Here is a 45,341-nt window from a genome sequence, read left to right as displayed (position 1 = left end):
CCGAAATAAAAATGTAACATATTATTTAATTTTCAAAGAGCAAATTTTGTTCTTAAATATACTATACGAGGAGATTGTTACAATGAAAGTAGAAGACTATATTCAAGAAACACCGATCAAGATGAGAGAAATTATTGAAAAATCTGCAGCGCTATTTGAGAATATTAAACAAGCAGATTTTGATAAAATTATTCTGACTGGATCAGGTACTAGTTTTCATGCAGCCTTACAAACTAAACCTTTTCTGCAAAAATTGTTGAAGATTGAAATAGAGGCGCTATATCCATTTCAAGTAACGAATGAGACCTTTTTAGCTAATCAGCATCAAACCTTAGTGATTGGTTTATCACAAGGGGGGAGTAGTTATTCCACATATCATGCTATGGTAACAGGGAAGCATCAAGGTGCAAGAGTTGCGTCGATGGCAGGTGCTGAACATGTTTTAATCGATGAGATAGCGGATGATCAGTTAACTGTCTTCTGTGGTGAAGAAAATGCAGGACCTAAAACAAAAGGGTATACCACCACTAAATTGAACTTGATGCTCTTTGGGCTATTTGTTGCATTAGAAAGAAAGCATATTTCCGAGTCTGATTTCAAACATGAGCTATCATTGATAGAATCAGCTATCGGTAAATTTCAACAAATCTATCAAATATCTAATCAATGGGTTAGTGCACATAAGCAAGATCTAGCAAAAGTGAAGGACATTCGTGTGATTGGGATGGCAAATCAATACGGTGACGTGTTAGAAACGGCTTTAAAAATACTAGAAACATTGCGTATTCCTGTCACAGGGTATGAGTTTGAGGAGTTTATCCATGGCATTTATAATGCGATTAACGAGGAATCGACGCTAATTATTTATGATTTTGGACAAGAGGAACGTGTTAAAAAATTGATAGACGTATTAAGTGAATGGACAAATCATGTGTACGTTGTCACGAACCAAAAGGATGATGATCAAAGAAACAGTGTCTACTTACCAATTTATGCGCATAATCCATACGAAATGCTGTTCTTAGTGATTCCTATGCAATTGATTTGTGCATGTGTACCTGAATTAAAGGGTGTTGATCCATCTATTCCGAAGGACAAGCAATTTCATCAAAAATTAAACAGTAAAAGACTATAATTTTTAAAGGGGATTGACATTTTCGTCAGTCCCTTTATTGAAGGGGGAAATTTGATGAGTGTAACGATCGCACCAGAGAGGCTTTTATACAATGGAAGTTTTATCGTGAATCATGTCTTAGAAATAGAGAATGGAATCATTACACATGTTTTGCCAAGGGATCAGAGAAATAAAGTTGATTACACATATAATGGTTTGCTAATTCCTGGTTTAATTGATACTCATATTCATGGACACTACGGTGTAGAAGTCATTGATGCTAGTGTTGAGGAATTAGTGGCCATGAAGGAAAATTTATTAAAATGTGGTGTCACCTCTTTTTTACCGACTTTACAGACAGATGAGCCAGAAAGAATAATAACGGCTATTCGAAACATATTAGAAGCCCGCAGACACGCAGGTGGAGCTAATATTATCGGTATTTTTCTTGAAGGTCCCTTTCTGTCAGAAAAATTTAAAGGGGCTCAAGATGGCCGTTTCTTGCGACTACCTGCCAAGGAGCTTCTAGAAAAGTGGCAACAAGCGGCGGATGGGCTGATCAAAAAAATTGCGATTGCTCCAGAATTAGCAGGTGCAATGGAATTGATTAAGTATGCCCATGAGCAAGGGATTGTGGTTGCGATTGGTCATTCGAACGCTTCGGCTGATATAGCGGAAGAAGCTATTAACCATGGCGCATCCGTAGCTGTTCATACCTTTAATGCCATGCGCAATCTACATCACCGGGAACCGGGTATTCTTGGGGAAAGTTTAGTTAATGATAAGCTTTATGCAGAGCTAATTTGTGACGGTTATCACTTAAATCCGAAAATTGTTGATCTGATTATACGAGCGAAAGGTGTAGGCCATACGATTTTGATTACTGATGGAACAACAGCATCTGGATTGCCGGATGGTGACTATACTCGAAGTAAATTACCTATTCAAGTGAAAGGAGGTGCCGTTCGAACGATGAATGGCACGTTAGCAGGTAGTTCACTTACGTTGCTTCAAGCTATTAGGAATATCGTCCGTTGGGAAAAAGTATCGCTTGAAGAAGCTATTCAGATGGCAACATTGAATCCTGCAAAGACACTCGGTTTGGATACAAAAATAGGTTCACTTATTGAAGGAGCTCGAGCTGATTTTGTCGTGTTAGATGATGACTTTCAAATACTTAGTAGATGGGTTGATGGAAAAGAAAGTCGATAAGATAATCGGGTGTTTTAAGGAAATGCACTCGAGATATTTGTTACTAGGGAGTTTGACTAACCCTCATCATTAACTTAAAAAGGCTGAGACAAAACGAAATAGATAGCATAAGTGTCCGAACATTTAACATAGTGGAGACAAAATAAGAAGACTCCTATGGGAAAGTACGAGCTGAAGATCCACTGTGTGAAGTGCCTTTCTTCACATAGTTAGCTAAATCCGTGCCCACGGCTAGGGAGACACTGAATTTATGAAGTTGTCTCCTTTGTGCTGGTAAGTGCTAGGGAGACACTGAATTGATGAAGATGTCTCCATTGTGCTGGTAAGTGCTAGGGAGACACTGAATTGATGAAGTTGTCTCCTTTGTGCTGGCAAGTAAAAGTGAAGTGTTTTGTTGAAACGGTATCTGTCTTTGTCATATTAATGTTCGGATCTCATCTATCTAATTATACTTTTGTCTCAGACTCTTTTTATTGAGAAAAAAACAATAGCTTCTAGAAATGTAAGCATAATATCGAGGGGTTAATTTTAAAAGTAAAGCTTAGTTTTATCGGATAATATCTTTTCACAAATCTCTCAATTTAAAAAAAGATCTGAGTGTAACGCTTGTAATATCGTTTCTAAATCCGTTTGCTTGCTATGGAAAAAAATAAATTCCTTTGCATCGATTGATCGAACTAATGTTTTAAGATCATTGTAATCAGGGTGTGATTTATAAAAAGGAGATTGCTCATTTTTAAAAACAGCTGTATTGATTTTATGAAATCCACCTGGTTTGGTTCGTAATAAGTAAATGCCTGGCTTAATCACACCCTGATATACCTCTAAACGTCTACTATTTAACATTGATGCCAAATCAGCCCATTTATTTTTATGAATATTATCTAAATGTTTTAAATAGGCATGTAAATGTTGGTAGAGTTGATTGTCAATCAAAAAATTTCTATCGGGAAGTGCCTTAAATAAGGAATACAGTAGATCACAGGCTTTGCCAGAAATCGTAATTGGAATAAGATATTTTTCCGATGAATCAGCCATTGCTGATAAAATATTCTTGATACTCTTTTGATAGGGCATGGTTTGGCCACCGTGTCCACTATCAATCAGTGCGACATCATAAACCAGGTTATTAGGTGTGTCTGTTACTAATAATGGCGAAGCCAGTGCCAGATCGCCTGAGTAAAAAACAGCTCGCTCCTTTAGATAAAAGCTATACCAAACACTTCCGAGCATATGTCCACTATAACCCCAAGTCATAGAGAGATTTTCTGTAATTTTTATTCGCTTTCCTCTGGTCGTTTTGGAGAAAGAGCGAAAATGTAACCTATCTATAAATAGGTGAGCAGATTTCTCTTGCCATGTTGGAATGATCGATGACAACTGATTTAAGCTGGCTTCACTCATCCACACATCCCCTTTGAACCCTTTTTCCGCTAGTAAAGGCAGTGCGCCAATGTGATCATTGTGAACATGAGAAATAAATACGGCTTGAATTGATTTGGCTAACTCTGCGGTAATTGGCGGATATACTTCCGGCTTTCCGTTTCGTACACCACAATCCAGCAAAATGCGTGTGTTGGTTGCTAGGTCAGTTACTAAAAAACAGTTTCGTCCATATTCTCCTACTCCTCCAAGGATGACTACATCGATCATTCGTTTCTGGATAATGCCTTTCGTTGCATGATTTCAATCAAGAAAATACAAACGACCGTTAAGAGTACGGTTATGAAGGCCATGGCCATCCCTTTTGATACATCACCTTGTTCAAACTGGCTATAAATATAGGTAGCACTCGTTTCAACTGATGGAGGTAGGATAAGTAAAGAACCAACTAGTTCACGCATTGAAATAATAAAGGTCATCATCCAACCAGCTAAAATTCCTTGTCCCAAAAGCGGAAGCCATACTTTTAATAGAATGACCCAGTTATTTTGGGCAAATACCGCATTTGATTGGTATATAGATTGATGAAGCTGGGAAAGTGCTGATTTGGTATATTGAACCGAAAAAGGTAAAAACAGCACAATATAAGTAAGGATCGGCATCCAATTTGTATTATAGATGGTTGCCGGGAGCCATGCTGCATTCCAGAACAAAATAAGACCAACAACAAAGACAATTCCAGGAATAATATTAGATAACAAACTGATGAAATCAAGCAGTTGTTGTGGCTTTTTCTTGGCATCTCCTACATATAGTGCAATACAAAATCCAATTAATGCTGCTATTGTAGATGCTATAAACGCATAGTTAATACTATTCAATAATGCTTGTAAGCTGGAAGAACCAACGGTGAACAATTCAGTATAGTGACTAAGTGTTAAGTTACTAAAACTTAGTGGTTCACCACGAACCTTTAACAAGGAGGTGACAACAATAGAGAAATAGGGTATGCCAATAGATAGCCCTAATATGAGAAGGACATACCCAATTGAAAAGATCCGAACAAGAAGTGAATCCTTTGTTTGACTTGAACTTATAGATCTACCTGAATGGGTCCCGTACGTGTACCTACGGCTAATCAAGTTCTGGATATACCAAATGATCATACAAACACTGAGTAATATTAACGATAGGCTGGTAGCAGCTGAAATATTAATGGGCCAGCGTGACAAATAACCATGGATTTCTGTTATAAAGACATCATAGCCAATTCTCTTACCAAAAGTGGCAGGGGTACCGAACTCAGCTAATGTTTTAATAAAGATGAGTAGGGCTGCCATAACATAACTGGAGCTTAGCAATGGCAAAACCACCCGAATCCAGTTAATGATGGGGTGACCACCATAAATTAAAGTAGCCTCCTGAAAAGAACCATCCAGCCTTAATAAGGCGTTTTTTAGCATTAAATAAAGAAATGGATAAAGGTGCATGCTCATAATAAAGACCATTCCTGGCACGCTAAAAAAGGTAAAAGGGGCCTCGCTAGAGAAGAGTTGCTCATAATAACCATTGTGCTGCATGAACAAAATCCACCCCATTGAACCGATATATGGTGGTGTCATAAAAGGGATGATAAAGACGATATCTAACCAATCTTTTTTGACCAGAAACGTTTTAGTTCTAATGATTGCTAACGGAAGTGCGATACATGTCGTCGCAGCAATAACATAAAGACCGAGTAATAATGAATTTTGCATCGTTTTGATGATGTTGTTATCTTGTAAGACTGTTAATAATGATTCGAATGACAAAGTGCCATTTTTGAAAAAAGTATAGCCGAGCACCGCTAAAAGTGGTGCTCCAGCTAAAATAATTAGTAGTATAAACAAAGCCGTAAAAGGGGCGTGTTTACGTATAATCATACGTATTCCTCCAGTGTGGTTACTTCACCATGACTAATGTTTGAATAACTCATGATAAAAGTCTAATTCCGTGATGTAAACTCATTTAATGTCTCTATTTGTTTTTCCTCTGCGTTTTCCCAATCAACAGGCAGTGTCGGAATCTCATTTAAAGCAGGACGATCATTTAATTCAATAGCACCATTACCAGGTAAGATGTATGCCTCAGCTACCATTTGTTGTGCTGTATCAGATAATAGGAAATCGATAAAGGCTTGAGCACCTTCTAAATTTTGAGCATCAGCCAGAATACCCGCTGCACGTGGGCTGATGACCGTACCACTTTTAGGGTAGTAAATATCAACAGGCTCACCATCATGCTTTGCTTTATATGTCATATAATCGACTGCTGATACAACCACATCTTTATCACCAGTAATAACAGCATTTAATGATTCTTTGTTCGCTCCTGCGATAAGTAGGTCATTGTCGATCCAGTTTTGAACGATGTCCCAACCATCATCATTGGCATTTGTCAATCCATAAAGAAAGTCAACAGCAGAACCAGAAGAGGTTGGATCAGGCATGGTTACGCGTCCTTGCCATTCTGGGTCACTAAAGTCATTCCAATCAGCATCAATTGACTCTATCTGATTGGTGTTATAGGCAACACCAAGAGCAGCTGCGCTATATCCATAATAATAATGTTCTGGGTCACTCCAATCTGGATTAATGCTGTCACCATTTTCTGCTTGATAGGCTTGAAGTTTATTTTCAGATTTCAAGCCTTCCATAGATGGAACCGATGCAAGTACGACAACATCAGCTACTGGGTTATTGGCTTCTGCTTCTAAACGAGATAGGATTTTTCCAGTTGTACTTTGGAACATTTCTACTTTTATTCCTGTTTCCGCTTCAAATGCCTCTTGGATATTCTCTGCAAGGCCTCCTGGTCCGGCGGAATAAACAGTAATAACATGGTTGCCAGAAGAAGTATTGTCAGTACCGGGATCTTCATTTTGATCAGTTCCGCATGCACCTAGAAGTAAAGTTGTTGTCAAAATTGCTGCCATTGCTGTTAATTTTAGTTTTTTCATCATTATGCCTCCTGTATTTATTACCATATAATAAAGTACTTCATTCAGCCGAAGGCTCCCCCTTCTAAGTGGTGAGATGAATGCCTATATGTATCTCAGTCAGTGGGAGTTCACCCCCCCGGCTGAATCAAGTTAAAGCCTTCACTTAAATGGCTTAGCGATGATTAGATTTTTTTAAGGGAATAATCTGGTTTTCCTCGAGATAAAGCTTAATTTTAGTTCCTTGTGGATAGGAATCGTTATGATAGAATCTCCACAAATAGCCATCAACCTCGACAAAAATAAGATAACGATCCCCCTCATACATGCTTTTTTTGACAACTCCTGACCTCAGAGTTGTATTTTTTTGTGGATCTGGATGAATATGCTCAGGACGAATCATTTTTTCTTGGTCCTCTACCCAGTTGGTTTTACCAATAAAGTTAGCTACAAATGAATTAGTAGGTGCATGATAGATAGCTTCAGGTGAGCCAGTTTGGACAACCTCCCCTATATCCATCACAATCATACTATCGGACATAGCCATCGCCTCTGTTTGATCATGGGTGACAAAAATGGCTTTAGAGCCAATCGACTGCACGATTGTCAATATTTCTTCACGCATTTGTTCACGCAAAATCGCATCAAGTGCGCTAAGTGCTTCATCAAATAGAATAAGCTTCGGGTTAATGGCGATAGCTCGCGCTAGGGCGACGCGCTGTTGTTGCCCCCCTGATAGCTCACCAGGCTTTACAGCGGCTTTAGCTTCAAGCTTTACTTTTGCCAGTGCATCATGAACAATATCAGTACGTTCAGCTTTAGCCACTTTTCCTCGGAGGCCAAATGCAATATTTTCAAAGACCGTCATGTGTGGCCATAATCCGAAATCTTGGAATACCATAGCAATTTGACGTTTGTTTGGCTTTACATTAATTTTTTTGGACTTAGAAAAAATTGTCCGATCGTCAAAATAGATTTCTCCTGATGTTGGTTCTGTTAGTCCTGCTAACATTTTTAACAATGTCGTTTTACCACAGCCAGATTGACCGAGAATCGTAACAAAAGTGTCCGCTATTGTTAAATGAATCGGCTTTACTGCTTGTACATGGCCATACTTTTTCTCGACCCCTTTTAAGTGGATGATCATCTTATCCTCTCCCCGTTTTCTCCTCACTTTTTAGTGTAGGGCAGGAATGTTTAGAGAATATTAACTAGCTGTTAACATTAAATTAAAAAGAATCTGATAAAATCAATATATTGTTAGAAAAAATCTAAAATTCTTTCGGGTGATAAAGTGAATATTCAAAAGTTGAATGTGTTTATTTCATTAGTAGAAACGAGAAAAATGACAGATACCGCTAAATTATTAGGATTATCTACGCCTACTGTGTCATTTCATATTAAATCTTTAGAGGACGATTACGGTATTAAGTTATTTCGCACCAATGCAGGCGGGTACAGACTTACTGATGCAGGAGAAATGTTCTATCACTATGCCAAACAGCTAAGTCAGACAAATCGTGCATTAGAAAAAAGTGTAGCAGATTATAAGAATGGTGAAAAAGGTGCGATAAAATTGGGAGCAAGTGGTGTCCCTGCACAGTTGTTCATGCCAGAACTGATTCATCAGCTGGCTGAACGTTACCCGGGAATAAAAGTATCGCTAGATGTTAAAACAGCCCCAGACATAGAAAGAAGGTTATTGTCACAAGAGCTTGATTGCGGACTAGTAATGGAAACAGGGAATCATGAACCGGACCTTATTTACGAACCAATCACCAGTGATAAGATTGTTCTAGCTTTTAGTAAGACCCACCCATTTAACGGTAAAACTGCTTTAGCAGAAAATGATTTATCTAATCAAATATTACTTGTACATAGACTCTCAAGCTCAACAGGGCATTTTTCTAAATCATGGTTGCATGAAAATAGGCTCAGAATAGAAATGATTCAACTTGATTCAGTTTCGACAATTATTAAGATGCTATCATATGGGAAAGCAGTAGCCCTTATTTCAAAAAGATTGATCGAAAAGGATGATCACTTATCCTATATTGAATTGCAGAATCAAGACTTAGAAAGACAGATCCGTTTTGTCTATCATCGTCATTTATGGATGAGTGGACCGTTTCAGTATTTTAAAGAGCTCGTTTTGAGATTAAAAGAAGAGGTCGTTGATGATAAATAATTAGACAGCAGTGATAAGAAACATTGCTAGACAAAGGAAGCTTTGTTTTAAGTGGGGAGTGCAAGAGTTGTAAATTCCCCTGCTGTCCTTGGTTATATTATTTCTTTTGGTAAATAATAAGGTTGTTTAAAAAAATTTAGGAGGTCTATTATGCAACAACCAAAGAAAGGCTTAAATTCTAATTTAAAGTCGGGAACCGATGCGCAAAAAGTCAAACAAGAAATCCAAAAAGATATTAGTGAAGGACAAGGCGACATAACTGCTCGAGAGGCAGGAGGCATGAGGGACAAAAAATGAAGAGATTTATTACAATCGGGGGTAAGAAGCTTACTGATTCTTACTTTTTTCGTAAACAACTCAGGAGACCGCGCTAAAACGAAACAATAAAGGAGAGGGGCTCTCTAACAGGGCGTGAAGAACTCGACGGTTTTTATTTATTGGCTTGCTGTTAAAAAATAAAGTTAACATATTATCGATTGGCGTTGAGAAAGCAAACGCAAATAGGCTATAGAGCTGCTCCAATTCTATCACAGTTCAAAATTCAAGCGTTTGCTCTTTTCCGCGCAATTCTTTTATTCAGCAGAAGTCTCCCGCTTCTATAGTGGTGGGATGAATGCCTATTTGTTTTCAACATTCAGTTGGACTTCCAAACCTTGGCTGAATAAGTTAAAGCCTCCGGCGCATGCCCCAGATTTTCAAAACAAGTTATCGAGCCTCAATCAATAAAATCAGGGTACAAATACGCCAAGGCGGATTGGGTTCTTCTAGGGAGTTCACTCTCTTTTTAGTAAGCCTATTGTTTTAATCCGTTTTACCACTTAGTAAACGGCACTTAATGTTTTACAAATGATAAGAATAGATTTTCTTTTAGCCGTTGTCGAAATTAAAGCGATCTAAAACAAGCTAGAACCTTTTCTGTTAGACTTTATCCGCTTTGTCTAACTGGATAAGACCCCTAAGTTGTTGTTGTTATTGATCGTGTATTTGACAATATTGTTTAGGCTCTGTCCCTTCTACAAAAAACATCAGTCGACTGACAGGGCAATGCTCACTGCTTAGTTTACCCGAGCTGGGATCAATATAAGCGGCTACAATTCCTGGTGGGACGGTAAAAGCATCACTCCCTTGGCTATGGCCCGCCTCTATTGCATCGCGCCAAATTAATTTGGCAGCTTGTGTTTGCTCTAGGTTACGATTATCATCATAACCTGTCCACACTGCGACAATTAATTCTGGGCTATAACCAATCATCCAATGATCTGATGGAGTCGAACCACTCTTACCTGCATAGTCACCTGATAGCTCCTCACTGATCGAACCTCCAGTAACGGATAAATAGCTTGATAAATTTGGATCGAACATACCTGTAAGCAGTTGATTTAGGATAAACGTTTGTTGTGGGTCAAGAACCTGCTCTCTCCGTTCAATGGAATGTTGGTAAATAATTTCCCCCTCAGCACTCTCAACCCTAGTCACTGAAAAAGGTCTAACCTGATAGCCACCATTTGCAAAGTGACTGTACGCAGTTAATAGCTCCAAGACGCTGACGGATGATGTCCCAAGTGCTAAGGATGGGACTGGGTCAAGTTCACTTGTAATCCCCAGCATGCGACTTTGTTCAACAACGCGTTCAGGCGTTAAAAAAAGCTGTGTTTTAATTGCATAGATATTGTCACTTAATGCAAGCGCTTGGGCTAGCGTAACCGAATCTTGGGCATAGGCCTGATTGAAATTACCTGGTGCATAACTTGTCCCGTCATTAAATTGGAAGAAAGTAGGCTCACTGACAAGTGTGGTTGCCGCAGTAAAGCCATTCTCCAATGCAGTATAATATAAAATGGGTTTAAAGGTAGAGCCTAACATACGCTTAGCCTGGATGGCTCGATTAAAAGGACTCTCCTGATAATTTACCCCACCAATAATAGCCTTGATCGCTCCTATATTTGGATCAGCAGTGATTGCCCCTACCTGTAATTCATCTTTATTGATGTGCTGCAGGACTGCTTTGGATAGTGCTTGTTGATCCTTTGCGTTAAATGTTGTATAAAGCTGATAACCATCAAGCTGATTTTGTCCTAGTATTGACTTTGCCTCATTGATAACATAGTCTGCTATATAGCCAATATGAGGATCAGTTTCTTGTTCGCCAACAATTTCAAATTGTTCTATACTTGCTAAGTACCCCTCTGTGTCAGATAATATTTCCTCATCGACTAGACGTCGAATGACACGGTGCTGTTCTTGTTTAGCCTGTTGAATGTGATCGATTGGAGAATTGGCATTTGGACGGTTCGGAATGGCAACAAGCAAGGCAATTTCTGCATTGGATAATGCATCAGTCGATTTGCCAAAATAAAATTGGCTAGCCGCCTCTGCTCCATATATACCATGACCGTAATAAATGGTGTTAAAGTACCCTTCTAGAATGGTATCCTTATCGTAAAACCATTCAAGTCTCAATGCGTAAAATGCTTCTTTTAGTTTTCGTGTCCATGTTCTCTCGTGGCTTAAATATAGATTACGGGCATACTGTTGGCTAATAGTACTGGCGCCTTCCTTTAAACGACCATGACGAATATTTTCTAACATAGCGCCACCTACTCTTTTTAGATCAAGTCCACCATGTTGATAGAAGCGACGATCTTCCATGACTAATGTGGCTTCAATAAGCGTTGGATTTATCTCATCTAATTGCTGCCAGGTTGTTTGTCCATCAGGGTATAAGGCAACTAGTACTTCGCCTTCATCATCATAAATAGTAATAGGCTGATTATTAAGGTCGGGCGGACCAAGCAAATAAATGGTGACAAACATGGTTATCATGAATAGTCCAAGCCCTGCACCAGTCCAAATAATGGTGTGCCGAATTATTTTACCCATCCTACTTCATTCCTTCCATACTAACTAAGGATTGCTTAATTATTCAGTATCACGATATTGAAAGTGCTTTAAACATTTTCGTCTAAAAAAAGCTTGCTTTTTCTTCAAAAAACTCTAAAATGAATGTGTTTCAATTTATAAAATGATAATTTGCTAAATCAAGGAGTGACAAATAATGGATTTGTGGTATACAGAAAAACAGACTGATGGCTTTGGGATTACAGCGAAGGTTAAACGTACTTTAGCTGAAGAGCAAACAGACTTTCAAAGGCTTGATATGCTTGAGACCAATGAATGGGGCAATATGCTTGTTCTTGATGGAATGGTCATGACAACAGAAAAAGACGAGTTTGTGTATCATGAAATGATCAGTCATGTCCCATTGTTTACCCATCCTAATCCAAAGCATGTGCTAGTTGTTGGCGGCGGTGATGGTGGGGTAATCCGTGAAGTGCTTAAGCATCCTTCCGTAGAAAAAGCAGTACTGGTGGAGATTGACAGACGTGTCATTGAGACATCAAAACAGTATTTACCAACCATTGCGGGTACACTAGATGATCCCAGAGTTGAGGTTAAAGTAGGGGATGGCTTTATGCATATTGCTGAAAGTGAAGCAGCATATGATGTGATTATGGTCGATTCAACAGAGCCTGTCGGTCCGGCAGTTAATTTATTTACCAAAGGCTTTTATGCTGGTATTAGTAAGGCTCTTAAAGAAGATGGAATCTTTGTCGCACAATCAGATAACCCATGGTTTAAAGCAGATTTGATTAAACAAGTCTTTAAAGACGTTAACGAGATTTTTCCAATTACCAAACTCTACACAGCTAATATCCCGACATATCCTAGCGGACTATGGACCTTCACGATTGGGAGCAAAAAATATGATCCATTAAAAGATGCCACATACCAAGATATCGATACAAAGTACTATACAAAGTCGATACATGAGGCAAGCTTTGCATTGCCAAAATTCGTCGAAGATCTAACAAAGTAAGGAGATAAAGATATGCGATTTGATGATGCCTATTCAGGGAAGGTATTTATTATGTCTAGACCTGATTTTGAGCAAGCCCGTGCTGTCATATACGGCATGCCAATGGACTGGACGGTAAGTTTTCGTCCAGGATCTCGTTTTGGACCAAATCGAATTCGTGAAGCATCAATAGGGTTAGAAGAATATAGCCCTTATTTAGACAAGCATTTAGAGGAAGTAGCCTATTTTGATGCAGGGGATATTCCATTGCCATTTGGTAACGCAGAGCGGAGCTTAACTGCCATATACAACTATATAACAGAGTTATTGCAGCAAAATAAATTCCCGTTAGGATTAGGTGGTGAGCATCTTGTTACATGGCCAGTCGTACAAGCTGTTTATCAAAAATATCCAGACTTAAAGCTTATTCACATTGATGCACATGCAGATTTACGCGAGGAATACGAAGGGGAGTCACTGTCTCATTCGACACCAGTACGTAAAATTTGTGATTTAATTGGTGCTGAGAATGTCTATTCATTTGGTATTCGTTCAGGAATGCGAGAAGAATTTGTTTACGCGAACGAGAGTGGGATGCATCTTTATCGTTTTCAAGTAGCTGAGCCACTAGCTAAAGTTCTTCCTAGATTGGCTGGTTCAGATGTGTATGTTACGATCGATATTGATGTGCTCGATCCTGCATACGCTCCTGGTACAGGGACAGCGGAAGCAGGGGGAATTAGTTCGAAAGAATTGCTTCAAGCCATTCATTTGTTAGCTGATGCTAACGTTAATATTGTCGGGGCAGATCTTGTTGAGGTGGCCCCAGCATATGATCCGACTGAGAAGACGGCTATAGCTGCAAGTAAATTTGTTCGCGAGATGCTCTTAGGCTGGGTCAAATAGAAAGTAAAAATAGGAATCTGTAACAAATTATTATTCAGGCTTCATTTAACCTAACAGTTAGAGTAAAGGATACTCATGAGCACAAAGTTAAGTTGCTTATACTCATTTTTTCCAATGATTGCTCTGACTGGAGAAGCATAAAAAATATCTTTCGCTGACCATACTCGTTTTTTTCGAAGACTGCAAAATCGATTAATCCGTCCATGCTTTAGGGTTAGTCGTTTTTGTAATATAAAGTGAAACTTCGTTCAGTGGGGATTTCGACACATAGGATGTGCTCGTGTAGACGTTGCGACACGACTTCGAACTTAGTCGGCTTCCTCTCTCCCCGCTATACGTGAGTTGAACCAATCGGGTCCCTTATTTCTTGAAGTAGGAGTCATACAAAAGCCCTTCGATGGGGCGAGTAATCGCAGCCCCAGCCAGTTACACTGAGATAAAAGTAAGAACTGTCATATTTGTTTGATTATTTTGATCAAAAGATCTAGAAAAGATAAATTTCCCCTTGAGTTTCCTCACAATCATTTCTATACTTAGAAATACTTAATAGGTTTAAGGATGATCGATATGCAAGCAGACAAGCGATTTGTTAAAATTGAGTTAGAAACAGAAATAAAGGATGATAGTGGTAGACAAGTGACTAAAATTAAAGCTGATGGTCAAATGTTTAATACATTAACGAAAACGGTCCTTCGCTTTACGGAAGAAATAGATGATCAGCCTAAGGTACAGACGATGATCACGATAAAAGCTGAGCAAGTAACGATTAACCGTTCAGGCGGTGTCGAAATGAAACAACAATTTAAGCCTGCTCAGTATACAGAAAATATTTATCGACACCAATTTGGGATTATCTATATGGAAACCTATACAAAATCCCTTACCTATCAGCCAGAAATGGGTCAATTATTAATTGACTATTCAACAAAATTAAGTGGTGAAAATGAACGACAACATAAGCTGTTACTTACTATCAAGGAGGATGAATCATGAGCATTGTGCAGGAAATGCAAGAGAAATTAAAAGCTGGAATTAAGGAGGCTGTGTTGACATCAGGACTAGCTAAAGCTGACGAGCTACCTGAAATCATCTTGGAGAAACCTAAAGATCCGCGTCATGGCGATTATGCTACTAATATTGCGATGCAGCTGGCGCGAGTGGCTAAACAGCCTCCTCGTCAAATTGCTGAACAACTTGTCAATACGATCGATCAATCGAAAGCAGCGATTACAAATATTGAGATAGCAGGACCTGGGTTTGTCAATTTTTTTATCGATAATCATTATTTGACCAACTTAATTCCGGCAATTCTTGATCAAGGCGTAGATTATGGACGCTCTGATATAGGGTCAGGTCAACGTGTTCAAGTAGAATTTGTTTCAGCTAATCCAACTGGCGACCTTCATCTCGGTCACGCACGTGGGGCTTCTGTTGGTGATTCACTTTGTCATCTACTAGATGCTGCTGGATTTGAAGTTGAACGTGAATATTATATTAATGATGCAGGAAATCAGATTAATAACTTAGCTTTATCTGTTGAAGCACGCTACATGCAGGCACTAGGAAAGGATGTTCCAATGCCTGAAGACGGTTATCACGGAAAAGATATTATTGCAATTGGAGCGGACCTTGCCGAACAGTACCAAGATACTTGGGTTCACAAGCCTCAGGAAGAACGCTTAGCGTTTTTCCGTGAACATGGGTTAAAATATGAATTAGATAAGCTAGCTAAAGATTTATCAGATTTCCGCGTCCATTTTGATCACTGGTTTTCAGAAAGCTCATTGTATCAAACAGGTAAAGTTGAGCCAACGCTAGACTTGCTAGCAGAGCAAGGCCATACTTATCAAGAAGATGGTGCTACTTGGTTTAGAACCACAGCATTTGGCGATGACAAGGATCGTGTGCTGGTTAAACAGGATGGCTCCTATACTTATTTAACACCAGATATCGCCTATCATAAAAATAAATTAGACCGAGGCTTTGATCAATTGATTAACATATGGGGAGCCGATCATCACGGTTATATCCCAAGAATGAAAGCAGCCATTCAAGCCTTAGGTCATGACGCTGACAAACTAGAGGTCCAAATTATTCAGATGGTCAATCTTTTTGAGAATGGTGAAAAAGTCAAGATGAGTAAGCGTACGGGTAAAGCTGTTACGTTACGTGAATTAATGGAAGAGGTTGGCATTGATGCAATGCGTTATTTCTTTGTGATGCGTTCAAGTGACGCTCACTTAGACTTTGATATGGATTTGGCCAAGTCAGAGTCGAATGATAACCCCGTTTATTATGTTCAATATGCGCATGCTAGAATTTGTACCCTATTAAAGCAAGCTAAGGGACAAGGGTTTGAACCGAGCACGTCTGATTTATCATACTTGAATAGTGAAAAGGCTGAAGCTGTGTTAAAGCACCTTGGTGATTTTCCACAAGTCATCGCTGATGCAGCCATTAATCGAACACCACACCGAATAACACAGTATGTGTTCGATTTAGCCTCATTGTTACACAGCTATTATAATGCCGAAAAGGTACTTGAACCGAGTGAACCAGCTAAAACGAAGGCACGTCTTGCTTTAATGCAGGCCGTTCGGACTACTATTGCAAATGCATTACGTTTAATAGGTGTATCCGCACTTGAAAGCATGTAGAGTCGTTTTACTTTTTGTTGTATGGCCAATAAAGGGAAAGGCCTTATCGTCGACTAACTCCGCAGAGGGTATCTAGCCTTTGCGGAGTTAACTTAGTTGAAACCTGTTCATTTTCTGACATTAGTTATAGTCAATATGCTGAACTTTCGACAATTCTCTAGCCAAATTCTCCGAGTCATTTTCTTTCCCTTAATAGCCAAAATAAAATGAAGAAAAGGCATGCATTTTTTTACTGTATGCGTTAACATAAAGAAAGAAAATGTTCACATTCTTGGGAGGGGTGTAATTAATGCAACAGTTAGTTTTTTTTGTCGGAGTAGCAGGCACAGGCAAATCGACAGTAGCGGAACGAATAGCGGCACATGTACCATGTGCTTTCCTGGATCGTGATACAGTAGGTGGTCGATTTGTTGAACACTACCTTGAGCAGCAAGGCTTAGCCAAGGATGACCGGGATTCCGATTTTTACAAAGAAAATTTAAGAGATTTAGAATATGACACAACGAAAGATATTTGTATAGAAAATCTCCGAATGGGTCAAAATGTCTTTATGATTTCCCCTTTTACGGCAGAGCTTAAGGATCAAGCATGGCTTGATCAAGTGTTAGCAGCTGCTAACAAGACATATGAAGAGGTAAAGGTTAAAGTTATCGTCGTGACACTGTCAGATATCGAACAACAACGTAAGCGCATTGAAAACAGAGGAACAGTGCGTGATAGATGGAAGCTCGAGAATTGGGATAGCTACGAAACACGAGTGAACTTTATTCCAACTATTAATTGGAATATACCGGATGGTCATATTTATATTTATGATAATTCAGGTGAACTGACCAAAGACAAGTTAGCTCAGTTACTCGAATTTGTTCAAAGCTAAGGACTTTTTTGCTTGTCGAGCTTATCATATTGCATTTTCAAGTCCATACCCATATAATGTACAGGAGATAAGAAAGAAGCAATCAGCTTGTTGAGATTGTGAACAGGACAATATGAAATAAAGGGAGTGCTAAAACGGTGAGCTCAGTTAAGTTAAACCATGATAATTTACATGATCTTTCCATGATAGAATTAGCCATCATTATATTGGAGCATGAAAAAAAAGCATTAAATTATCAGGATTTGTTCGATAAAGTAGCTGAATTAAAACGATTTTCTTCAGCTGATAAAGAAGCATTTATTGCTCAATTCTATACAGATCTGAATATTGATGGACGTTTTTTAACGTTAGGCTCTGGTCTTTGGGGGCTGAAGGTATGGTATCCAGTAGAACAAATTGATGAGGAAATTACAACCGAGCGTAAGAAAAAGAAGAAGAAAAAGAAAAAATCGACCAGCAAGGTGTTGGAAGATGCAATCGATCCGTCTGAGGATCTAACCGAAGTTCCATTGGACTTTGTTGAAGCAGGATTTGATGATGAAGATGAAGAGGATATAGACTTGGCAGCAGATGATTTAATTGATGATGATCTTGATGATGTCTTTGAAGATGATGATTATGAAGATGAATACGAAGATGACGAAGATGTCTATGATGAAGATGAAGATGATGTTGAAGAAGAAGATCAGGAAGAGCAAAAATAAAAAGGCGCTTGACTTTTTTTAAATCTGTGCGTAATATTTTATTTGGGCTCTATGATTTAATTTAAGAATACGTCCCCCTATTCTATAGGGGGACGTTTTTATTTAATTATAAGCGAGTAGCTAATATCAAATGCGCCCTTGGCGTATTTGCTTCCAGATTTTATCGAGCGAAGCTCGATAAATTTCCGCTAAATCAAGTTGAATTATGTTGAAGCGGTTAAAGCTCCGAAAGGTTTAAAGGACCGAGTGATCTTCTCGGTTTTTCTTTATTTAACATCTGAAATGGGTGGGTATTTCATCAAGGTGTTAATCCGTCCGTAAAACCCACTCCAAGATAAGTCCCTTAATAGGGGCTAAGCTGGGAGGAAGGAATACCAATACCTCTGATAAGTTTTGCTAGCCCTCATTTGGGAAAATTCTCACGTTACACTAAGGAGGGGCTCACGTTATGTTTTTTCTAATCCATGTTTGGCAAACTAGACTAGACGGAAGTGAAGGGCGTGGGAAAACCTATTCATTACCTTACTGTTAAAAGAACAAGTCTAAGTAAACCCAATCGAAAATGCAGGTCCAACATAAAGGTTCATAGTATGATTGACTTTTGGGTTTGACTTCGGCCTGTTTAATTATCGCAGTGTAGTGTAACGGGCTGGGGCTGGTTCAACTAATGTTCAGTAGGGGAGAGAAGAAGCTGACTATGTTCGCGACGTCGTGTCGCAATGTCTGCGCAAGCACATCCTATGTATCGAAACCCCACTGAACGAAGTTTCACTTTATCAAAGCATGTGGCATTATTTTATTATTTTTATCATTTAAACTTATTGAATATTGTAAAGGAGCGAAAACAACATGGCAAAATATATTTTTGTAACAGGTGGCGTTGTATCTTCAATTGGGAAGGGGATTGCAGCTGCTTCACTCGGAAGACTATTAAAAAATAGAGGGCTAAATGTCACTATTCAGAAGTTTGATCCCTATATTAATGTCGATCCTGGCACAATGAGTCCCTATCAACATGGAGAAGTTTTTGTAACTGATGATGGTGCAGAAACGGATTTAGACTTGGGTCATTATGAACGCTTTATCGATATTAATTTATCAAAGTACAGCAACATTACAACGGGGAAGATTTATTCTACTGTGATTAAGAAAGAGCGACGTGGCGATTACTTGGGGGGCACAGTCCAAGTTATTCCACACATTACTAATGAGATTAAACAAAAAGTCTTCCAATCCGCTGAACAGACCAATGCAGATGTTGTTATTACAGAAATAGGCGGAACTGTAGGTGATATTGAATCACTGCCATTCCTTGAAGCGATTCGCCAAATAAAAAGTGATATTGGCAGAGAGAATGTGATGTATATTCATACCACATTAGTGCCGTATATTAAAGCAGCAGGTGAGTTGAAAACAAAGCCGACACAGCACAGTGTTAAGGAATTACGATCACTTGGTATTCAACCTGATGTTATTATTCTCCGCTCAGAAAAGTCAGTGAGCAAGGAAATGAAAGAGAAAATTGCCTTATTTTGCGATATTAACGAACGCAATGTTATTGAGTCAACAGATGCGGCTACAATTTATCATATTCCGTTAGCATTACAGGCACAAGAGCTTGATCAGATTACGTGCGATCATTTTGGTCTAAATTGTCCTCAGCCTGACATGAAAGAATGGCAGGCATTAGCAGAGCAGGTCCAAAGCCTATCTGATAAAAAAACAATTGGACTTGTAGGAAAGTATGTTGAGCTACCGGATGCCTATATTTCAGTGGTAGAAGCGTTAAAACATGCAGGCTATCCTTACCATGTTGACGTAGAAGTGAAATTTATTAATTCAGAAGAAGTCAATTCTAATAATGTTGGAGAGCTTTTAGCAAATGTCGATGGTATTCTGGTTCCAGGTGGATTTGGCGATCGCGGAATTGAGGGTAAAATTGAAGCCATACACTTCGCCCGAGAACAAAAAGTACCGTTTTTAGGTATTTGCCTCGGTATGCAATTGGCTACTGTTGAATTTGCTCGTCATGTACTCGGCTTAAAAGGCGCTCATTCAGCTGAAATTGACCCTAGTACGCCTCATCCAATTATTGATTTATTACCTGAACAGAAAGACATCGCTGATATGGGGGGCACATTGCGATTAGGACTTTATCCATGTCGATTAAAAGATGGCAGTAAGACTAAGAAAGCTTATAACGGTGAGGATCTCGTCTATGAACGCCACCGCCACCGTTATGAATTTAATAACGAATATCGAGAGGCGATGGAAGCAGAAGGGTTTATTTTTTCTGGTACAAGCCCAGATGGTAGACTAGTTGAGACGATTGAATTGACAGATCATCCATGGTTTGTCGCATCACAATTCCATCCTGAATTCAAATCACGACCAACACGTCCGCAGCAGCTATTCTCAGGCTTTATCGGAGCGGTCGTTAGCCAATAATAGATGTGTGACAACGACAAATAGTACTAAGTTATCGCAGTGTAACTGGCTGAGGCTGCGATTACTCGCCCCATCGAAGGGCTTTTGTAAGACTCCCACTGAAATAAAGGACATGTCGTGTCAAAGTGGGAGATCCAACAGCCAGTAACGGCCCGATTGGTTCAACTAACGTTCAGTGGGGGGAGAGGAAGCTGACTCGTCGTGTCACAACGTCTGCACGAGCACATCCTATGCGTTGAACCCACCACTGAACGAAGTTTTATTTTATGGCTAATATATAGATGGTCGTGAAAGACGAAAACAGCCCATCGAGCACGTAGGACTTAGAGTAACTTTTCAGTCGGAATTACCAAGGCGTAGCGATAGACATTGCTACACTGGTGTTCTCGCTCAAAAGTTGTTAGAGGTGAAGGCTTCTCTGCTCTAAGTCTATTTTGTAGCTTGCTTAACTCCATTCTGAATCTCCAGCTTTATGAGCATTAGGAAGAATTTTTCGGCAAAAATTCATGTCCTTTGCAGGATATTGATAAATAAATCTAGAATATAGCAAAAAATGCTTGTTGCCAACTCTTTATGGAGTAAGCCTTAGTTTTGCCTTAGACTACAATCGACAAATATTTTATAATATTAGAAATATATTACAAAAGGTGGGGTGTAAATGTCAAAAAATGTTTTAATTGTTGATGATCAAAAGGGAATCCGTTTTTTACTAGAGGAAATTATTCGCAGTGAGGGATACCGAGTGACGAGTTGTGAAAATGGTATTGTAGCTATCGAAGAAATAAAACGTTCACAACCAGATTTGCTTATCATAGACTATCGCTTACCCATAATGAATGGCAGTAAGGTCATAGCCCAACTGGAAGATCAAGGCTATCACATTCCCACAATTGTTATGAGTGGACTTATTGATGAAATAAGGCCAAAAACTGATAAATTCATGTCTGTAAAAGGTTACTTTTCTAAGCCGTTTAATATTGTTGAGGCCAAGACGCAAATCAATCAAATTTTAAAAAATTAAAAAGAGTACATATCTAACTTTGATAAAAAGCAAAAAAATCCACAAGAAAGCGATTACATCCGACATGTTATGTTGCACCATTGTAAGGAAATTGGTATGCTATTAGAGTAACCAATCAACATTCTATTGACTGGCTATGTAGGCATGTTCATTTTTGAACGACCTTAACTTGCAATCCATTCATAATAAATTAGGAGGAAAAAATTCATGCCATTAGTATCAATGACAAAAATGTTACAAGACGCAAAGGCAGGCAGCTATGCTGTTGGACAATTCAATATTAATAACCTTGAATATGTTCAAGCCATTTTACAAGCTGCTGAAGAGGAAAAATCGCCAGTAATTTTAGGTGTATCTGAAGGTGCAGGACGTTACATGGGAGGTTATGGTGTAGTCGTAGCTATGGTTAAGGCAGTAATGGAAGCACAAGGGACAACTGTTCCAGTTGCGATTCATTTAGATCATGGCTCTAGCTTTGAACAATGTGCTAAAGCTATCCATGCTGGATTTACCTCAGTGATGATTGACGCTTCTCATGATCCATTTGAAGAAAATATAGCAGTGACATCTAAAGTAGTTGAGCTTGCGCACTTCCACGGTGTATCAGTAGAAGCAGAACTTGGAACTGTGGGTGGTCAAGAGGATGATGTGGTTGCTGAAGGTGTTATCTATGCTGATCCTAAAGAATGTAAAGAGCTTGTAGAACGTACAGGTATTGATACATTAGCTCCAGCATTAGGTTCTGTTCATGGACCTTATAAAGGTGAACCAAACCTAGGTTTTAAAGAAATGGAACAAATTGGTGCTGAAACTGGTTTGCCACTTGTGCTTCATGGTGGTACGGGAATTCCGACTAAAGATATTCAAAAAGCGATTTCTTTAGGTACTTCAAAAATTAACGTAAATACTGAAAACCAAATTCAACAAACGAAGGTGGTTCGCGAAGTATTAGCTGCTAACCCAGACATGATCGATCCGCGAAAATACTTAGGTCCATCTCGTGATGCGATTAAAGAAACCGTAATCGGTAAAATGCGTGAATTTGGTTCATCAAATAAAGCTTAAGCATTGTCTAAAAAAGCCATTCAAATTTCAGGTGTGATTCCTCTGATTTGGGTGGTTTTTTACATTTTTTCTGTATAATAGCAGGCGTTCAAAAGCTAACAAATTAGAGCTTTTCCTCGATAGATGGTTATCCATATCCATTAAAATAGGCGAATAGTGGAATAATAGCCAAAAAGCGATCTGCAATTTCGTGATGTTGAACAAAAGGGCTAATAGGAACTGGGTGACAAGGGGCTATTCTCCTGAAGAATTTTGTGATATAAATTTAATAAAATCGTAATTTATATTAAAATATATCAAGATTATGATTTAAAAGTAGCTACATTTATAAATTGTTTGTATAATAGTATTCGGTATGTTAAATCACGCATTAATCAAAACGTGATGTATAAACTAATAATAACTATGTTAGGTAACTATTATATAAAAGTGAGGAAATATAATATGCAAAAGCTATTTGTACAAGGTGGTACGCGATTAAAAGGGCGTGTACGAATCGGAGGAGCTAAGAACAGTGCTGTAGCATTATTACCTGCCACAATATTAGCTAATTCAGAGGTCGTTATTGAAGGATTACCTAATATCTCTGATGTTGAAACATTAAGTGCGTTACTAGAGGAAATTGGAGGAACGGTTAAACGAAGTGATGATTCGGTACATATAGATCCAGCTCAAATGACAGCTATGCCATTACCCAATGGCAAAGTAAAGAAATTAAGAGCATCTTATTATTTCATGGGAGCGATGCTTGGTCGGTTTAAGCGTGCGGTTATTGGTCTTCCAGGAGGCTGTCACTTAGGACCACGTCCGATCGATCAACATATAAAAGGCTTTGAAGCACTTGGTGCAGAGGTAACAAATGAACAAGGTGCCATTTACTTGAGAGCTGAAAAACTAACAGGGGCTCGGATCTATTTAGATGTAGTCAGTGTTGGTGCAACCATTAATATCATGCTTGCTGCTGTCAAGGCAAAAGGTCGGACGGTGATTGAAAATGCAGCCCGTGAACCTGAGATTATTGATGTAGCAACATTGTTAACAAGCATGGGAGCCAAGATTAAAGGGGCAGGAACCGATGTTATTCGGATTGAAGGAGTTGACGAGCTTACCGGCTGTATGCACACGATTATTCCTGATCGGATCGAGGCAGGTACTTATACAATTATGGCGGCTGCACAAGGTGAGGATGTTTTAATTGATAATGTAATCCCGCAACATTTGGAGCCTTTATTAGCCAAGCTTCGTGAGATGGGAGTTGAAATTGAAGAGGGTGAGGAGCAACTGAGAATTCGTCCTGCTAAAAAACTAACCGCAGTAGATATCAAAACGCTTGTACACCCAGGGTTTCCAACTGACTTACAGCAACCCTTTACATCCTTATTAACAAAAGCGGAAGGAACGGCAGTTGTGACCGATACTATTTACACCGCTCGCTTTAAACATATTGATGAGCTCCGTCGAATGAATGCACAAGTTAAGGTTGAAGGGGCTTCCGCTATTGTAAGTGGGCCAGTCCAACTCCAAGGTGCAAAAGTCAGAGCAACGGATCTAAGAGCTGGAGCAGCCTTAATTATTGCTGGACTTATGGCAGAGGGAATTACAGAGATAACAGGATTAGAGCATGTTGATCGAGGTTATGAACAGCTGACGGAAAAATTAACAAACTTAGGAGCAAAGATTTGGCGAGAAGAAATGACTGACCAAGAGGTTGAGCAACTCCAAAGCTAAATCTAGCCGTTACCACTTGTAGGTTTTCTTCGTAATACGCTTGAGCTAAAATTCTATCTTAAGATTTATAAATCATACCTCTGGTAAATCTGCTATTTAAAAGAGGTTTTGTTAGAGTAAACGAGATAATCTAACAGTGGAGATGAGAAAAAGCTATCTTTATTTACAAGTGAAAAAAGTAGTCGATGTATTCCTAAAGGATAAAGCTAATCAGTAAGAGATCTGATTTTAATGGTGACCAATTTTGCATAAATAAACATTAATCGGGATATAATGTCTCACGACTAAATTAAAATTGATTTGACGCATCATTAATCAGTTTTTTTGATTAAGGCTTTACAAAAGAGAGCGCTGATGACGGTCTATTTTTACAACTTAATCTAAATGCGCCTTGGCGTACTTGATTTTATCGAGCTTCGCTCGATAAGTTTCTGCTCTGTGGTATCGCGCGAGGCTTTAACTTTATCGTAGTGTAACTGTCTGGGGCTGGGATTACTCGCCCCATCGAAGGGCTTTTGTAAGCCTGCCACTTCAAGAAATAAGGGAACACGTCATGTCTAAGTGGGAGTTCAACAGCCAGTAACGGTCGATTGGTTCAACTCAGGTTTAGTGGGGGAGAGAGGAAGCTGACTAAGTTTGCGACGTCGTGTCGCAACGTCTACACGAGCACATCCTATGTGTCGAAATTCCCACTGAACGAAGTTTCACTTTATTCAGTTTTGAGAATACAAATAGGCACTCATCTCCCCACTTCTAGAAGTGGGGGACTACTGCTGAATGAAGTTAAATTTTTTTTTGACAATGCTCATACTTTATTGTTTGATTATTAGATACCCGCTCATGCAGTCTTATACGGGCTGGCTGCCTAAAGCAGTTTCTCTAGTTGGACTAAAGTTGAACAGCTAGCCTTAATAGGGTGAGCACGGCTTTCGCTGCACAAACTCTCTTATATCCAATCCCTCTTAAAATCCACAAAACTGGTAACTTACCGTTTAAATTTTCACAAAGTGGTTGAATAATTAGCTAAAAAGGAGTACGATGAGATTATCTATTAATATGTGAAAGCCATTTCTTATAAGATGACTTATCTACAGTGTACTTCTGGTTAAAACTACATGATGATTTGCTCTTCTGAATAAAAAAACTCCCATTTTTGGAAAAGATATTAATTATATTAGGATAGGTGTGATGACTGCGTGTCTGAAGTTACAATTTCACAATTGGAAGAAATGACTTTAAAAGATCTTTATGCACAAGCAAGAGAATTTAAAGTATCTTACTATGCAAAATTAACAAAGCGTGAACTCATCTTTGCCATTTTAAAAGCACAGGCTGAAAAAAGTGGTTATTTATTTATGGACGGAATTTTGGAGATCATCCCTTCAGAAGGCTTTGGTTTTTTACGTCCGATTAACTATTCACCAAGTGCGGAGGATATTTATATATCTGCCTCACAGATTAGACGTTTTGATTTAAGAAATGGAGACAAAGTATCAGGGAAGGTTCGTCCACCAAAGGAAAACGAACGCTACTATGGCCTACTTCACGTTGATGCCGTTAATAGTGAAGACCCTGAGTTAGCAAAGGAACGTGTCCATTTTCCTGCACTGACCCCGCTATACCCTGACCGAATGATGTCGTTAGAAACAAAACCAAACCGTATCTCAACACGAATTATGGATTTAATCACGCCAGTTGGCTTTGGTCAGCGTGGGTTAATTGTTGCCCCTCCAAAAGCGGGTAAAACGATGCTTCTTACTGAGATAGCTAATAGCATTACGGAGAACCATCCTGATGTTAAATTAATTATTTTACTTGTCGATGAGCGCCCAGAAGAAGTGACTGATATTGAGCGTTCAGTTCATCCAAATGTGGATGTCGTTAGCTCAACTTTTGATGAAGTACCAGAAAACCATATTAAAGTTTCCGAGCTTGTTTTGGAACGAGCGATGCGTCTTGTCGAGCATAAGAAAGATGTTGTTGTTTTAATGGATAGTATTACGCGACTTGCACGTGCCTATAACTTGGTTATTCCACCGAGTGGTCGTACTCTATCGGGTGGTATTGATCCTGCAGCCTTTCACAGACCAAAGCGCTTTTTCGGGGCAGCTCGAAATATTGAAGAAGGCGGAAGCTTCACGATTCTAGCTACTGCACTGGTTGAGACTGGTTCTCGTATGGATGATGTCATCTATGAAGAATTTAAAGGAACAGGAAATATGGAGCTTCATCTAGATCGATCACTAGCACAGCGCCGTATATTCCCAGCTATTGATTTATTGCGCTCCAGTACACGACGTGAAGAGCTATTGATGGAACAAGATAAGCTTGACATTATTTGGTCTGTTCGTAAAGGTATGCAAGAGTCTCCAGACTTTTTAGAGCGATTTTTACGTAAGCTTAGATCAACAAAATCAAATGATGAATTTTATCAACAGCTTGCAGATGAAATGAAGCGTAAAGGTACAATGCGTAAATCATAACAGTCTATTATCTATCGACTAAAACTTTTCACGACTAACTATTGCATTGTCCTACTGACACTGTTATAATCTTTACGTATGTAAAAGTGCAGTTTGGAGCAGTTTATTTAACTTCATTCAGCAGAAGTCTCCCACTTCTATAAGCAGTGAGATGAATGGATATTTCTATTCCACTCATAGGGGTTCAAACCCGAGCTGAATAAAGTTAAAGCCTCCGGCGGATGCCACAGATTTTCAGCGGGAAATTGATCGAGCGAGGCTCGATAAAATCTGGGTGCAAATACGCCAAGGCGCATTTGATCTGTTGTAAGCTAGCCAAATTAACTCTGTTTCCAAGGGATTCAGGGCAGAAGGAGTTGGAAAGACATGAAAGAAGGCATTCATCCAGAATACCGTAAAGTTGTATTTCTAGATACAAGCTCTGATTACAAATTTCTAAGCGGATCAACTAAAACATCTGACGAAACCATTGAATGGGAAGATGGAAACACTTATCCGTTAATCCGTGTAGAGATTAGTTCAGAATCTCATCCATTCTATACTGGTAAACAAAAAGCTGATAAAGCTGGTGGCCGTGTAGATCGCTTTAAGAAAAAATATAACCTTAACTAAGCCTAGGCTATTAGTTAAAATAAGACAGCCATTCCAGTTCTGGAATGGCTTCTTAATCGATAAACAGGCAAGTATGATAACCTAGCCTGTTTTTTGTTTTTAAGTTAGTATTACATGCTTAATAAAATGAATAAGTTTTTCTGTGCTAATTGTAAGCTCTTATAACTGACATAGAGCTACATTTATATTTTAACTTATTCAGCAGAAGTCGCTAGGTCTCCCGCTTCTATGAGTAGTGAGAGGAATACATACTTGTATTCGATTCAGAAGGTGCTGAATAAAGTAAAAGCCTTCGGTGGATGCACAGATTTTTTAGAGGAAATCTATCGAACTTACTCGATAAAATCTGGGCACAAATATGCCAAGGCGCATTTGATATCCTTGTAAGATAAATAGTAGATTGTAATAAGTAGTTGAACTAAGGAGGCTGTTGATGGAATGTATGTCATGAAACAAAGTGGCTGGGTGGAATTAATTTGTGGGAGTATGTTTTCGGGTAAGTCAGAAGAATTAATTCGTCGTGTTAGACGTGCTACATATGGTCATTTAACTGTAAGAGTTTTCAAGCCAGCAATAGATAATCGTTACCACGAAGAATCCGTTGTCTCCCATAATGGCAATTCTATCTTTGCCCGTCCAGTTACGTGTGCAACTGAGATTATTGAACAGATTACCCCTGATATCGATGTTATCGGAATAGACGAAGTCCAATTTTTCGATGAAGAGATCATTATGATCATTGATCAATTAGCTAACCAAGGTCATCGAGTCATCGTAGCTGGATTGGATACTGATTTTCGTGGTGAGCCTTTCGGTGTTATGCCTGAACTGATGGCTTTAAGTGAATCGGTTACGAAGCTAAACGCTATTTGTCCAAAGTGTGGTTCACCAGCCTCTCGGACACAGCGCCTCATTGATGGTGAGCCTGCCTCATATGATGATCCGGTTATTCTTGTAGGTGCTTCAGAATCCTATGAGCCACGCTGTCGCCACTGTCATGAGATACCAAATAAACCAAAACCCGCTTGGGAAGTTAACTCTCTTGAGCAGGATAAACGTTCATTGTAAAAGGTTTTTTTAAAAATGAAACTGTTTTGACGCGTCCTTATACACTATTATATAATGAAGAATAGGACTGAATAAAATGAGGTGGAAGCCGTGCTTGATAAATTACAAACATTAGAAGCGCGTTATGAGAAATTAAATGAATTATTGAGTGATCCTGAAGTCATTAGTGATACAACAAAATTAAGACAATACTCAAAGGAACAAGCAGATTTAACTGATGTTGTTCAAGTATATCGCCAATATAAAGACATATCGGAGCAGCTTGTCGGTGCGAAAGAGATGCTTGCTGAGGAATCGGATCAAGATATGAAGGAAATGATTCAGCTTGAGATTGAGGAGTTGCAACCACAACTTCCCGACTTAGAGGAAAAGTTAAAAATTCTTCTGTTACCAAAAGACCCTAACGATGACAAAAACGTTATTATGGAGATTCGTGGTGCAGCTGGTGGTGATGAGGCTGCTTTATTCGCAGGTGACTTATTTAGAATGTATCACCGCTTTGCTGAAACAGAGGGATGGAAAATTGACGTGATGGAATCAAATTCAACCGGAGTGGGCGGCTATAAAGAGATTATTTTTATGATCAATGGAAAAGGTGCTTATTCGAAGCTGAAATTTGAAAATGGTGCACATCGTGTTCAACGCGTACCTGAAACGGAGTCAGGCGGACGTATCCATACTTCAACGGCAACTGTAGTTGCGCTTCCTGAAGCAGAGGAGGTTGAGGTGGATATTAATGAGAAAGACATACGTGTCGACACATTCGCCTCAAGTGGCCCAGGGGGGCAAAGTGTAAATACAACAATGTCTGCTGTCCGGTTAACGCATGAGCCGACGGGGATTGTCGTTTCCATGCAGGATGAAAAGTCCCAAATTAAGAATAAAGAGAAAGCGATGAAGATATTGCGTGCACGTATTTATGATAAATACCAACAAGAAGCTCAAGCAGAGTATGATCAAAACCGTAAGTCGGCGGTTGGTACAGGCGACCGCTCGGAACGAATTAGAACTTACAATTTCCCACAAAACAGAGTAACTGATCACCGTATTGGGTTAACCATACAAAAACTTGATCAAATTCTTGAAGGGAAACTGTCTGAAATTATTGATGCATTAATTATGGAAGAACAGACCCATAAATTAGAGCAGATTGGTGATTAAAATGGGCGAGACCATTCAAGAAGTCCTTAGTCGGGCTTCTCTTTTTTTGCAACAGCATAATAGAGAGCCAAAAATTGCAGAATATTTACTATGTCATCATTTGCAATATACAAAAACAGATTTACTGCTCAATTTGCGCACTGACTTGACAGCTAATATCATTAATCAATTTGAGCAAGACCTTGTCGTGCATGTGCAGACTGGCAAGCCTATTCAGTATATGGTAGGATTAGAACAATTCTACAATCGAACTTTTAAGGTAAACGAACATGTCTTAATACCTCGGCCAGAAACAGAGGAGCTTGTTCAGCATGTGCTAGCAATGACTAAAGATATGTCAAGACCACTCAAGTTGCTAGATGTGGGGACAGGCAGTGGTGCCATTGCGATTACATTAAAGCTTGAGCAGCCAAGTTTGACCGTTGAAGCTGGAGATATCTCTGTTTCTGCGCTGGCTGTTGCCCGTGAAAATGCAGATCGATTAGGGGCAGAAGTCAGCTTTTGTCAAAGTGATTTTTTACAGTATTGGCTTCAACAGGGAGAGCAGGTTGACTGGATTGTCTCAAATCCTCCTTATATTCCATGGACTGAAAAAAAACAATTGGCTGATACGGTTAGAGATTTTGAGCCAGAGCTCGCATTATTTGCAAATGACGCTGGTTTAGCAGCTTATCAACAGATTATTGCACAATCGACGAAAGTATTGGCCCCAGGAGGTTATTTAGCCTTTGAAATAGGTTATCAACAGGGGCAGAGCGTCAAGCAGTTGCTTAAACAGGCCTTTCCAGCCTGTCATGTTCGTATTATTCAAGATATTAATGGCAAGGACCGTATTATTTTGGCAAAATGCTAGTTTAAAAAATGACTTCTTCGGTGAGACTGAAGTTATACCACTTCAATAAGAGGGAGTCATTTATATGATTAGAAGTATCTATATGATCTTAGCGTTAATTATGCCTTTATTAAATCTTACAACTACTTCTGCTAGTTTAGCAGATTATCAGGTTATACCAGATGAAGCGATTCGCTTACGGATTCTTGCTGAAAGTGATGCGGAAGAGGACCAAATCGTTAAACGTGCGGTACGCGATGCAGTTAATGATCAGATCACAGAATGGGTTATCACAATTGACAATATTGAAGAAGCCCGGGCATTAATTCAAGAAAAATTACCTGAAATTGAATATGTGGTAAAAGATACCTTAGCCGAGTTTGATCCTTTACTAGATTTCCAAGTTGCCTATGATCACTCGGTTCAATTTCCAACCAAACTTTATGATACCTATTTATATCCGGCAGGGGAATACGAAGCCATTCTGATTACGTTAGGAGAAGGGAAAGGCTCTAACTGGTGGTGTGTCTTGTTTCCGCCTCTATGTTTCCTAGACTTCTCGGCTGGGACGACAGTCGGTGATCATGAAGCCGAGCAACACGAGCCGGAAGAAGAGAGTGAACAAGAATCCACTAAAGTATCTTTCTTTTTCTTAAAATGGTTTCGTTAATCTAGCATAATCTTAACCTTCTTTTCATAGATTAGATTAAATCTAGTAATGGAAAGGGGTAACATTATGCATGCTGTTAAAATTACATCAGCAAATCAAGATCAGGCTGAGCTTTTTTCCCCATTACTTAATGCATCGTCTACCAGTTTTGATCTTATTCAATCGGGATATCTTGCTATCGAAAATGAGACAACCGTTGGTTTATTTTTAATCGAACATGAGGCTGAAGATATAGCCTTATTAAGTAAATGCCTGGCGGCTAAACTTGATCATCCAGAACAGTTGATTGAGTTAATTTATCTTGCGATACAAGTAGCCGCTAATCATGGGATAAAAATGATCAAGGTTCCAACTGAGCAGAAAAGCCTTACTGATCTACTAAGTTGGATAGGCTTTAAGCCGCTCACTCATGAAGATGGCTGGGGATATCTTGTGGATAATAGCGATACTAAGTGATGTGAATATCCACAGTTTGTTTTTTTACTTGTGGATATTCAAAAAAACTTGTCTGTGAAGCGGAATAGTTTTAAAATAAGTCCATGACAACTGTGAATAAGGTTTTAAACAGCTGGCTAATAAGTAAATCTAATGTGGATAACATGTTTATAACATGTTTACAATTTAGCTAACAGAGTTTTCATCATGAGGGGAGTGACCAAACCTATGACTGACCAAACAACTTTTTTTATTTGGAATGATGAGTCCATTACCGATGCCGCTAAATTACTTAAGGCAGGGGAGGTTGTCGCATTCCCAACAGAGACCGTTTATGGACTGGGCGCTGATGCTACCAATCCTGTAGCCGTTGCGAAAATATTTGAAGCAAAAGGACGTCCGTCCGATAATCCGTTAATTGTTCATGTGGCTAACGAGCAACAGATCTCTCGTTACGTTACCACTATTTCTTCGACTGCTAAGCAACTAATAGCTGCCTTCATGCCTGGGCCGCTTACGATCATATTACCCAGTAATGGAACGATTGCTGATAATGTTACAGCAGGGTTAGGAACAGTAGGGATTCGCATTCCAGATCATCCGGCCGCACGTGCTTTAATTGCGGAGGCTGATTTACCCATTGCTGCACCAAGTGCGAACCTATCTGGTAAGACGAGCCCAACTAGTGCCATCCATGTTTTTCAAGACTTAAATGGTAAAATAGCTGGTATCTTAGATGGGGGCCAAACAGGGGTAGGGGTTGAGTCTACCGTAATTGATTGTACCAGCACAATCCCGCGTATCCTGCGTCCAGGTGGAGTTACCCGGGCACAGATGGAAGCAGTACTAGGCCAAGCTATTGAAGATGCTTACACTGAAAGTGCGAGCATGACCCCAATAGCGCCAGGAATGAAGTACAAGCATTATGAGCCAGACGTTCCATTAATATTAGTTGATGGGGAACCAACTTTTTTTCAGGAGCAAATTGATATGTATCAAAAAGATGGCAAGAAGGTCGGTGCGCTTGTTAGTGAGGAGCTTGCCCCTTTGATTCGAACAGATCAGCTTCAAATGTGTGGTTCAACAGAGGATTTAACGACAGTAGCCGCTCAGCTTTATCAATCATTAAGAGCCTTTAAAGCTACAGAAGTTGATTTAATCCTTGCAGAGTTTTTTCCTGAAGAGGGCGTAGGCCAAGCGATTATGAATCGGTTGAAAAAAGCAGCAAGTTATATTGAAATTCAATCTGATCAAGCTAATCCCTTGTGAGAATTAGCACTTGACTGTTAGATCAAAAAATTAAATTAGCCTTTTAACATATTAACATCGGACTACAGACGTGTGGCATAGCTGCACGTCTGTTTTTACTATTGGGGAAATTTAGATAAGGAAGTTCACTCTCAGTCGTTCTACTTCATCCTCTATTCCTAAATAATTCCATTTTAAAAGATCTATGGTCTAGATAACAATTCGTTTGCATAAAGTGAAATAGCTTGTCTATTGATTTTTTAAGTGAGCACTTACTACAGGGTAAGTTTATTTAAGGAGGATTTCCATGCTTGATTCAATTACTGCCCAGTTATTCCTTGCTGTTGCCCTTGGGCTTGACGCATTTTCTGTTTGCTTAGGCATTGGTTTGCAACCATTACGTCTAAAGAAAATTTTTATTATCGGTCTGTGGATTGGAACTTTTCATATATTTATGCCGTTATTAGGCCTATGGGTAGGTGCATTCTTAGTTGACTGGGCGGCTAATTTTACAGAATTAATCAGTGGATTGTTACTCTTTGGTCTGGGTATCCATATGATTATTTATACATTTGCCGAAGATTATGGTCATCAACGAAGGCTGATTGTTGATGGTACAGCTTTAATTATGTTAGCCTTCTCGGTAAGCTTAGACAGCTTTCCAGTTGGAATTAGCTTAGGAATGTCAGGAATCGCCACAATGTTAACTTTACTTTTATTTGGGATGGTTACGACTGTGATGGTGTGGACAAGTTTAATCATCGGGAAAAAAATTCAAAGTAACTATGGACGGTCCTTTGAATGGCTTGGTGGCTTCATTTTGTGCTTGCTTGGTCTCTATGTTATTTTTTAACGATTCCGCTTCGGTTACTCCCCAAAAAAGGTCATTCATTAGCCTCTGTTATTATTTGATAGCTTGGTCGGAGTCTTTCAATATGGTATGATTTAGCTAAATCATACAGGGGAAAGGCGATGATCATGAATATCCTATTTGTTTGTACAGGTAATACCTGCCGAAGCCCAATGGCACAGGCTCTTCTCCAGGAAAAATCCACCTACCATGTTAAATCCGCTGGCCTTTCAGCAATAAAGGGTATCCCAACAAGTGAAGGTGCAATAAAGGCTTTGGCTACAAAAGGCATGAGTTATAAAGGTAGCACCCAGCCTATAACAGCGAATCTTGTTGAGTGGTCAGACTTAATTTTGACCATGACCATACAGCATAAGCAACGATTAGTGACTAAATATCCTAAAGCATTGGATAAAATCTATACTTTAAAAGAATATGTCAGTGATGAGCAAGAGGATATTTGGTTGAGTCTTAAAAAAGCCTATATAAAATTAGAGGAGAAACGACTCACAGTTATTAATAAGCACGGTATTGAAGCAAGTGATCAAGCGTGGAAAGATGACTTAAAGAAAGAACAGGAAGAAATCGAACGATTAGAACAAAAGCTAGTTGATTACGATATCTTAGACCCCTTTGGGAGGGATCAGCAAGCATACCTTGAGACCTTAGCTGAGCTTGATCAAGCGATTGCAGCCCTAATAAAAAAGCTAGATCAACAACCAGATCTTTAAATTTGATAACATCGTTCATTTTCAACTTAATTATGAGAATGTATCTGTTCATTCTTGAGAAAAATGAGTACAATAGATAAAAGACTATAAAATCGGAGGAGTGATAGAGATGAAAGTTGTGATTGCATCAGATCATGGCGGTTATCAACTCGCCAATGAAATTGAAGTGTTCTTAACCGAACTTGGTGTTAATGTTGAACATATTGGCAGTAAATGCGCAGATTCAGTCGATTACTCAGACTATGGCATTCCCGCTGCTGAAAAGGTAGCACAAGGTGAATATGACCGCGGAATCGTGATTTGTGGAACAGGTGTTGGAATGTCAATTGCAGCAAATAAAGTAAGGGGAATTCGTTGTGCTCTCGTTCACGATGTGTATACAGCTAGAGTGACACGAGAGCACAACAATTCAAACATGTTAGCCATGGGCGCCCGAGTGATTGGTGTCGATTTGGCTAAAGAAATCGTCAAGACATGGATGGGTGGAAAGTTTGAAGGTGGGCGTCATGCTCGTCGAATTGAAAAGGTAGCTGAATATGAGGAAAAGCTCTCGAAATGAGGATCAATGATGATAGAATTATCAAACCAATTAATAGCACTTGTTGATGAATGGTGTGCGAGTAATCGGTTGAGTTCTGGAATGTCTTTTGTAGTGGGCTGTTCAACGAGCGAGGTTATCGGTGAGAGAATAGGAACAATGGGAAGTGAAACGGTAGCTGAGCAAATCTTTCGAGCATGCCTTCAGTTACAAAAAAGAACAGGAATAGAGCTTGTTTTTCAATGCTGTGAGCACTTAAACCGTGCCCTTGTTATGGAGGAGCACCTAGCCATTAAGATGGGGTATCAGCCCGTCACAGTTGTACCTGCTCCAAAGGCAGGTGGAGCGATGGCTTCATATGCCTACCATAACTTCAATCATCCTGTAATAGTGGAATATGTTCAAGCAGACGCAGGAATGGATATTGGCGATACAATGATAGGGATGCATCTTAAGCCAGTAGCTGTTCCGCTACGTTTAAAACAGAATACTCTAGGACAAGCTCGTGTTAATGCAGCTTTCTCAAGACCCAAATTAATTGGTGGTGAAAGGGCAATTTATCCAGTGTAACTGGCTGGGGCTGCGATTACTCGCCCCATCGAAGGGATTTTGTAAGACTCCCCCTTCAAGAAATAAGGGAAGATGTCATGTCTAAGTGGGAGATCCAACAGCCAGTAACGGCCCGATTTGTTCAACTAAAGTTCAGTGGGAAGGGAGGAAGCTCTAAGTTCGCAACGTATGGGTCGATTTCCCTCACTGAATGAAGTTTCACTTTATTGTTAGGTTGCAAAGGGGCTCATACGCTTTTCAATAATGTATATATAGTAGTAATTTTCAAATATGATTTAGGAGAAACAATCAAGGGGGAACAATTGATGAAACATGTCAAAGATAACGATTTAGAGTTATACGAAGCAATAGAAAAAGAGCGTAGCCGTCAGCATGACAAAATTGAGTTAATTGCGTCCGAGAACTTTGTTTCAGAGACAGTTATGGAAGCTCAGGGATCAGTTTTAACCAATAAATATGCTGAAGGTTATCCAGAAAAGCGTTACTATGGCGGCTGTGAATATGTGGATATTGCCGAGAATCTTGCTCGCAATCGTGCTAAAGAATTGTTTGGTGCTGAACATGTTAATGTGCAGCCACATTCAGGGGCGCAGGCTAATATGGCCGTTTATTTTGCTTTTTTAGAGCCTGGAGATACGGTATTAGGAATGAACCTATCCCATGGCGGACACTTAACCCACGGTAGCCCGGTTAACTTCAGTGGTAAGCTTTATCAATTTGTCGACTATGGTGTAGATGAGACCACTGAAACTTTAGATTATGGTGCTATTTTGGCAAAAGCAAAGCAAGTTAAACCAAAGCTTATTGTTGCAGGTGCTAGTGCTTATCCTCGTCAGATTGACTTTGCAAAGTTTCGAGAGATAGCCGATCAAGTTGGCGCATATTTAATGGTTGATATGGCACATATTGCAGGCTTAGTTGCGACAGGTCTACATCCTAATCCTATTCCTTATGCAGACTTTGTCACAACCACCACGCATAAAACATTAAGAGGACCACGTGGTGGGATGATTCTAACTAAAGAAAGTTATGCGAAACAAATTGATAAGGCTGTGTTCCCTGGTATTCAGGGTGGTCCATTAATGCACGTAATCGCCGCCAAGGCCGCCGCCTTTAAAGAGGCACTCGACCCGAGCTTTACCGACTATGCCAAGCAGATTATCGCTAATGCCCAAGCCTTTGCCAAGGTATTGGAAGCTGAAGGGATCCGTTTGATTTCAGGTGGAACAGATAATCACTTGCTGCTTCTTGATGTACGTGGCTTAGGATTGACCGGAAAAGATGCTGAAAAAGCACTTGATGATATTGGAATTACAACAAATAAAAATACGATTCCTTTTGATCCTGAAAGTCCATTCGTGACAAGCGGTATTCGTGTAGGAACAGCTGCTGTAACGACCCGTGGCTTTAAAGAAGAAGAGATGGAGGAAGTCGGACGCATTATTGCCTCAACTTTAAAAAATTACCAAGACCATACAAAATTAGCAGAAGCTAAGGAACGGGTTAAGGCTTTAACCAATCGTTTCCCCTTATATTAATAATGTCTAACCGGAGCCACAATGTTGTGGTATCCGGTTTTTTTGCAGACATACTACAACATGGCTTAGAAAAAAGCTAAAGCAAGTGTTCCTGTAAATTCGACAGACAAACAATAAAAAAATCCTTTTTTGACAAAACTGGACTTGAAACCCGGTTACAATTTCAGTACACTTTTAGAGATACATAATCTTTAGTAAGGAGTGATCATCTTGGGGAATGTATTTGTCTTAGATCATCCATTAATTCAACATAAGCTGACACATATTCGTAAAGCTGAAACAGGAACAAAGGAATTTCGCGAATTAGTCGATGAAGTTGCAGGTTTGATGGCATATGAAATTACACGTGATCTTCCAGTAACTGAAACAACGATCGATACACCGGTAGCAAAAACAAAAGCTAAGGTTTTAAGTGGTAAAAAAATTGGAATAATCCCTATTCTTCGGGCAGGGTTAGGTATGGTAGAAGGCGTATTACGTCATATCCCAACAGCTAAGGTTGGCCATGTCGGATTGTATCGCGACCCTGAAACATTGATGCCAGTAGAATATTATTTTAAAATGCCAAACGATATTGAAGATCGTGATCTAATTGTTGTTGATCCTATGTTAGCTACCGGAGGATCAGCTAAAGATGCGATAGATTCTTTAAAAAAACGAGGCGCAACAAACATTAAATTAATGTGCCTAATTGCTGCACCAGAAGGTGTTGATCATATTAAGCAAGCCCATCCTGATGTGGATATTTATCTAGCAGCAATCGATGAGAAGCTTAATGAAAAGGGCTATATCGTACCAGGTCTTGGTGATGCAGGCGACCGTTTATATGGAACAAAGTAATTTTCAATAAAGGTGGCATAATAAAATTATATAAAGAGTGGCTGGGACATACCCAAAAACAGTGAAAAAAAGTTCCGATCATCGTTCTTTCAGGGTCGGAACCTTTTTTACTAGATTCTTTTCATATTCTGTTGCTCCATCCGCGTTCATGGCGGTGCACTTTCCTAAGTTCACAGCTTAGAACGCAAAACCTGATTTACTAAGTACTTTCTCTATTCCTCTTACAGACATTCGAGTGAAACACAAATGAGCCTTCAAAAATATCTGAAGACTGATTCCACATCGATTTTACACTTGCCGTAGATTTCACCAGTTTCTTATTCAAAAGCTGTTTCCTCACATATTCCTATTGCTGTCCCCATTTTTTGTTATAATAAAATTTTTGGCTATTCCCTTCCTTAGCTTTGGTACATTGGGACCGCAATGGGCATTCGGAACAGTCCTCACATTCATAGACCCAGAAGGTTCGAGTAAACCCGTATTTATCTGTTCGATTGGAGGTGTAGTTAACCGCCAGCCTCTTTCCATGCGGAAATTTATCGAGCTAAGCTCAATAAAATCTGGGCACAAAATTGTCAAGGTGTACTTGATAGTTATTTAATTTTCCTTAACAGCTTTTTAAAAGGTTTTGGTATGGTTTGTTTTGGGTGAAACATACTAAGGTGAAAAAGGAGTTCATTTTTCTGTGAAACGCACCTTCTTTAAGGTAATTCTACTTTTGATAATCAGTGTTCTTCCCATTCAAGATATGGAAGCAACTACTCGTGAAAAGATCTTAATTGAATTAACCACGCCAATAGAACAATTTGAAACATATTTAGCAACACAGTTTCCTCATGTGTCAATAATTGAGCGTTTTGACACATTAATTAATGGGATAGCTCTCGAGGGCAAAGCCTATCAACTTGAAAAAATTATTGCTCATGAAGCAGTCAAGCAAGCCTACCCTGTTTTAAATTATATGGTTGATCCACAAGCTACCCTTGTGACTGAAGCACCCGAAATAACTAATCAATCTGAGCATTTCGGTTATACTGGTAAAGGTGTTAAGGTGGGGGTTGTTGATACGGGGATTGACTACAATCATCCTGATTTACAAGGAAATTTTAAGGGAGGCTATGATGTCGTTGACTTTGACTCAGATGTCATGGAGACATTACCAGACCAAGGTGAACCAACACTACATGGTACTCATGTGGCAGGAATCATTGCGGCAAATGGTGCGATTCAAGGTGTAGCACCTGAAGTAGATTTATATGGTTATCGTGCATTAGGACCAGGAGGTAGTGGAACAACGATCCAAGTCATAGCAGCTCTGGAAAAGGCAGTAAAAGATGGTATGGATATTATTAATCTTTCACTAGGTAATACAATTAACGGGCCTGATTGGCCAACAAGTATGGCTGTTGATCGAGCAGTTGAACTGGGCGTATCAGTTGTAATTGCGAATGGGAATACAGGTCCTCAGCTTTGGACAGTAGGTTCACCAGCAACCGCAACAAAAGCTATTTCAGTAGGTGCGTCAACTCGGGAATATTCAGAACCTATCCTTGTTGACCGTTTTCGAAATAAAATAATTAAGCCAACAGCCATTGATGGTACAGGTGAATGGATGCTAGACCGGGATTATTCTGTAATTAATGGAGGGTTAGGGAATCAACCACTTCCAAACGCAACAGGCAAGATTGTCCTTTTTAAACGTGGTGAAATTACCTTCTCAGAAAAAATTCGTCAAGCAGAGCAGGCACAAGCTGAAGCCGTCCTTATCTATAACGATAGTGATGAGCCACTACAGGCAGGGATAGACTTTATAACTGACCTACCTGCTATGATCATCTCACATGAAGAAGGCGAATGGCTAGTATCAAGGCTGGAACAAAATGAGACAGTTTGGTTGAAAACGGAGTATCCGATCCATGAAAATGAGGTTGCTTCATTTAGCTCTCGAGGGCCAGTGACCACAAGTTGGTTAATTAAACCGGAGGTCGTAGCACCAGGAGTAGATATTATTAGTACAGTTCCTGGCGGCTATGCTAGCCTCAAAGGAACGAGTATGGCAGCCCCTTATGTAGCAGGAGCGTTGGCTGTAATGAAGGAAGCCCATCCAGACTGGTCACCTGCGGAACTAAAAGGAGCATTGTTAGCTCAGGCCAAGCCACTTGCTGAACAGCAGCCAACTGAACAAGGTATGGGTGAAGTCGACATCCAAGCGGCGATTGAGACCCCGGTCATTATGGAAAATGCCTTAATCACATTTGGATTAATTAATCAAAATCAAGAAGAACGAACACATCATGTTGAATTAACCAATGTTTCAGATCAAGAAATAAAGGTAAGCTTTGAACGACCTATGATCGAACAGGGGATGCGCTGGCGACTTCCAAGTACACAGGTGATCCAACCTGATCAAACTGTATCACTACCGATCACCCTTTTACTACGAGCCAACCAGTTTGAAGAAGGGATTTACCAAGGCTATTTAACGATGATGATAAACCAGCAACCTTATCAGCTCCCTTATTTAGTAATTAACCAATCGGCAGCATATCCTAAAATTGCTGGCTTTGAAATAGAGCCAAACCAAACAGAGTCAGATCAGTACTTTTTCCGGATCCAATTAACCGAGCCAGTAGACCAGTTAACTATGGATCTTTATGATCCGGTTACATTTAAACACCAAGCTCGATTATATTCAAAGCAAAATTTAGCAGCAGGATTGTTTGAAGGAACGATCGATTTAAGTCCACTTTCTAAATCATCAAGTTATTTAATTAACATTACAATAGAAAGTGAGGGAGAAATAGACTATTTCCAACATTTTTTTACACGATAATAAAAAAATACCCAGCATGAAAGCGATTTTATTTGTGAAAATTCAAAGTCAGGAAGCTTTTTTTCTCTGGCAGTGTTATAATGTGGATATTCGGTTTGAAATTCAACGATAATGTGGTCATGACGGAGGTTAATCCTATGGGGCGTTATCAAGAAGCCATTAGTCGGCAACGTCGATGGCTAATCTATGTCATCATGATTGTAACAATCGGGACAATCGCTTCATTAGCAAATCGAAGCTGGCTTGGTTTATGGCTAGGCAGTATAACGAGTTATTTTAATTTGTGGTTACTGCAAAGAAATGTAAACCGAATTGCGGAGGTTGCGTTAGGAAATAGAAAACATGCTTCAGCTGGGACAATTAGCCGAATTGGCTCAGCTTTACTTGTCGTTGTCTTTTCTTTGCACTATAACGCATATATCAGTTTTTTTGCAGTAGTTATAGGGCTAATGCTTAACTATCTGATCATTCTATTAGAAGCCTTATTCCGATTTCAAACCGAAAAAACCAAAATGAGAAGAGGTGGATAAAATGGATCATGGTGCACCAATTGTTGAAAATGTTTTTGGTATCCCTTGGCTTAGTTTTAATGCATCGACAGTGATGATGGTGATTATTTCGTGTGTTGTGACGTTTCTTGTCGCTTTTTTAGCCACACGAAATCTACAAAGGAAGCCAACGGGTGTTCAGAACTTTATGGAATGGGTTGTTGATTTTGTTAAAAGGATCATTAATGATTCAATGGATTGGCGGATTGGAAAAGCCTTTTTGCCACTCGCGCTGACTTTGATTACGTTCATTTTTATTAGTAACATATTGGGCGTTATTGTGATCGGAGTCTATGAAGGAAATACCTGGTGGAAATCACCTACCGCTGACGCTGGTGTTACCTTAACACTTGCTGGTTTTGTTATTATTTTAACAAACTTTTATGGGGTAAAAATGAGAAGTGCCAAAAAATATGCTAAAAATTTTGTTAAACCAGCTTTCTTTATCTTACCGTTTAAGTTAATTGAAGAGTTTACCAATACAATGACACTTGGTTTTCGTTTATACGGTAATATTTTTGCTGGTGAGATTTTATTAGGCTTGCTCGCTAATCTAGCCTTTGTACATGTACCGATAGCTTTTATTGGTGCTCTTATTCCAATGGTATTGTGGCAAGGCTTTAGCTTGTTTATCGGGGGTATTCAAGCCTTTATTTTTACGACATTATCGATGGTTTATATGTCGCATAAGGTACAAGAGGACCACTAAGTGTAGAGAAACTTAAATAGAGAAGGTAAGGAGCTTTTAGTAGCTCAGTTAAAAGGAGGAAATATCATGGAAGCTATTGCAGCAGCTGTTGCAGTTGGTTTAGCAGCGCTTGGCGCAAGTTTTGCTAACAGTATTATAGTAAAAAGTACAATTGAAGGGATTTCACGTCAACCAGAATTGCGCGGTCCACTTCAACTCGTTATGTTAATCGGAATTGCCCTTGTAGAGGCTATTCCAATTCTTGCTGTCGTTGTTGCCTTTATGATTTTATAAGTAGACAAAGACATTGTTTTTTTCGAGGAAAGGAGTGGGAGATGTGTTAGTTGCATCGCAATCGTTTGTCGTTGGAGCAACAGTAGGAGGTTTGCACGTAGGTGACATTATTGTAACCTTAGTTAGTTTTTCTATTTTACTATTTCTACTAAAGCTTTTCGCTTGGGGACCTTTGATTAAAGTTATGGAAGAACGTGAGCAATTTGTAGCAACCGAGTTGGAAACAGCTCAAGAAAAACGAATCGAAGCTGATACAGCTATTAAGGAAGCGAATCAGGAACTTGATCGTGCACGTAAAGAAGCCAAACAGATCGTCATCGAAGCTAAAAAGTCTGCAACTAATTTGGAAGAGAATATTGTAGCTGAAGCCCGTGCTATTGCCAAGCAAATGAAGCAAGATGCTGAAGAAGAAGCGGCAATGGAAAGGCAGGAAGTTCTTCAAAATATTCAAGGTGAAGTGGCTGAAATAGCTTTTCAAATTGCAATGGATATTATTCAAAAAGAAATCAGTCCTCATGATCAAAAGCGTCTAATTAAAGAACGTCTTGAAAAACTAGGAGACGATTTAACATGAATAACCGAATAAAAGCACGCCGTTATGCGGAGGCTTTATACGAGGTAGCGAAAGAGCGTAATCGGGAAGAGGCAATCGCTGAAGAATTAAAAATTGTAAAGGCCGTATTTCATGCTAATTCTGATTTAATCAGCTTTATCCAAAATCCGAAACAATGGTTAAATCGACCACGTATTATAAAATCAACCTTTACGACTTTTTCAGCTGAAGTAGTTAAAACACTTTTACTTATGGTAGAACATCATGCGGAAACCGAAGTAGAAGCCATGGTTGACCATTATAATGCCTTTCTTAATCATGACCGCTGCATTGCAGTTGGGAACATCTATACGGTTGAACCATTAGCGGAGCAGGAAATGGCTGAGATCTCAACAAAGTTTGCCCATAAATTTGGCTACAAAGCTTTAAAGCTTGAAAATGTGATAGACCCTAATGTAATTGGTGGTTTTAAAATCATTGTTGATCAACGCTTATATGATGCATCCGTACAGGGACGAATTAATGAAATGAAACGAGAATTTATTCCATTACACAAAAGATGATTGGGGTGAAAAGACATGGATATCAGTGCAGAAGAAATTAGTGCTTTGATCAAAAAGCAAATCCGATATTATCAAAATGATACAGAAATCCAAGATATAGGAACTGTAATTGAGACTGGGGACGGTATTGCTCAAATTTATGGTTTGAATAACGCCATGTCAGGTGAGCTAGTTGAGTTTTTAAATGGTACGATGGGCTTGGTTCAAAGCCTTGCAGAGGACCGGGTTGGTGTTGTTATATTGGGCTCACAACTAGCAATACGAGAAGGTGACGAGGTACGACGGACTGGTCGTATTATGGAAGTCCCAGTCGGTAAGGCGCTAATTGGGCGTGTTGTTAATCCGCTTGGTCAACCAATCGATGGGCGAGGCCCAATTGATACAGACCAAACACGACCTATTGAGGCTCCTGCTCCTGGTGTGATGGAACGTAAATCGATTCACGAACCATTACAGACAGGTATTAAAGCGATTGATTCCCTTGTTCCAATTGGCCGAGGACAACGAGAATTAATTATTGGAGATCGTCAAACGGGTAAAACGACAATAGCCGTTGACACGATATTAAATCAGAAAGATCAGAATATGTATTGTATCTATGTCGCTATTGGTCAAAAAGATTCAACTGTACGTGCAACAGTGGAAACGTTTCGTAAACATGGTGCATTGGACTATACCATTGTCATTAATGCTGGGGCATCTTCACCAGCACCGTTACAGTATTTGGCTCCATATGCTGGTGTTGCGATGGGTGAAGAGTTTATGTACAACGGAGAGCATGTGCTTGTTATTTATGATGATATATCTAAACAAGCTTCAGCTTATCGGGAGCTATCTTTACTATTAAAACGGCCACCAGGACGAGAAGCATTTCCAGGTGATGTCTTTTATTTACATTCTCGTTTGCTTGAGCGGGCAGCTAAGCTTAATGATGAACTTGGAGGAGGATCTTTAACGGCCTTACCGTTTGTCGAAACACAAGCAGGTGATATATCGGCATATATCCCGACTAATGTTATCTCAATAACAGATGGTCAAATATTTTTGCAGTCTGATTTATTTTTTGCAGGCGTAAGACCTGCGATCAATCCAGGCTTGTCAGTATCACGTGTTGGTGGGTCAGCACAAACAAAGGCAATGAAGAAAGTAGCTGGTACATTGAGAATTGATTTAGCTTCTTATCGAGAGCTTGAATCTTTTGCTCAGTTTGGCTCTGATCTTGATCGAGCAACGCTAGCTAAGCTAAATCGAGGTAAACGAACGATTGAAGTATTAAAACAGGGCTTGCACAAGCCGATACCGATGGAAAAGCAAGTGATGATTATATATGCTCTAATCCACGGTTATCTAGATGAAATACCAATCGAGGATATATCAAGATATGAGGCGGAATTTTACACCTTTTTAGAGGGGAATTTTCCACGCTTACTAAAGACCATTCGAGAGACTGGACAGTTAGCTGATGAAAAGGAAATGGAAGAAGCCATTACGTCCTTTACTAATCAGTTTGTTGTCTCAGCCTAACAGTAAGGAGGCAGAAGGATGACTCCGTCTTTAAGAGAGATACAAAAACGGATTAATTCAACTGAGAAAACAAAGAAAATAACCAATGCTATGCATATGGTAGCTGCCTCAAAGTTAGGTAAATCAGAAACAAATAATGAGGCTTTTATCCCTTATGCTGAAAAAATAGAAGAAATGGTGCATCATATCGTTGAAAGTTATGGTGACCACCAGCATCCCATTTTAATTCCGCGCAAGGTAAAAAAAGTCGCCTATTTTGTTGTCACTTCTGACCGTGGACTGGCAGGTCCCTTTAATAGTCAGGTGCTTCGTAAATTAGAAGAATTGATTCACAAGCGACATCGGACGTCAAAGGAATATACCATTATTTCTATCGGACGAATGGGACGTGACTATTTCAAAAGTAGAAACATGCCTGTGCTTCGGTCAGTAACCGATTTACCTGATCATCCTTATTTCAGTGACCTTGAGGATTTAACTTTTGATACGGTTCAATTCTTTGTTGATGGTGAATTTGATCAGCTTGAGATGGTTTATAATCATTTTGTATCGGCTGTTAGCCAAGAAGTTAGAGTGAAAAAAATTCTGCCACTGGTCAATGAAGATGATGTTGATCAGCTTAAGAC

At 39.4% G+C, this 45,341-nt stretch carries 41 protein-coding genes and 1 pseudogene (1 of these 42 only partly in view); 36 read left to right on the top strand and 6 right to left on the bottom strand.

Translation table 11 applies throughout. The features are described from left to right. Positions 1–1,135, top strand: a 1,135-nt coding sequence (locus ASE01S_RS08835; RefSeq protein ID WP_245630349.1) for an SIS domain-containing protein, incomplete at its 5' end; no start/stop codon positions are given. A gap of 54 nt (positions 1,136–1,189) precedes the next feature. Continuing rightward, positions 1,190–2,326: an N-acetylglucosamine-6-phosphate deacetylase gene (gene nagA, locus ASE01S_RS08830; RefSeq protein ID WP_067841156.1), complete on the top strand. Its 1,137-nt coding sequence runs from the start codon at positions 1,190–1,192 to the stop codon at positions 2,324–2,326. Between the two features lie 576 nt (positions 2,327–2,902). Here the strand turns inward: nagA and ASE01S_RS08825 are convergent. The 4 genes from ASE01S_RS08825 to ASE01S_RS08810 form a co-directional block, all read right to left on the bottom strand. Next, positions 2,903–3,979 carry an MBL fold metallo-hydrolase gene (locus ASE01S_RS08825; RefSeq protein ID WP_067841153.1) on the bottom strand — a complete coding sequence of 359 codons (1,077 nt, stop codon included), beginning with the start codon at positions 3,977–3,979 and terminating at the stop codon, positions 2,903–2,905. Further along, entirely contained in the window at positions 3,976–5,631 is a 1,656-nt protein-coding gene (locus tag ASE01S_RS08820) for an ABC transporter permease (RefSeq protein ID WP_067841151.1), read from the bottom strand. Before ASE01S_RS08820 ends, ASE01S_RS08825 begins: the two co-directional genes overlap by 4 nt. A gap of 62 nt (positions 5,632–5,693) precedes the next feature. Beyond that, positions 5,694–6,707: an ABC transporter substrate-binding protein gene (locus ASE01S_RS08815; protein ID WP_067841148.1), complete on the bottom strand. Its 1,014-nt coding sequence runs from the start codon at positions 6,705–6,707 to the stop codon at positions 5,694–5,696. A 154-nt stretch (positions 6,708–6,861) separates the two neighbouring features. Further along, positions 6,862–7,833: an ABC transporter ATP-binding protein gene (locus tag ASE01S_RS08810; RefSeq protein ID WP_067841146.1), complete on the bottom strand. Its 972-nt coding sequence runs from the start codon at positions 7,831–7,833 to the stop codon at positions 6,862–6,864. Positions 7,834–7,980: 147 nt separating this feature from the next. On the opposite strand from ASE01S_RS08810, the gene ASE01S_RS08805 reads away from it, so the two are divergent. Both ASE01S_RS08805 and ASE01S_RS15985 read left to right on the top strand, forming a co-directional pair. Then, the gene (locus ASE01S_RS08805) at positions 7,981–8,874 is read left to right on the top strand and encodes a LysR family transcriptional regulator (protein ID WP_067841143.1); all 894 of its coding nucleotides are present in this window, start codon (positions 7,981–7,983) and stop codon (positions 8,872–8,874) included. A gap of 150 nt (positions 8,875–9,024) precedes the next feature. Then, positions 9,025–9,171 carry a hypothetical protein gene (locus tag ASE01S_RS15985; protein ID WP_169793100.1) on the top strand — a complete coding sequence of 49 codons (147 nt, stop codon included), beginning with the start codon at positions 9,025–9,027 and terminating at the stop codon, positions 9,169–9,171. A 672-nt stretch (positions 9,172–9,843) separates the two neighbouring features. Here the strand turns inward: ASE01S_RS15985 and ASE01S_RS08800 are convergent. After that, entirely contained in the window at positions 9,844–11,754 is a 1,911-nt protein-coding gene (locus ASE01S_RS08800) for a transglycosylase domain-containing protein (RefSeq protein WP_067841141.1), read from the bottom strand. Positions 11,755–11,929: 175 nt separating this feature from the next. Between ASE01S_RS08800 and speE the strand changes: the two genes are divergently transcribed. The 24 genes from speE (at position 11,930) to upp (ending at position 37,712) form a co-directional block, all read left to right on the top strand. Then, positions 11,930–12,751, top strand: coding sequence for a spermidine synthase (gene speE / locus ASE01S_RS08795; RefSeq protein ID WP_067841139.1), 822 nt, complete (start codon positions 11,930–11,932; stop codon positions 12,749–12,751). 12 nt (positions 12,752–12,763) lie between these two features. After that, the gene (gene speB / locus ASE01S_RS08790) at positions 12,764–13,636 is read left to right on the top strand and encodes an agmatinase (RefSeq protein ID WP_067841137.1); all 873 of its coding nucleotides are present in this window, start codon (positions 12,764–12,766) and stop codon (positions 13,634–13,636) included. A gap of 567 nt (positions 13,637–14,203) precedes the next feature. Further along, the gene (locus tag ASE01S_RS08785; protein WP_067841135.1) at positions 14,204–14,629 is read left to right on the top strand and encodes a YwiB family protein; all 426 of its coding nucleotides are present in this window, start codon (positions 14,204–14,206) and stop codon (positions 14,627–14,629) included. Continuing rightward, entirely contained in the window at positions 14,626–16,293 is a 1,668-nt protein-coding gene (gene argS, locus ASE01S_RS08780) for an arginine--tRNA ligase (RefSeq protein WP_067841132.1), read from the top strand. Before ASE01S_RS08785 ends, argS begins: the two co-directional genes overlap by 4 nt. A gap of 289 nt (positions 16,294–16,582) precedes the next feature. Further along, positions 16,583–17,170, top strand: a complete 588-nt coding sequence (locus ASE01S_RS08775) for a P-loop nucleotide/nucleoside kinase family protein (RefSeq protein ID WP_067841130.1) — start codon at positions 16,583–16,585, stop codon at positions 17,168–17,170. Between the two features lie 137 nt (positions 17,171–17,307). Continuing rightward, positions 17,308–17,874, top strand: a complete 567-nt coding sequence (rpoE, locus tag ASE01S_RS08770) for a DNA-directed RNA polymerase subunit delta (protein WP_067841127.1) — start codon at positions 17,308–17,310, stop codon at positions 17,872–17,874. A gap of 849 nt (positions 17,875–18,723) precedes the next feature. Continuing rightward, positions 18,724–20,322 carry a CTP synthase gene (gene pyrG / locus ASE01S_RS08765; RefSeq protein ID WP_067841125.1) on the top strand — a complete coding sequence of 533 codons (1,599 nt, stop codon included), beginning with the start codon at positions 18,724–18,726 and terminating at the stop codon, positions 20,320–20,322. Between the two features lie 658 nt (positions 20,323–20,980). Continuing rightward, entirely contained in the window at positions 20,981–21,343 is a 363-nt protein-coding gene (locus ASE01S_RS08760) for a response regulator (protein WP_067841122.1), read from the top strand. Between the two features lie 207 nt (positions 21,344–21,550). Continuing rightward, the gene (locus ASE01S_RS08755) at positions 21,551–22,408 is read left to right on the top strand and encodes a class II fructose-bisphosphate aldolase (protein WP_067841120.1); all 858 of its coding nucleotides are present in this window, start codon (positions 21,551–21,553) and stop codon (positions 22,406–22,408) included. A 444-nt stretch (positions 22,409–22,852) separates the two neighbouring features. Next, entirely contained in the window at positions 22,853–24,136 is a 1,284-nt protein-coding gene (murA, locus tag ASE01S_RS08750) for a UDP-N-acetylglucosamine 1-carboxyvinyltransferase (RefSeq protein ID WP_067841117.1), read from the top strand. Between the two features lie 1,196 nt (positions 24,137–25,332). Beyond that, on the top strand, positions 25,333–26,619 hold the full coding sequence (gene rho / locus ASE01S_RS08745; protein WP_083512070.1) for a transcription termination factor Rho: 1,287 nt from the start codon (positions 25,333–25,335) through the stop codon (positions 26,617–26,619). A gap of 366 nt (positions 26,620–26,985) precedes the next feature. After that, a complete protein-coding gene (locus ASE01S_RS08740; protein ID WP_067841114.1) occupies positions 26,986–27,231 on the top strand; it encodes a type B 50S ribosomal protein L31 in 246 nt (81 codons plus the stop codon). Positions 27,232–27,669: 438 nt separating this feature from the next. Continuing rightward, positions 27,670–28,299 (top strand): thymidine kinase, encoded by a 630-nt coding sequence (locus ASE01S_RS08735; protein ID WP_067841112.1) that lies wholly within the window; start codon positions 27,670–27,672, stop codon positions 28,297–28,299. A gap of 90 nt (positions 28,300–28,389) precedes the next feature. Next, positions 28,390–29,460 (top strand): peptide chain release factor 1, encoded by a 1,071-nt coding sequence (gene prfA / locus ASE01S_RS08730; protein ID WP_067841110.1) that lies wholly within the window; start codon positions 28,390–28,392, stop codon positions 29,458–29,460. A gap of 1 nt (position 29,461) precedes the next feature. Further along, positions 29,462–30,313: a peptide chain release factor N(5)-glutamine methyltransferase gene (gene prmC / locus ASE01S_RS08725; RefSeq protein WP_067841107.1), complete on the top strand. Its 852-nt coding sequence runs from the start codon at positions 29,462–29,464 to the stop codon at positions 30,311–30,313. A gap of 64 nt (positions 30,314–30,377) precedes the next feature. Continuing rightward, the gene (gene spoIIR, locus ASE01S_RS08720; protein WP_067841105.1) at positions 30,378–30,962 is read left to right on the top strand and encodes a stage II sporulation protein R; all 585 of its coding nucleotides are present in this window, start codon (positions 30,378–30,380) and stop codon (positions 30,960–30,962) included. A gap of 66 nt (positions 30,963–31,028) precedes the next feature. Then, a complete protein-coding gene (locus ASE01S_RS08715) occupies positions 31,029–31,418 on the top strand; it encodes a hypothetical protein (RefSeq protein ID WP_067841102.1) in 390 nt (129 codons plus the stop codon). A 207-nt stretch (positions 31,419–31,625) separates the two neighbouring features. After that, positions 31,626–32,666 (top strand): L-threonylcarbamoyladenylate synthase, encoded by a 1,041-nt coding sequence (locus ASE01S_RS08710; protein WP_067841099.1) that lies wholly within the window; start codon positions 31,626–31,628, stop codon positions 32,664–32,666. A 286-nt stretch (positions 32,667–32,952) separates the two neighbouring features. Beyond that, the gene (locus ASE01S_RS08705; protein WP_067841096.1) at positions 32,953–33,498 is read left to right on the top strand and encodes a manganese efflux pump MntP; all 546 of its coding nucleotides are present in this window, start codon (positions 32,953–32,955) and stop codon (positions 33,496–33,498) included. 119 nt (positions 33,499–33,617) lie between these two features. After that, on the top strand, positions 33,618–34,226 hold the full coding sequence (locus ASE01S_RS08700) for a low molecular weight protein arginine phosphatase (protein ID WP_245630348.1): 609 nt from the start codon (positions 33,618–33,620) through the stop codon (positions 34,224–34,226). A 109-nt stretch (positions 34,227–34,335) separates the two neighbouring features. Further along, complete coding sequence (gene rpiB, locus ASE01S_RS08695) at positions 34,336–34,785, top strand: ribose 5-phosphate isomerase B (protein WP_067841093.1); 450 nt, start codon at positions 34,336–34,338, stop codon at positions 34,783–34,785. A 9-nt stretch (positions 34,786–34,794) separates the two neighbouring features. Next, positions 34,795–35,334 (top strand): TIGR01440 family protein, encoded by a 540-nt coding sequence (locus ASE01S_RS08690; RefSeq protein WP_245630347.1) that lies wholly within the window; start codon positions 34,795–34,797, stop codon positions 35,332–35,334. 305 nt (positions 35,335–35,639) lie between these two features. Continuing rightward, positions 35,640–36,872: a serine hydroxymethyltransferase gene (gene glyA / locus ASE01S_RS08685; RefSeq protein WP_067841088.1), complete on the top strand. Its 1,233-nt coding sequence runs from the start codon at positions 35,640–35,642 to the stop codon at positions 36,870–36,872. Positions 36,873–37,082: 210 nt separating this feature from the next. Continuing rightward, entirely contained in the window at positions 37,083–37,712 is a 630-nt protein-coding gene (upp, locus tag ASE01S_RS08680; RefSeq protein WP_067841086.1) for a uracil phosphoribosyltransferase, read from the top strand. Positions 37,713–37,889: 177 nt separating this feature from the next. Here upp and ASE01S_RS16600 read toward each other — a convergent pair. After that, positions 37,890–38,244: pseudogene (locus ASE01S_RS16600) on the bottom strand (transposase); the annotation flags it as partial. A gap of 153 nt (positions 38,245–38,397) precedes the next feature. On the opposite strand from ASE01S_RS16600, the gene ASE01S_RS08675 reads away from it, so the two are divergent. The 8 genes from ASE01S_RS08675 to atpG all read left to right on the top strand — a co-directional run. After that, positions 38,398–40,545 carry a S8 family serine peptidase gene (locus ASE01S_RS08675; RefSeq protein WP_067841083.1) on the top strand — a complete coding sequence of 716 codons (2,148 nt, stop codon included), beginning with the start codon at positions 38,398–38,400 and terminating at the stop codon, positions 40,543–40,545. A gap of 137 nt (positions 40,546–40,682) precedes the next feature. Continuing rightward, positions 40,683–41,075 (top strand): ATP synthase subunit I, encoded by a 393-nt coding sequence (locus tag ASE01S_RS08670; RefSeq protein WP_067841081.1) that lies wholly within the window; start codon positions 40,683–40,685, stop codon positions 41,073–41,075. Between the two features lies 1 nt (position 41,076). Further along, positions 41,077–41,802: a F0F1 ATP synthase subunit A gene (gene atpB, locus ASE01S_RS08665; protein ID WP_067841079.1), complete on the top strand. Its 726-nt coding sequence runs from the start codon at positions 41,077–41,079 to the stop codon at positions 41,800–41,802. Positions 41,803–41,868: 66 nt separating this feature from the next. Then, on the top strand, positions 41,869–42,075 hold the full coding sequence (gene atpE, locus ASE01S_RS08660; protein WP_067841077.1) for a F0F1 ATP synthase subunit C: 207 nt from the start codon (positions 41,869–41,871) through the stop codon (positions 42,073–42,075). 43 nt (positions 42,076–42,118) lie between these two features. Then, positions 42,119–42,649: a F0F1 ATP synthase subunit B gene (atpF, locus tag ASE01S_RS08655; RefSeq protein ID WP_067841075.1), complete on the top strand. Its 531-nt coding sequence runs from the start codon at positions 42,119–42,121 to the stop codon at positions 42,647–42,649. Beyond that, positions 42,646–43,191, top strand: coding sequence for a F0F1 ATP synthase subunit delta (locus tag ASE01S_RS08650; RefSeq protein WP_067841072.1), 546 nt, complete (start codon positions 42,646–42,648; stop codon positions 43,189–43,191). Before atpF ends, ASE01S_RS08650 begins: the two co-directional genes overlap by 4 nt. A gap of 15 nt (positions 43,192–43,206) precedes the next feature. Next, entirely contained in the window at positions 43,207–44,715 is a 1,509-nt protein-coding gene (atpA, locus tag ASE01S_RS08645; RefSeq protein ID WP_067841069.1) for a F0F1 ATP synthase subunit alpha, read from the top strand. Positions 44,716–44,733: 18 nt separating this feature from the next. Further along, on the top strand, positions 44,734–45,341 hold the 5' portion of the coding sequence (gene atpG, locus ASE01S_RS08640; RefSeq protein ID WP_067841067.1) for an ATP synthase F1 subunit gamma. 271 nt of this gene lie beyond the right edge of the window; the window shows 608 of its 879 coding nt (coding positions 1–608); the start codon lies at positions 44,734–44,736; the stop codon falls past the right edge of the window.

Origin of the sequence: Amphibacillus sediminis NBRC 103570 (assembly GCF_001552275.1) — a bacterium.
GTDB lineage: Bacteria > Bacillota > Bacilli > Bacillales > Amphibacillaceae > Amphibacillus_B > Amphibacillus_B sediminis.
Note: the sequence above shows the minus strand (reverse complement) of the source record. Positions and strands in the feature narration are given on the sequence as shown.

What these genes read in the sequence shown, in the direction of transcription:
- nagA (WP_067841156.1), top strand. Translation starts at nt 1,190, where the DNA reads ATGAGTGTAACGATCGCACCAGAGAGGCTTTTATACAATGGAAGTTTT.
- ASE01S_RS08825 (WP_067841153.1), bottom strand. Translation starts at nt 3,979, where the DNA reads ATGATCGATGTAGTCATCCTTGGAGGAGTAGGAGAATATGGACGAAAC.
- ASE01S_RS08820 (WP_067841151.1), bottom strand. Translation starts at nt 5,631, where the DNA reads ATGATTATACGTAAACACGCCCCTTTTACGGCTTTGTTTATACTACTA.
- ASE01S_RS08815 (WP_067841148.1), bottom strand. Translation starts at nt 6,707, where the DNA reads ATGAAAAAACTAAAATTAACAGCAATGGCAGCAATTTTGACAACAACT.
- ASE01S_RS08810 (WP_067841146.1), bottom strand. Translation starts at nt 7,833, where the DNA reads ATGATCATCCACTTAAAAGGGGTCGAGAAAAAGTATGGCCATGTACAA.
- ASE01S_RS15985 (WP_169793100.1), top strand. Translation starts at nt 9,025, where the DNA reads ATGCAACAACCAAAGAAAGGCTTAAATTCTAATTTAAAGTCGGGAACC.
- ASE01S_RS08800 (WP_067841141.1), bottom strand. Translation starts at nt 11,754, where the DNA reads ATGGGTAAAATAATTCGGCACACCATTATTTGGACTGGTGCAGGGCTT.
- speE (WP_067841139.1), top strand. Translation starts at nt 11,930, where the DNA reads ATGGATTTGTGGTATACAGAAAAACAGACTGATGGCTTTGGGATTACA.
- speB (WP_067841137.1), top strand. Translation starts at nt 12,764, where the DNA reads ATGCGATTTGATGATGCCTATTCAGGGAAGGTATTTATTATGTCTAGA.
- ASE01S_RS08785 (WP_067841135.1), top strand. Translation starts at nt 14,204, where the DNA reads ATGCAAGCAGACAAGCGATTTGTTAAAATTGAGTTAGAAACAGAAATA.
- argS (WP_067841132.1), top strand. Translation starts at nt 14,626, where the DNA reads ATGAGCATTGTGCAGGAAATGCAAGAGAAATTAAAAGCTGGAATTAAG.
- ASE01S_RS08775 (WP_067841130.1), top strand. Translation starts at nt 16,583, where the DNA reads ATGCAACAGTTAGTTTTTTTTGTCGGAGTAGCAGGCACAGGCAAATCG.
- pyrG (WP_067841125.1), top strand. Translation starts at nt 18,724, where the DNA reads ATGGCAAAATATATTTTTGTAACAGGTGGCGTTGTATCTTCAATTGGG.
- ASE01S_RS08760 (WP_067841122.1), top strand. Translation starts at nt 20,981, where the DNA reads ATGTCAAAAAATGTTTTAATTGTTGATGATCAAAAGGGAATCCGTTTT.
- ASE01S_RS08755 (WP_067841120.1), top strand. Translation starts at nt 21,551, where the DNA reads ATGCCATTAGTATCAATGACAAAAATGTTACAAGACGCAAAGGCAGGC.
- murA (WP_067841117.1), top strand. Translation starts at nt 22,853, where the DNA reads ATGCAAAAGCTATTTGTACAAGGTGGTACGCGATTAAAAGGGCGTGTA.
- ASE01S_RS08740 (WP_067841114.1), top strand. Translation starts at nt 26,986, where the DNA reads ATGAAAGAAGGCATTCATCCAGAATACCGTAAAGTTGTATTTCTAGAT.
- ASE01S_RS08735 (WP_067841112.1), top strand. Translation starts at nt 27,670, where the DNA reads ATGTATGTCATGAAACAAAGTGGCTGGGTGGAATTAATTTGTGGGAGT.
- prmC (WP_067841107.1), top strand. Translation starts at nt 29,462, where the DNA reads ATGGGCGAGACCATTCAAGAAGTCCTTAGTCGGGCTTCTCTTTTTTTG.
- spoIIR (WP_067841105.1), top strand. Translation starts at nt 30,378, where the DNA reads ATGATTAGAAGTATCTATATGATCTTAGCGTTAATTATGCCTTTATTA.
- ASE01S_RS08715 (WP_067841102.1), top strand. Translation starts at nt 31,029, where the DNA reads ATGCATGCTGTTAAAATTACATCAGCAAATCAAGATCAGGCTGAGCTT.
- ASE01S_RS08710 (WP_067841099.1), top strand. Translation starts at nt 31,626, where the DNA reads ATGACTGACCAAACAACTTTTTTTATTTGGAATGATGAGTCCATTACC.
- ASE01S_RS08705 (WP_067841096.1), top strand. Translation starts at nt 32,953, where the DNA reads ATGCTTGATTCAATTACTGCCCAGTTATTCCTTGCTGTTGCCCTTGGG.
- ASE01S_RS08700 (WP_245630348.1), top strand. Translation starts at nt 33,618, where the DNA reads ATGATCATGAATATCCTATTTGTTTGTACAGGTAATACCTGCCGAAGC.
- rpiB (WP_067841093.1), top strand. Translation starts at nt 34,336, where the DNA reads ATGAAAGTTGTGATTGCATCAGATCATGGCGGTTATCAACTCGCCAAT.
- ASE01S_RS08690 (WP_245630347.1), top strand. Translation starts at nt 34,795, where the DNA reads ATGATAGAATTATCAAACCAATTAATAGCACTTGTTGATGAATGGTGT.
- glyA (WP_067841088.1), top strand. Translation starts at nt 35,640, where the DNA reads ATGAAACATGTCAAAGATAACGATTTAGAGTTATACGAAGCAATAGAA.
- ASE01S_RS08670 (WP_067841081.1), top strand. Translation starts at nt 40,683, where the DNA reads ATGGGGCGTTATCAAGAAGCCATTAGTCGGCAACGTCGATGGCTAATC.
- atpB (WP_067841079.1), top strand. Translation starts at nt 41,077, where the DNA reads ATGGATCATGGTGCACCAATTGTTGAAAATGTTTTTGGTATCCCTTGG.
- atpE (WP_067841077.1), top strand. Translation starts at nt 41,869, where the DNA reads ATGGAAGCTATTGCAGCAGCTGTTGCAGTTGGTTTAGCAGCGCTTGGC.
- ASE01S_RS08650 (WP_067841072.1), top strand. Translation starts at nt 42,646, where the DNA reads ATGAATAACCGAATAAAAGCACGCCGTTATGCGGAGGCTTTATACGAG.
- atpA (WP_067841069.1), top strand. Translation starts at nt 43,207, where the DNA reads ATGGATATCAGTGCAGAAGAAATTAGTGCTTTGATCAAAAAGCAAATC.